This is a genomic window from Pseudomonas serbiensis (assembly GCF_030580745.1).
GTDB lineage: Bacteria > Pseudomonadota > Gammaproteobacteria > Pseudomonadales > Pseudomonadaceae > Aquipseudomonas > Aquipseudomonas serbiensis.
This window is the reverse complement of sequence record NZ_JAUQOO010000016.1, coordinates 114,776-168,642: the sequence shown is the minus strand read 5'-3', so window position 1 is coordinate 168,642 and position 53,867 is coordinate 114,776. Positions and strand designations below refer to the sequence as shown.

37 protein-coding genes and 1 pseudogene are annotated in these 53,867 nt (G+C 57.2%); 11 read left to right on the top strand and 27 right to left on the bottom strand.

Translation table 11 applies throughout. The features are described from left to right. Window positions 1-243: 243 nt before the first annotated feature. The 5 genes from Q6A51_RS19900 to ptsP form a co-directional block, all read right to left on the bottom strand. Complete coding sequence (locus Q6A51_RS19900) at window positions 244-702, bottom strand: REP-associated tyrosine transposase (RefSeq protein ID WP_304575545.1); 459 nt, start codon at window positions 700-702, stop codon at window positions 244-246. 191 nt (window positions 703-893) lie between these two features. Next, a complete protein-coding gene (locus Q6A51_RS19895; RefSeq protein ID WP_304575544.1) occupies window positions 894-2,450 on the bottom strand; it encodes an alkaline phosphatase D family protein in 1,557 nt (518 codons plus the stop codon). Between the two features lie 80 nt (window positions 2,451-2,530). Continuing rightward, entirely contained in the window at window positions 2,531-4,270 is a 1,740-nt protein-coding gene (locus Q6A51_RS19890) for a PTS fructose-like transporter subunit IIB (protein WP_201018779.1), read from the bottom strand. Window positions 4,271-4,282: 12 nt separating this feature from the next. Continuing rightward, entirely contained in the window at window positions 4,283-5,224 is a 942-nt protein-coding gene (gene pfkB / locus Q6A51_RS19885; RefSeq protein ID WP_201018778.1) for a 1-phosphofructokinase, read from the bottom strand. Further along, window positions 5,224-8,091, bottom strand: a complete 2,868-nt coding sequence (gene ptsP, locus Q6A51_RS19880) for a phosphoenolpyruvate--protein phosphotransferase (RefSeq protein WP_201018777.1) — start codon at window positions 8,089-8,091, stop codon at window positions 5,224-5,226. The genes pfkB and ptsP overlap by 1 nt, the downstream gene beginning before the upstream one ends. A 337-nt stretch (window positions 8,092-8,428) precedes the next feature. On the opposite strand from ptsP, the gene cra reads away from it, so the two are divergent. Together cra and Q6A51_RS19870 are read left to right on the top strand one after the other, a co-directional pair. Next, window positions 8,429-9,424 carry a catabolite repressor/activator gene (cra, locus tag Q6A51_RS19875; RefSeq protein ID WP_201018776.1) on the top strand — a complete coding sequence of 332 codons (996 nt, stop codon included), beginning with the start codon at window positions 8,429-8,431 and terminating at the stop codon, window positions 9,422-9,424. After that, window positions 9,421-10,215 (top strand): TatD family hydrolase, encoded by a 795-nt coding sequence (locus Q6A51_RS19870; RefSeq protein ID WP_304575547.1) that lies wholly within the window; start codon window positions 9,421-9,423, stop codon window positions 10,213-10,215. Before cra ends, Q6A51_RS19870 begins: the two co-directional genes overlap by 4 nt. Window positions 10,216-10,221: 6 nt before the next feature. Here Q6A51_RS19870 and ampE read toward each other — a convergent pair whose 3' ends face one another. The 3 genes from ampE to Q6A51_RS19855 all read right to left on the bottom strand — a co-directional run bounded on the left by ampE (window position 10,222) and on the right by Q6A51_RS19855 (window position 14,011). Next, window positions 10,222-11,058: a regulatory signaling modulator protein AmpE gene (gene ampE / locus Q6A51_RS19865; protein WP_201018775.1), complete on the bottom strand. Its 837-nt coding sequence runs from the start codon at window positions 11,056-11,058 to the stop codon at window positions 10,222-10,224. Window positions 11,059-11,074: 16 nt separating this feature from the next. Beyond that, a complete protein-coding gene (gene ampD, locus Q6A51_RS19860) occupies window positions 11,075-11,623 on the bottom strand; it encodes a 1,6-anhydro-N-acetylmuramyl-L-alanine amidase AmpD (protein ID WP_201018774.1) in 549 nt (182 codons plus the stop codon). Window positions 11,624-11,755: 132 nt separating this feature from the next. Then, entirely contained in the window at window positions 11,756-14,011 is a 2,256-nt protein-coding gene (locus tag Q6A51_RS19855; RefSeq protein ID WP_304575543.1) for a DUF1631 domain-containing protein, read from the bottom strand. Window positions 14,012-14,356: 345 nt separating this feature from the next. Here Q6A51_RS19855 and nadC point away from each other — a divergent pair, with 345 nt between their 5' ends. From nadC to Q6A51_RS19840, 3 genes are read left to right on the top strand one after another with little or no spacing between them, the layout of a single operon-like run. Then, window positions 14,357-15,205 (top strand): carboxylating nicotinate-nucleotide diphosphorylase, encoded by an 849-nt coding sequence (nadC, locus tag Q6A51_RS19850; protein WP_201005827.1) that lies wholly within the window; start codon window positions 14,357-14,359, stop codon window positions 15,203-15,205. A 32-nt stretch (window positions 15,206-15,237) separates the two neighbouring features. Then, window positions 15,238-16,308: an AIM24 family protein gene (locus Q6A51_RS19845; RefSeq protein ID WP_304575542.1), complete on the top strand. Its 1,071-nt coding sequence runs from the start codon at window positions 15,238-15,240 to the stop codon at window positions 16,306-16,308. A gap of 46 nt (window positions 16,309-16,354) precedes the next feature. Then, window positions 16,355-17,587, top strand: coding sequence for a VWA domain-containing protein (locus Q6A51_RS19840; RefSeq protein ID WP_201018770.1), 1,233 nt, complete (start codon window positions 16,355-16,357; stop codon window positions 17,585-17,587). A 168-nt stretch (window positions 17,588-17,755) separates the two neighbouring features. Here the strand turns inward: Q6A51_RS19840 and Q6A51_RS19835 are convergent, their stop codons facing one another. From Q6A51_RS19835 to Q6A51_RS19775, 13 genes are all read right to left on the bottom strand, one after another. Then, window positions 17,756-18,334: a TerD family protein gene (locus tag Q6A51_RS19835; RefSeq protein ID WP_025261815.1), complete on the bottom strand. Its 579-nt coding sequence runs from the start codon at window positions 18,332-18,334 to the stop codon at window positions 17,756-17,758. Between the two features lie 39 nt (window positions 18,335-18,373). Then, window positions 18,374-18,949 (bottom strand): TerD family protein, encoded by a 576-nt coding sequence (locus Q6A51_RS19830; RefSeq protein WP_201005834.1) that lies wholly within the window; start codon window positions 18,947-18,949, stop codon window positions 18,374-18,376. A 27-nt stretch (window positions 18,950-18,976) separates the two neighbouring features. Next, a complete protein-coding gene (locus tag Q6A51_RS19825; RefSeq protein ID WP_304575541.1) occupies window positions 18,977-20,011 on the bottom strand; it encodes a TerC/Alx family metal homeostasis membrane protein in 1,035 nt (344 codons plus the stop codon). A 29-nt stretch (window positions 20,012-20,040) separates the two neighbouring features. Continuing rightward, window positions 20,041-20,490: a tellurite resistance TerB family protein gene (locus Q6A51_RS19820; protein WP_201005840.1), complete on the bottom strand. Its 450-nt coding sequence runs from the start codon at window positions 20,488-20,490 to the stop codon at window positions 20,041-20,043. Window positions 20,491-20,543: 53 nt separating this feature from the next. Beyond that, window positions 20,544-21,746: a TerD family protein gene (locus Q6A51_RS19815; protein ID WP_304575540.1), complete on the bottom strand. Its 1,203-nt coding sequence runs from the start codon at window positions 21,744-21,746 to the stop codon at window positions 20,544-20,546. Beyond that, window positions 21,743-22,336 carry a TerD family protein gene (locus tag Q6A51_RS19810; RefSeq protein WP_201018767.1) on the bottom strand — a complete coding sequence of 198 codons (594 nt, stop codon included), beginning with the start codon at window positions 22,334-22,336 and terminating at the stop codon, window positions 21,743-21,745. Before Q6A51_RS19810 ends, Q6A51_RS19815 begins: the two co-directional genes overlap by 4 nt. A gap of 47 nt (window positions 22,337-22,383) precedes the next feature. Then, window positions 22,384-23,088, bottom strand: a complete 705-nt coding sequence (locus tag Q6A51_RS19805; RefSeq protein WP_201018766.1) for an HAD-IB family hydrolase — start codon at window positions 23,086-23,088, stop codon at window positions 22,384-22,386. Continuing rightward, window positions 23,089-24,039, bottom strand: a complete 951-nt coding sequence (locus tag Q6A51_RS19800; RefSeq protein ID WP_201005848.1) for an HpcH/HpaI aldolase/citrate lyase family protein — start codon at window positions 24,037-24,039, stop codon at window positions 23,089-23,091. Next, window positions 24,039-25,133: a cysteine protease StiP domain-containing protein gene (locus tag Q6A51_RS19795; RefSeq protein WP_201018765.1), complete on the bottom strand. Its 1,095-nt coding sequence runs from the start codon at window positions 25,131-25,133 to the stop codon at window positions 24,039-24,041. The genes Q6A51_RS19800 and Q6A51_RS19795 overlap by 1 nt, the downstream gene beginning before the upstream one ends. Next, window positions 25,126-25,884, bottom strand: coding sequence for an HAD family hydrolase (locus Q6A51_RS19790; protein WP_304575539.1), 759 nt, complete (start codon window positions 25,882-25,884; stop codon window positions 25,126-25,128). The genes Q6A51_RS19795 and Q6A51_RS19790 overlap by 8 nt, the downstream gene beginning before the upstream one ends. Beyond that, on the bottom strand, window positions 25,877-27,010 hold the full coding sequence (locus Q6A51_RS19785; RefSeq protein WP_304575538.1) for a phosphoribosyltransferase domain-containing protein: 1,134 nt from the start codon (window positions 27,008-27,010) through the stop codon (window positions 25,877-25,879). Before Q6A51_RS19785 ends, Q6A51_RS19790 begins: the two co-directional genes overlap by 8 nt. A gap of 68 nt (window positions 27,011-27,078) precedes the next feature. Next, on the bottom strand, window positions 27,079-28,215 hold the full coding sequence (locus Q6A51_RS19780) for a trypsin-like peptidase domain-containing protein (protein WP_304575537.1): 1,137 nt from the start codon (window positions 28,213-28,215) through the stop codon (window positions 27,079-27,081). Between the two features lie 52 nt (window positions 28,216-28,267). Then, window positions 28,268-29,266 carry an ATP-grasp domain-containing protein gene (locus Q6A51_RS19775; RefSeq protein ID WP_304575536.1) on the bottom strand — a complete coding sequence of 333 codons (999 nt, stop codon included), beginning with the start codon at window positions 29,264-29,266 and terminating at the stop codon, window positions 28,268-28,270. Window positions 29,267-29,388: 122 nt separating this feature from the next. Here Q6A51_RS19775 and Q6A51_RS19770 point away from each other — a divergent pair, with 122 nt between their 5' ends. Beyond that, entirely contained in the window at window positions 29,389-29,937 is a 549-nt protein-coding gene (locus tag Q6A51_RS19770; protein ID WP_201018760.1) for a DUF1523 family protein, read from the top strand. Between the two features lie 170 nt (window positions 29,938-30,107). Here the strand turns inward: Q6A51_RS19770 and Q6A51_RS19765 are convergent, their stop codons facing one another. Beyond that, entirely contained in the window at window positions 30,108-30,539 is a 432-nt protein-coding gene (locus Q6A51_RS19765; RefSeq protein ID WP_304575535.1) for a pilin, read from the bottom strand. 226 nt (window positions 30,540-30,765) lie between these two features. Between Q6A51_RS19765 and pilB the strand changes: the two genes are divergently transcribed. Genes pilB through yacG form a run of 5 tightly spaced genes read left to right on the top strand, consistent with a single transcriptional unit; the run spans window position 30,766 to window position 35,383 of the window. Continuing rightward, entirely contained in the window at window positions 30,766-32,463 is a 1,698-nt protein-coding gene (pilB, locus tag Q6A51_RS19760; RefSeq protein ID WP_304575534.1) for a type IV-A pilus assembly ATPase PilB, read from the top strand. A gap of 2 nt (window positions 32,464-32,465) precedes the next feature. Next, entirely contained in the window at window positions 32,466-33,683 is a 1,218-nt protein-coding gene (locus Q6A51_RS19755) for a type II secretion system F family protein (protein WP_304575533.1), read from the top strand. A 1-nt stretch (window position 33,684) separates the two neighbouring features. Further along, the gene (locus Q6A51_RS19750) at window positions 33,685-34,557 is read left to right on the top strand and encodes a prepilin peptidase (RefSeq protein ID WP_304575532.1); all 873 of its coding nucleotides are present in this window, start codon (window positions 33,685-33,687) and stop codon (window positions 34,555-34,557) included. Further along, window positions 34,554-35,177 carry a dephospho-CoA kinase gene (gene coaE / locus Q6A51_RS19745; RefSeq protein WP_304575531.1) on the top strand — a complete coding sequence of 208 codons (624 nt, stop codon included), beginning with the start codon at window positions 34,554-34,556 and terminating at the stop codon, window positions 35,175-35,177. The genes Q6A51_RS19750 and coaE overlap by 4 nt, the downstream gene beginning before the upstream one ends. Further along, window positions 35,174-35,383, top strand: a complete 210-nt coding sequence (gene yacG, locus Q6A51_RS19740; protein ID WP_304575530.1) for a DNA gyrase inhibitor YacG — start codon at window positions 35,174-35,176, stop codon at window positions 35,381-35,383. Before coaE ends, yacG begins: the two co-directional genes overlap by 4 nt. On the opposite strand, the gene Q6A51_RS19735 is transcribed toward yacG, so the two are convergent. From Q6A51_RS19735 to Q6A51_RS19720, 5 genes and pseudogenes are all read right to left on the bottom strand, one after another. After that, window positions 35,377-35,844 carry a hypothetical protein gene (locus Q6A51_RS19735; RefSeq protein ID WP_304575529.1) on the bottom strand — a complete coding sequence of 156 codons (468 nt, stop codon included), beginning with the start codon at window positions 35,842-35,844 and terminating at the stop codon, window positions 35,377-35,379. The two genes, yacG and Q6A51_RS19735, sit on opposite strands and share 7 nt — an antisense overlap. A 187-nt stretch (window positions 35,845-36,031) precedes the next feature. Next, window positions 36,032-36,859: a methyl-accepting chemotaxis protein gene (locus tag Q6A51_RS27590; RefSeq protein WP_405046165.1), complete on the bottom strand. Its 828-nt coding sequence runs from the start codon at window positions 36,857-36,859 to the stop codon at window positions 36,032-36,034. 30 nt (window positions 36,860-36,889) lie between these two features. Continuing rightward, a pseudogene (locus Q6A51_RS27585) lies at window positions 36,890-37,915 on the bottom strand (cache domain-containing protein); the annotation flags it as partial. A gap of 563 nt (window positions 37,916-38,478) precedes the next feature. Beyond that, on the bottom strand, window positions 38,479-38,655 hold the full coding sequence (locus Q6A51_RS19725) for a hypothetical protein (RefSeq protein ID WP_221556204.1): 177 nt from the start codon (window positions 38,653-38,655) through the stop codon (window positions 38,479-38,481). A gap of 150 nt (window positions 38,656-38,805) precedes the next feature. Then, window positions 38,806-53,553, bottom strand: a complete 14,748-nt coding sequence (locus Q6A51_RS19720) for a calcium-binding protein (RefSeq protein WP_304575527.1) — start codon at window positions 53,551-53,553, stop codon at window positions 38,806-38,808. Window positions 53,554-53,867 lie beyond the last annotated feature (314 nt).

The window sequence follows — 53,867 nt, the reverse complement described above, 5'->3', positions numbered from 1 at the left end:
TTCTTTTCGGTCACTTGATTGACCGCTTGGATTTTGAATTCTTCGGGATAACGTGGGTTGCTCATGGCACCTCCTGATTGGCCTCAGTTTAAGGCAAAGAGGTGTCTACGAAACCCAGGGCGATTCACACCGCTGTCGCCAGCAAGCTGCCTCCCACAGAGGTATGAAGTGCGCACTGAAGCAGGGTATGAATCCAAACCTGTGGGAGGCAGCTTGCTGGCGACGACTGAGGCTCAGGCAGCACTAAATCCATGCAGCATCCCAGAGCGAATATTCCCGGATGTTGTTGACCAAGCCTGCGCGTTCAGGATTTGCAACGATGTAGCGCGCAACGGCAAGGATATCTTGCTCCCGTCGTATGGCCCTATCGTGATATCCATCTTGCCAAAGCCGACCTGTGCGCTTGCTGGCTTTGTTCAACGTTATTGTGCTTCTGGATTTGACCCTCTGCATGACTCGCGGCAGTGAGTCTGTGCGCAACTCAAATAGCCAATGCAAGTGATCAGGCATCACAACCCAGGCCAGTGAGTGAACAAGCTCCATTTCATGAACATGTCTCAACTCATTCACGAGCAGGCGACCGAGAAGCCAATCCGTAAATACCGGCTCCCGACCGAGCGTGGTTGCAGTCACCAGATAGAGTTGCCCTCTTCCGGAGAAGCGGCCTTTACGCAAATTTCGTGAGTGTGATTTTTCAGGCATTCCTTTGCCCTTTTCTTAACGAGTAGATTCCGAATCTACTATCCAGAGATCTTTTTCAGGGGACTTATGGTTTTACTGTGTGTGTCGAAGTGCTGTCGCCAGCAAGCTGCCTCCCACAGAGGTATGAAGTGCACACTGAAGCTGGGGATGAATCCAATCCTGTGGGAGGCAGCTTGCTGGCGACAGGGACGTTAAGTAACAGGCTGCAACTTGCGCTCAAACACCGAAACACCATCCAGGTCCCGCAGGGTTACGGTCATTTCTGCGGTCTGGCCGTCGATGTTCACTTCCCCGAAAAACTGGAAGCCGGCAAAGGGTGAGGTGTTCTGTGCGGGCGGGGCTTTCTGGAAGACCAGTTCCGGGCCGAAGGTCTTGTCCAGCGGGTTGGGGCCGAAGCTGCCGGCGTTGAGCGGGCCGGCCACGAACTCCCAGAACGGGTCGAAATCCTGGAACACGGCGCGGTCAGGTTGATAGTGGTGCGCCGCGCAGTAATGGACATCGGCGGTCAGCCAGACACAATCGCGGATCTTTTGTGCGCGAAGAAAGGCAAGCAATTCGGCGACTTCCAGTTCGCGCCCCAAGGCAGGGCCATCGTTGCCGTTGGCGATGGCTTCCCAGCGCGCCACACCGGGGCTGACTTCCCCATCCGGGACACCAAGGCCGATAGGCATGTCTGCCGCGATGACTTTCCATTGAGCACTGGAAGCCTTGAGTTCGCGCTTGAGCCAGTCCAGTTGCTCACGCCCCAGAAAAGCAGTGGTCGGCCCCGGCTTGTCTGCCAGGTTCGCATCGTTGCCATCGCGATAACTGCGCATGTCCAGCACGAACACATCGAGCATCGGGCCGTAAGGAATCTTTCGGTAGATGCGACCGCCGTTATCGGCCTGTTGCAAACGCATGGGCGCGTACTCCAGAAAGGCCTGCCGCCCGCGAGCTGACAGCAACTGGATGTCCTTGACCTTGTAACGATCATCCAGCTGCTTGCTGGGCGACCAGTTGTTGGTGACCTCATGGTCGTCCCATTGCCAGATCTGCGGCACCTCGGCATTGAAGCGGCGCAGGTTTTCGTCCATCAGGTTGTAGCGGTAATTGCCGCGATACTCGTCCAGCGTCTCTGCGACCTTGCTTTTCGCTTCGCTGGTGATGTTGCGCCAGATACGCCCGCCCTCGGTCGTGATCTGCTCCGGGATCGGGCCGTCGGCGTAAATGGTGTCGCCGCTGTGGATAAAGAAGTCAGGCAAGCGCAGGCGCATGGCTTCATAGATACGCATGCCACCAATGTCCGGGTTGATGCCGAAGCCTTGGCCGACGGTGTCGCCACTCCACACAAAACGGATGTCACGGCGCTGTTGCGGCATGCTGCGCAAATGGCCGAACCAGGGTTCGCTGGCGACACCCGACTGGGCATCCTCGAAATGAACGCGGTAGAAAATCGCCTGATCGACAGGCAGGCCGCTCAGCTCGACCCGAGCCGTGAAGTCGGTACGCTGATCGGCCAACGCCGACACCAGCCGCCGCGGGTTGGTGAACATGCTGCGGGTGTCCCACTCCACCACCATTCGCGATGGCCGGTCGCTGCGGCTCCAGACCATCGCCCGATCCCCCAGCAGATCCCCGGACTGCACGCCGTCGGTCATCTTCGGGCGATCCTGCACCGAGGCAATGACTGCGGGGGCCAGACCTGGCAACAGGAAGCCTGCGCCAACAGCCTGAATGACACGACGACGCTTGAGATCGAACTGGCTCATGGTTAACCCCTTTCAAGATGGGAAAGGGGAAACCTAGCAGGGGAATGTTGGAGAGAGATGACAACCCGCTCCAACAGCTATCAGGCGGTGGCTTTGGTCAGTTCCATCTCCACCACTTCAGGCCGCTTGAGCAGCGCATAGATCACACCGGTCGCCACGCTGCCGACGACAATCGCCAGCAGATACAACAAGGCATGATTGATGGCGTTGGGGATCAGCATCACGAACAGGCCGCCATGCGGAGCCATCAGCTTGCAACCGAAGTACATCGACAAAGCACCGGTCAACGCACCGCCGATAACACTGGCAGGAATCACGCGCAGTGGGTCCTTGGCAGCAAAGGGGATCGCGCCCTCGGAAATGAAACACAGCCCCAGCACGAACGCGGCCTTGCCTGCCTCGCGCTCGCTTTGTGCGAACTTGCGGCGCGCCAGGATCGTGGCGATGCCCATGCCGATCGGCGGCACCATACCGGCGGCCATGGCAGCCGCCATGGGGGCGTAACTCTGGGACGCCAGCAAACCTACGGAAAACGCATAGGAAGCCTTGTTGATCGGCCCACCCAAATCCACGCACATCATCGCACCGAGCAGCACGCCCAGCAGAATCGCGTTGGTGGTGCCCATGCTGTCCAGGAAAGTGGTCAGGCTGGCGAGCATGCCCGCAACCGGCTTGCCCACCACATAGATCATCACTAATCCGGTGAACAGACTCGCCAGCAATGGAATGATCAGGATCGGCTTGAGCGCTTCGACACTCGCTGGCAAGCGCGCATAGCGGTTGATCAACTGCGCGCTGTAACCGGCCAGGAAACCGGCCACGATACCGCCGATGAAACCGGCACCCAGCGTACTGGCCAGCAAGCCACCGATCATGCCTGGTGCCAACCCCGGACGGTCTGCAATGGAGTAGGCGATGTAGCCGGCCAGCAACGGCACCATCAGTTTGAATGCAGCCTCGCCGCCGATCTGCATCAAGGCCGCAGCCAACGTGCCCTCTTCCTTGAACGCGGTGATGCCGAACACGAACGACAACGCAATCAACAAACCACCGGCCACCACCATCGGCAGCATGAACGACACACCGGTCAGCAAGTGTTTGTAGACGCCAGTCCCTTCTTTTTTGGACGGCGACCTGGTCGCCTCGCCCGCAGATTCGACCTGCCCCTCGGCCAAGGCCTTTTTCAGGGTCGCCTCGGACTGTTTGAGAGCGATGCCGGTGCCGCAGCGGTAAATCTTCTTGCCTGCGAACCGGTCGGTGTTGACCTCGATATCCGTCGCCAGCAGCACCACGTCCGCATCGGCAATGGCTTGCGGGCTAAGCGGGTTGCGAGCGCCGACCGACCCCTGGGTTTCCACTTGCAGCTCGTAGTTCAGGCGTTTGGCAGCCTGCTGAATCGCCTCGGCCGCCATGAAGGTGTGAGCAACGCCGGTCGGGCAAGCGGTAATGGCGACGATGCGCGGCTGACTGCCCGAAGTGACTGCAACACCCTCACCGGCCGCAGGCGCAGCATAGACTTGGGCCTCATCGACGGCACGCTTCAGGAAAGCATCCACATCCTGCAAGGCATGGGCGGGCGTGTCCTGAAACAGGCGCTTGCCGACAAAACGGCTCAGGTCCAGCGGACCGGTGTTGACCACCAGCACCAGATCGGCGGCTTCGATATCCAGCACCGAAAGGTGCTGTTCAGACTTGTTCGGATCCACGATTTCAACGCTGGTTTCCCAGCCCTGACGCTGAGCTGCCGCTTCAAGCAATCGTGCGCTGAGGACGCTGCTGACCTTGCCGTTCGGGCAGGCCGTTACAATGGCTAACTTCATCACGAGCCTCTCTTATTGTTCTGTCAGGCTGCGCACAGTAACGCCGCCTTCAAGCCGTTTGAGTTGGGCGGCATCGGTAATGCCGAAACCGATCTGGGTCACTGCCATGGCGGCAATCGCCGTCGCCGTGCGCAAGGTTTTCTGAGGTTCATGACCGCTGAGCAAACCGTGAACCATGCCCGCCAGCAAAGAATCCCCGGCACCCACGGTGCTGGCGACGGTGACTTTCGGCGGCAGGGAATGTAACGCGGTGCCGGTGCTGAACCAGTGAACGCCCTCGGAGCCCTGGGAAATCACCACATGCTCGATGCCTTGCGCACGCAGGCGCGTTGCCGCTTCGGCCTGAGCGGCGATGGAGATGATCGGAGCATCGAGCGCATCGGCCAGCTCTTCGGTATTGGGTTTGATCAGCCAAGGTCCTGCGGCAAGACCGGCACGCAGAGCCAGACCGCTGCTGTCCAGCGCCACTTTGAGGCCAAGACTCTTGAGCATGAGCAAGAGCTTTTGCAGCCACTCGGGCGTAACGCCACGAGGCAGGCTGCCTGCGACTACCACGGCATCAAAACCGGAAGCGATCTGCTCGACTCTGGCGAACAGGGCTTGTTGAGCCTCGTCGCTGACCTGCGGGCCGGGACCGTTCAGGTCAGTGATACGGCCACTGCCTTCGGCCAGTTTGATATTGCTGCGGGTTTCTCCCGGCACACGAACGAACTCGTCGACAAAACCTCGCCGGGTAAACAGAGCCTCGAACGGCTGCTGATTGTCGATGCCGAGAAATCCGGCCACGGTCAGCTCATGCCCCAGATCGGCCAGCACTTGAGCCACGTTCAGGCCCTTGCCTGCCGCATGGCTGAGCATGGCATCGCTGCGATTGACCTGCCCGAGTTCCAGCTTGCCCAACTGCACAGTCAGGTCCAGCGCCGGGTTCATGGTCAGGGTTAGAATCTTCGCCATTACAAAGCCTCCACAAGCGCACGCACTTCGGCGGCGCTAGCTGCCGTCAGCGCCTGTTGCGCCAGTTTTTGAGCAGTACTCAGTTCCAGCTCCCGCACGCACGCCTTGACCTCGCCAATGCTGCGCGCCGAAACACTCAACTCATCCACACCCAGCCCGACCAGTACCGGGACAGCCAGCGGGTCCGCCGCCAGTTCGCCGCAAACGCCCACCCACTTGCCATTGGCATGGGCGGCGCGCACGGTCATGTCGATCAGTTGCAGCACGCTTGGGTGCAAACCGTCAGCCTGAGCGGAAAGGGTCGGATGGCCACGGTCGATGGCCATGGTGTATTGCGTCAGGTCGTTGGTGCCGACGCTGAAGAAGTCCACTTCCCTGGCCAGTACCGGTGCCAGCAAGGCGGCCGAAGGCACTTCGATCATGATCCCCAGTTGCAGGTCGCTGACCGGGATCTCCTCTCGCAGACGCTGAGTCATGTCACGCGCCTGACGCCACTCCTCAACAGTGCCGATCATGGGAAACATGATCCGCAGCGGGCCGCTGTCGGCTGAGCGCAACAAGGCACGCAACTGGCTTTCCATCACGTCGGGACGTTGCAGGGTCAGGCGAATGCCACGCACACCGAGGAACGGGTTTTCTTCCTTGTCGATAGGCCAGTACGGCAGCGGCTTGTCACCGCCGACGTCCAGAGTACGGACCACCAAAGGCCGGCCACCCAAGTCGGTGAGCACGCGGCGGTATTCAGCTTCCTGGGTAGCCTCGTCAGGCGCCTGTGAATGGGCCATGAACAGCAATTCGGTGCGCAGCAGGCCAATGCCTTCGGCGCCCTGCTCTACCGCCGCTGGCGTGCCGGTGCTGTCGCCGATGTTGGCGAAGACTTCGACGGCATGGCCATCGCGGGTCACGGCAGGTTCCATGCGCAAGGCCGCAGCGGCCTTGAGGCGCTGCTCGCGGGCATCGCGATCCTGAACCGCACGCTGCAAGGTCGACTCGTCCGGTGCGACAGTCAAACGACCGCGCTGGCAGTCGAGCAGCAGAACAGTGCCTGGCTTGAGCTGCAATACTTCGTCACCTGCCCCCACCAGCGCCGGAATACCAAGGGCGCGAGCCACGATAGCGCTGTGCGCCGTTGCGCCGCCACGCGCAGTGAGAATACCCGCGACATGCGCCGGGTCCAGTCGTGCCACGTCGGACGGGCCGACTTCGTCCATCACCAGGATGTAAGGCTCGTCCGGAGCCGCCACGGTTTCGACACCGCAGATTTGCGCCAGCACACGACGCCCCACATCCCGCAGGTCCGCTGCACGCTCGGCCAGCAGCACATCATTCAATTGCTCCTGCCGGGATGCAGCAGCATCGATCACTCCAGCCCAGGCAGCGGCAGCACTTTCGCCCTTGTTCAGACGCAGTTCGGCTTCGTTGCCCAGCTCCGGGTCATCGAGCATTTCCTGGTGGGTAATGAAGATTTCGCGGATGGCCTTGGCCTTGCTCCGCTGGATCAGGCTTTCGATATCCTCGCGTACTTCGACCAGAGCCTGTTGCAGACGCTCACGCTCGGCGGCAACCGATTCGCCTTGCTGCGGATAATCGAATGCTTGCAGCACTTGAACATGCGCAGGCCCCATGGCAATGCCCGGCGAAGCCGAGACAGCCTGCAACACGGCGCCATCGAGGGGCGCAACCACGGCCTTGGCCACAGCGGATTTCTGGGGAGCCGGTTGCGGCTCGGTCGCGACCGGCAATGGCTCGACCTCTTCGCCCAGACCTTGCTCCACCGCCGCCAACAAGGCAGGCAAAGCGTCTTGCGCGATGCTCGGTTCAGCGATGAATTCCAGCGTCTGCCCGCGACGTGCGCCGAGGCTGAGCAGCTTGCTCAAGCTCTTGGCCGACACTGCGGTTTCGCCGGTTTCCAGCACACGCACGCGAATCTCGCCTTCAAACTCCTTGGCCAGTTGCGCCAGCACCTTGGCCGGGCGGGCATGCAGGCCATGGGCGTTAGCCAGAGCGATCTGCCGGGTCGGCCACTCGGCAGGCAATTCACCGCCCAGAGCCTGGAGGATGACGCGGCTGTTGGTGGCATGGCCCAATTCGTGGCCACGGCCTTCGATCAACAGCGAGCACAGGCGCTCAAGCAATGCCTGGTGCCCTTCTCCCAGGCTGGCCAGGCAGAACAGCCCGGTCAGCGGCTGCCCCAGATAGCGCAAGGGTTTGTCCGGTGTCACAAAGGCCAGGCCGGGACGCTTGACCGTCTGCTCGCTGTGCAGCCACCACAGGCCATCACCCAGCGACAAGGCCTCGACCTGCTGGAGAATCGCGGCAAAACCGTTGTTGACGCAATCAGCCCGACGCAACAGGCGAGCACCACGCCAGACCAGTTCTTCAAAATCATCGGCCGACACGCCGAGGCTGATCATCTGGGCATCGAGGGCCAGCTCCTGAGGCGCGCCCTGCAACAGCCGGAGCAGGTCTTCCGGCGTTTTCGCCTCGCGCAGAGCCTGACCAAGGTCCGCTTCGCCCAATGCACGGGTCAGCAGTTGCAGAAGTCGCAGATGTTCGTCCGACTTGGCTGCAATACCGATGGCCAGATAGACGATTTGCCCGTCGCCCCAGTCCACGCCTTCGGGAAATTGCATCAGGCGCACGCCGGTAGTGAATACCAGGTCGCGGGTTTCAGGCGTGCCATGGGGGATCGCGATACCCTGGCCGAGGAAGGTCGAACCTTGCTGCTCGCGGTTCATCAGTCCGTTGAGATAACCCTCTGCAACCAGACCGTCAGCGACCAGATGGTCTGCGATCAGTTGCAATGCGCCAGACTTATCCACCGCCGAGCGGCCCATGGATATTTGCTCCAGAGAGAGTTCGAGCATGCCTTGACTCCTGTGCAGCGCCAGAGCGCTACCTGATTCTTGTTTTAATGACGACCATGAGAGATCGACAGCTTAGGTGATGAAAGTGCTGCCTGTCGGATATCACTTTCATCTTGATTTGCAGCAAATATCAGCCTGCTGAATCGTTTAATCTACAATTGGACGGCACGTTACTCGATTATGGGCTTTCATTGAAGCCCGGTCGGTCCGATAGCTGTAGGAGACGTCGTAAAATAGACCGAGCACTTGGGCATCCCCTATGGTCTGCTGTAAAGATGCTCTGCGATCAGCGAAAATCCTCGCTGATTCGAGACAACCACGAAAAGGAACTTTTCGCGTGAAACTCAGCGATATTGCGCGTCTGGCAGGTGTTTCCGTCACCACGGCCAGTTACGTAATCAATGGCAAGGCCGAACAACAACGCATCAGCCCTGCGACCGTCGAGCGTGTAAAGGCGGTGGTCGAACAACATGACTTTCGCCCCAACCCTCAAGCCGCAGGCTTGCGCAGCCGTCACAGCCGCACCCTGGGGTTCATCCTGCCGGATCTGGAAAACCCCAGTTACGCCCGTATCGCCAAGTTGCTGGAGCAAGGAGCCCGCGCCCATGGCTATCAGTTACTGATCGCCAGTTCCGACGACGACCCCATCAGTGAGCAACAACTGCTGCAAGTCTTCCGTGCCCGCCGCTGCGATGCGTTGCTGGTCGCCAGTTGCCTGCCCGCCAGTGACGACAGTTACCGGGAATTGCAGAACAAAGGCTTGCCAATCATCGCCATTGACCGGGAAATGAACCCCGAGTTCTTCTGCTCGGTGGTCAGCGACGACCACGACGCCAGCCTGCAACTGACCCGCAGCCTGCTCCAGACCCATCCCGAACATATCGCCTTGCTCGGAGCACGACCTGAGCTGAGTGTCAGCCAGGCACGCGCGGAGGGGTTCCGGCATGCGCTCGATGGCTTTACCGGCACGACCACGATTGAACATGGCCAGTCCTTCAGCCGCGAGTGCGGCCAGCGTTTGATGAACGACATGCTGCAACGCCTGGGTCACCTGCCCAATGCGCTGATCACAACATCCTACGTGTTGCTGCAGGGGGTTTTCGATGTGCTGCAAAGCCAGGAACTCAACCCGGCGCAACTGCATCTGGGCACATTCGGTGATACCCAGTTGCTGGACTTCCTGCCGTTGCCGGTCAATGCCATGGCCCAGCAGCATCAGTTGATTGCCGAAAAAGCCCTGCAACTGGCACTGGCCGCCATCGAGAACAACCAATATCAACCCGGCGTGCATGCCATCGTGCGAACCTTCAAGCAACGCATTCACGAGGCCTGACGGTGACGCTGATCGACACCCACACCCACCTGGACTTTCCGGACTTCGACGCCGATCGGGCTCAGGTTCTGGATAACTGCCGCGTATTGGGCGTGGAGCGCATGGTGGTTCTGGGGGGTTATCAGCGTAACTGGCAACGTTTGTGGGATTTGACCCAAGAGCATCCAGAGTTGTATGCGGCGTTCGGCCTGCACCCTATCTACATCGACGAGCATCGCCCCGAGCACTTGAACGAACTGGGCGACTGGTTGACGCGCCTGAAGGGCAATTCCCGGTTATGCGCGGTGGGCGAGATCGGTCTGGATTACTACGTTGAAAACCTGGACCGCCACAGCCAGCAGCAAGTCTTCGAGGCGCAGTTGCAACTGGCCGCTGATTTCGATCTGCCAGCGCTGTTGCATGTGCGACGCAGCCACGCCGATGTGATCGCGACACTCAAGCGTCACAAGCTCAAACGCAGCGGGATCATCCATGCATTTGCCGGCAGTCGAGAGGAGGCTCGGGAATATATCAGGCTGGGTTTCAAGCTCGGCCTTGGCGGTGCAGCGACCTGGCCAAAGGCGTTACGCATGCATCGGGTCATCGCCGAGTTACCACTGGAAAGCATTGTGCTGGAAACCGACTCACCGGACATGGCTCCGGCGATGTATCCGAATCAGCGCAATAGTCCAGAGCATTTGCCGGAAATATCCCGGGCGCTGGCCGGGCTGTTGAAAGTCAGCCCGGAGCAGTTAGCGCAAGTGAGTACGCGCAATGCCTGTGAGTTGTTCGGGTGGCCTGCTCGCGAATGAGCTGACTCAGATCAACAATGTCCACAGCGCAAAACCCGCATACCAGACCACTGCGGCGCGTATCAGCAACTCCCAGAGCAGATCGAGGCTGGTCACGCCATCAGCGCCCATGACAGGTGCCGGAACCTCGCTGGCAACGCGGCCGATACGGGTAATCAGTTGTGCGGCGCTGATGTTCCAGTTGAGCAGTTCATGCAGCATCACCCGGCTGACTGCAACGAAGTTGCCCACCAGTGCGAAACTGGCCGCCAGCAACCTGACCGGTATCCAGTCGAAGGCATGACGCAATTGTGTCGCCCGCTCTACCAAGGCCTGGGTCTTGCCATTTTCGGCCGCCAGCGCCAGCAAGCGGTAAGCCAGTGCAGCAACAGGCCCCAGCAGGAAGTACCAGAAGATCACCACGAAGAAACTCTGGTAAGCCTGCCAGAGCATGTAACTTTGAACGCCCTCCAGCAGTTGCTCGCCATTGTCCGCCAACACGCCCATGTCTCTTTCAGCCACATGCACGGCGGCCTGTTCGTCGCCACGCCGGCAGGCATCACGAAAGGGTCCCAACGCAGCAAGCAGATCGCCACGGCCAAGGCTGTAGATCAGCACCAGAAGGTGGATCGGCAATGCCAGCCAGCCGTAAGCAACCGAGCCGACGATGGTCAGCGCCAGTTGCAATATCAGAAGCGGCAGCAGGATCAGCAGGGCCAGGATGACCCACGGGCGAGAGGCGGTTCGCGGACTTGATTCAAGCCTGGCCAACTCCTTCAGCCAAGCCCCGTCACGTTGTACACGCTGACGCAGTGCCGAGAATTTTTCGACCCAGACTGCCAGCAGCAACACCAGAAAACTCATTGCTTAATCCCTCACTTCAGTCCTGCAAAGCGGCTTGAAAACGGGCCCAGTCGAAACACGGCCCCGGATCGGTCTTGCGTCCCGGAGCGATATCGCTGTGCCCACAGATGCGCTCAGGCGTAATTGCCACAAACGCCTGACGCAACTGGCGCGTCAGATCGATCAAGGCGGCATATTGCGCATCGGTAAAGGGCTGGTCATCCGTGCCTTCCAGCTCGATACCGATGGAAAAGTCATTACAGGCTTCGCGCCCCTGGAAACAGGAAACGCCAGCATGCCAGGCGCGGTCAAGACATGAGACGAATTGAGTGACCTCGCCATCACGCTCGATCAGAAAATGCGCCGAAACGCGCAAGTCGGCAATGCCCTCGAAATAGGGATGCTCGGTGATATCCAGCTGATTCTGAAAAAAACACTGGACCTTGCCCGTCTTGAACTGGGCAGGCGGCAGGCTGATGTTGTGGATCACCAGTAGCGAGATTTCGCCCTCGGGTCGCGCATTGAAATTGGGTGAAGGGCAATGCTGCACGCCGTCACACCAACCGCTGGCGGGGTCCAACTGCATGAAGGCTCCTTGGAGAGAGGGTTCGATAGGCGCAAGTATGCCCAAACAGCATCACCGGTAGGAGCGAATTCATTCGCGAAGGTATTTCAGGCGATGGATCTTCGTGGGCCGGGCCCTCTCCCATATCAGGTTTTATGCGCCCTTGAGCTTGCGCAGGCTGCTGATCACCGACTCCAGCGCACGGTCGAACAGCAAGGCATCGTCGAGAATGCGGATGGTGCCGCGACGCAATTCGATTGCCAGCCCCATGCGGGACTTTTCCAGAACCTTCATGCCGGTACGATTGACGAACACGTAGCGGCCGGTAGGCTCAACGATAGCCGTGAGCTTGCAGCGCAGCTTGTTCTCTTCGTCTTCCTGAATCTCGACCCAGTTCCCCACACGCAGCTTGTCGACCATTTGCAGACCGGCATCGTCATTGGGCAATTGCAGGACACTTTCATTGCTCAAAGGCTCGTCCGGCGCGGTCAGGACGATTTCCTCCATCACGACCATCATTGCCGGACCTTCAGCAGGCTCGGCTTCAGCCAGTGCTACAGAGCTTTGAAGCTCCTCGCCCTGAACATCCTGAAGGCGTGAGAAATGCTGGAAAGCCTGGACATGCAGCACTTCCAGCTGACTGAAGAATTCACTGGTGGCGAACGGGTCAAAAGCGGCGCTGGTCAACCCCTCACGCAATGACTTGAGCAGCCCGGGCACCAGCTCAAGCAGCCTCTGCCGTGCTTCCGGGTCTTCGTGCAGTTCGACACTCCAGATCAGGTCGTCCATGGCTTGCAGCCCGGCCAGCCACTCGCTCGAACCTTCGCCATGCTTGAGGCATGTCAGCAACAGCACCTTGCTCCAGGCCTGCTGCAACAGACGCACGACCGCCTCCGGCAAGGTCTTGCCCAGCAAGCGCTGGTTCAGTTCATGCTGGACCTGCTGACGCGCCAGCTCGGCGCGGGTGCGCCCTTCTTCGGCATCGCGGGTGCGCTGTTCAAGCAGTTCGCTGCGCCGACGCTCATCGCTGGTGAAGGCCAGGAAGTCCGCCAGCAGCTCGGAGAAAATCGCCGGATCGTCGACAAAATCATTGAGCAGACGCTGCACGATCTGATCGACACGCATGTAAAGCGAGTCGCGCTGATAATCGTCACGTCCACCCCAACCCAGTGCGGCGGTCGCAATCTCGTTGAGCAGACGACGGGCAGGATGGCTGCCACGGCTGAAGAAGCTCTTGTCGATCACTGCGACTTTCAGCATCGGGATCTGCAACCGCCCGATCAACGCCCGCAGAGAGTGAGGCAGGTTGCGATCGTCGAGAATGAATTCAAAGAGCATGGCGATCAGGTTGATCACATCTTCGTCGCCTGCACCAACGCCGCGAGACTTGCCGCTCTTTACGCTGACGCGGGTCAGCAGTTGCTCCAACTGGTTACGCAGGTCGAAATCTTCCGGAGCATCCGAGGCCGGTACGTACTGCTGAAGATGCGAGAGCAGGCGCAGGAGATCCTTGCTGGAAATCGGGCGGACTTCGGAGCCTGGACCATGACGAGGCGTCAGATTGCCCCTGACTTGCAGCAACAATTCCTGCAGCGCCGAAAACACTTCGAGCACGCCCTTGTCGAGCTTGTCAGCGGCCTGCGCCAGAGCTGGGTCGGACAGTTCGCTGGCACGCTTCCTGGGAGCTGCGCGATCGGATGAGCGACGGGCCGGCAAGGCTTTCATTTCAGGCAGGATGCCGGTAGCGATCAGCAACTGGTTGGCTTCGCTATACAAATGATCGGTGTTGGCCAGGATGTATTTCTCGAACAGCTTGAGAATGATCAGCTTGACCTTGATCTCGACCCCCAGGCTGCGCTTGGCCTGGAGAAAGAAATTGCACAGCATTGCCGGCCCCATGGGGTTGGCATCGACTGTAATGGATTGGGGAAGCAGCTCGTTCAAGCGCGCGGTCAACTGGCTCAAGGCAACGCCATCGCGGCTCATGACCTTGGCCACCATCGAGTCGACGGCCACGGTTTTTTCCAGCTCGTCGTTGGGCACCAGTGACAGCTTGTCGAAAGCGACCGCCGCCGGCAGCACCGGCTCGGTGATCTGATACTGACCCAACGCCAGGAAAGACTCGTAGAACTTGTCGAGAAAGGCACGCTCGATGCTTTTGCGCTTGAGGCGCAAATCACGCATGGCCTCGAAAAAGGTGTTCTGTTCGGTATTGCTGATGGCGCGATCAGCCATTTCAAAAAGGGTGTCGTCAGCGTTATCGAACAACGCTTGCAAGGCATCCTTGAGCTGCTGTGCGGCTTTATCACGCACCTGCAACAACACGACGGGCAGCCGGGCCAAAGGCGTACTTGTACCCTGCGCAGGGATTCCCTTGCTCAACGGCACAACGTTTTCGTCGTTTTGCATCAAACCCCCTGACAGGAAACGGCTTAAATCCCATCACAAACGCGGCTTGCAACCATCGCCTGTGAAGCGATCCCCTTGGTCTTTGCGCTACGTCAAAGCTATGACGTCAAATACAAGTCGGATTATCTTTCAAAACTTGTATCGAACGCCAGCAAAGTATTTCGCTCTGTAACAGGCGCAATACACAAAGAGGATGTGCTGCGATAGACAACGCCAATCGACATATATCGCAAAGGAATTTACAAAACCGACCAACAGCACACTTTGCGCGCATGGCCGGCCGTACAGGTGGGTTACAAAGGTGGCGTGCCTTATACTCATGCGACTTTGTTAGTGGAGCCCGCTATGCCGAATTTACGACTCGCCGACCTGACAGCTGAAATCGAAGCCAATGTGCGGCGCGCATTGCTTGAAGATGTCGGCAGTGGCGATATCACCGCTCAATTGATCCCTGCCGAGCGGCTGGCCAAGGCAACGATCATTTCCCGCGATGCGGCGGTGATCGCAGGTGCCGCATGGGTCGATACGGTTTTTCGTCAACTGGACCCACGGGTCGCCGTTCACTGGCAAGTGGCCGATGGTGACCGTGTAAGCCCCAATCAGGCGTTGTTTCATCTGGAAGGCCCGGCTCGCTCCCTGCTGACCGGAGAACGTAGCGCACTCAACTTTCTGCAATTGCTGTCAGGCGTTGCCACCCGTGCGCAGCACTATGCAGACATCGTGAGCGACACTCAGGTCAAGCTGCTCGATACCCGCAAGACCCTGCCCGGCCTGCGTCTGGCGCAGAAATATGCCGTGACCTGTGGCGGCTGCCATAACCACCGCATAGGTCTGTACGACGCCTTCCTGATCAAGGAAAACCACATTGCAGCCTGTGGCGGCATTGCCCAGGCCGTGGCCGCCGCGCACAAGATTGCGCCAGGCAAGCCAGTGGAAGTCGAAGTTGAAAGCCTGAGTGAACTCAAACAGGCGCTCGATGCCGGTGCCGACATCATCATGCTCGACGAACTGAGCCTGGATGACATGCGCGAGGCCGTACGCCTGACCGCAGGACGCGCCAGGCTTGAAGCCAGCGGCGGCATCAATGACGATACCTTGCGAGTGATCGCTGAAACCGGCGTGGACTATATCTCGATCGGCGCGATGACCAAGGACGTGAAGGCTGTGGACTTGTCCATGCGCTTGAGCCTCTGATTTATCCACAGGTCGAGAGAGGAGTCGTCATCTTGGAACAATGGTTTGTAGTGAATGCGGGCAAGCAACTCGGCCCCATGGATGCAGCAGCCGCACGCCTCATTGCTCGTGAGGCGCCGGGCGCATGGTGCTGGAAGCAGGGCATGCCGGACTGGCAGCCGATTTATCAGGTGCAGGAAGTCCGGGCCATGAAGAAAGACGGCATCACGCCCTTTCCGGACCCGACGCCCGACATGATCCAGCCCCGGCCCTCAGCCCTGCCTGCGCATGCAGCTCCAGCTCCAGCTCCAGCTCCAGCTATCAGACGACCTTCGTTCACTCCCGATCCAAATACTTCAAGCGGCTTCGGCTCCGGCCAGGCAACCGATGGCGTGGATTTCAAGCTGTACGGCACCGAAACGCAATTCGTCGAACTTGAACTGGACCGAGGCGAGAGCGCCGTGGCCGAAGCAGGCTCGATGATGTACAAGACCTGCGACGTGCAGATGGAAACCATCTTCGGCGACGGCAGCAGCCAGTCTTCAGGGCTGCTGGGTTCGCTCTTCGGCGCGGGCAAACGCATGCTCACCGGCGAAAGCCTGTTCACTACCGTGTTCTCGCAACAAGGCTCCGGCAAAGGTCGCGTCGCATTCGCTGCACCCTACCCCGGCACCATCCTGCCTCTGCGCCTGCGTGACTTCGGTGGCAAGTTGATCTGCCAGAAGGACAGCTTTCTGGCAGGTGCCAAAGGTGTCTCCATCGGCATTCAGTTCCAGAAGAAAATCCTTACCGGCCTGTTTGGTGGTGAGGGCTTTGTGTTGCAAAAACTCGAAGGCGACGGCTGGGTGTTCGTTCACATGGGCGGCACCGTTCGCAAGATCGAACTGGCAGCGGGCGAGTCGCTGGATGTGGATACCGGCTGCCTCGCAGCCATGACCCAAGGCGTCGATTACGACATCCGTATGCTCGGCGGCATCAAGTCGATGCTGTTTGGCGGTGAAGGCGTATTTTTCGCCAAACTGACCGGCCCCGGCACGGTATGGCTGCAAAGCCTGCCCTTCTCACGTCTGGCCGGACGCATGCTGGCGGCGAGCCCGGCAGGAGTGGCACGAAGCGAGCGCTGAATAATCCCCGGGCCGGCTTGCGGCCCGGAATGCACAAGGACGAGACATGCAAATCACCCAAGGCCAACGAGTCCCGCTTTCCAGCCTGATTCAAGGCTCGGATCTCACCCTGTCCATCGACATCAAGTCCTCCCACGTGATCGATTACGTCTGCTTCGGCGTCGACGCCCAGGGCAAGCTGTCGGATGACCGCTACATGATCTTCTTCAATCAACCCAACAGCCCTTGCAACAGTGTCAGGCAGGTAAACGGCGGTGACTTTCAGATTGCCCTCGCCGGGCTGCCCGCCTCTATCGACCGGCTTGTGTTCACTGCATCCATCGATGGCGCAGGAGCGATGAGCGACATTCAGGCCAGCCATTTCAGCATCAAGGACGCAGGCCGCGAAGTCGCTCGCAGCGAGTTCTCTGGCGCAACCTTTGCTGCCGAGAAAGCCATCATGGTCACCGATATCTACCGCAAGAACGGTGAATGGCGCATTGCATCAAACCTGCAAGGCTACAACGCCGGTCTGGATGCACTGGTGGTGCACTTCGGAGGGGAAGTCTCGGAGGCGCCTGCTCCTGCGCCAGCCAAGGTTTCACTGGAGAAGAAAATCGCCGAGGCCGCGCCTCAACTGGTCAGTCTGGCGAAAAAGGCTCAGGTCAGTCTGGAGAAAGCCAGACTGACCGACACCAAGGCTCGTGTCGGGCTGGTACTGGATGCTTCCGGCTCCATGAACGCGCAATACAGCCGTGGCCATGTACAGGAAGTCGTCAACCGCCTGATTCCTCTGGCGGTGCATTTCGACGATGACGGCGCACTGGACTGCTGGGCCTTCGGTGCCCGGCCTTGTCAGTTGTCGTCGGTGTCGCTGAGCAACTTCAAGGACTTTATCCAGACCGACAACGGTGGCTGGAAAAACTGGGAGTTGGGCGCGCGGGTGAATGATGAGCCCAAAGCCATGCGCATGGTCATCGACTACTACAAGAAGTCAGGCGACAAGACGCCGATCTACATCCTGTTCATCAGCGATGGCGGCGTTCATCAGGACAGGGAAATCACCAGACTGATGATCGAGGCGGCAAAACTGCCTATCTTCTGGCAATTCGTGGGCCTGGGCGGACGCGGTTACGGAATCCTGGAAAAGCTCGACGACATGACCGGACGGACTGTGGATAACTGCAACTTCTTCGCTCTGGACAGACTGGATGAAGTCCCGGAAGAGAAACTTTACGACTTGCTGATGGAAGAGTTCCCGGACTGGCTCAAGGCCGCCAAGGGTGCCGGGATTCTGTAAGTTTTCCAGACAGAGGGTGGGGCCTTGGCCGCGACGACATGCTCACAGGCAATACATTTTCAGCGCCTGTACATGCTGTCGCGGCCAAGGCCCCTTCCCACATCAAAGCGTTCCACAAATAAAAAACCCTGCCATCGCTGACAGGGTTTTTCATGACGCTGACCGGGTTTAGCCGATCGATACGCCGTGTGCTTCTGCCAGAGGCTTCAAGCCGCCTGCGAAGCCTTGGCCGATGGCCTTGAACTTGAACTCGTCGCCATGACGATACAGCTCGCCGAAGATCATCGCGGTTTCAGTCGATGCGTCTTCCGACAGGTCGTAACGAGCGATTTCCTTGCCATCCGCCTTGTTCAGAACGCGGATGTAGGCGTTGGCCACTTGACCGAAGCTTTGCTTGCGCTCATCAGCCGAGTGGATGGTGACGCCGAAAACCAGCTTCTTCACAGCAGCGTTCAGGGTTGGCAGCTTGACCAGAACAGACTCGTCGTCGCCGTCGCCAGCGCCGGAGCGGTTGTCGCCCAGGTGCTCGACCGAACCGTCAGCCGACTTCTTGTTGTTGTAGAAAATGAAGCCGCTGTCATCCAGCACCTTGCCATTCTCGCCCACGACGAAAACGGAAGCGTCCAGATCGAATTCGGTGCCGTCGGTCACACGTGGGTCCCAGCCCAGGCCTACGGTGATTTCGGTCAGGCCCGGAGCCTCTTTGGACAGGGAAACGTTACCGCCTTTACTCAGACTTACAGCCATGTGCGTAATCCTTTTCTAAAGAAGTAGTAAGGGTATGAATCAGAAATTCATACCGTGAGCGTTGGCCACAGCCTTCAGGCCACCTGCGTAACCCTGGCCTACGGCGCGGAATTTCCACTCACCGTTATTGCGATACAGCTCGGCAAAGATCATCGCGGTTTCGGTCGAAGCATCTTCGGCCAGATCATAGCGAACGATTTCAGCGCTGGACTTCTCGTTCAGTACGCGGATGAAAGAACCACCCACCTGACCGAAGTTCTGCTTGCGGCTGTCAGCGTCGTGAATGGTCACGACGAATACGATTTTCTCGACGTCGGCAGGCACGCGGGTCAGATCGACCTTCACGACTTCATCATCACCATCGCCAGCGCCGGTACGGTTGTCACCGGCATGCTCCACGGAGCCATCGGCGCTCTTGAGCTGGTTGTAGAAAATGAAGTCGGCTTCGCTGCGAACTTTACCGTTGGCGCCCAGCAGGAATGCGCTGGCGTCCAGGTCAAACTCCTGGCCGTCAGTGGCACGCGGGTCCCAGCCCAGGCCGATCAATACATTGGTCAAGGTCGGGTCGGTTTTGGAAAGCGAAAGGTTGCCACCTTTTTGCAGAGTCAAAGCCATGATTCGTTTATCTCCTTTTTCCAGTGTTTACGCTTTTTCTTCAGCCGACTCGTCTTTTCCCGGGAAGAGCAGGCTAGCGACAATACCGATTACCAACACCACCATCACAACCAGCAGGCTGGTGTTGGCGCTGATGCTGTATCCATGGTGGAACAAGTGGTCAGTTGCGTTCAGGCCCAGCTTGATCGCGATGAAGAACAGCAGTGCGATAACCGCTTTCTCCAGGTGGACCAGATAGCGCTTCAGAGCTTCAAGTACGAAGTACAGGGTACGCAGACCCAGAATCGCGAACAGCATGGCCGAGAATACGATCAGCGGCTCGCGGCTCACGGCGATGATTGCCGGTACGGAGTCGAATGCGAACAGTACGTCGGAGATTTCAGCCACGACCAGACACAGGAACAGAGGGGTCGCAAAGATCGCGCCCTTGGCAGCCAGGGTGATGCCACTGTTCTCGGGCTTCTTGATTTCCTCTTCCAGGACTGAGCGACTTACGAAGAAATTGTTGCCGTGCAGCTTTGGCCACACCGGGAACAGTTTCTTGGCGAAGCGATACGCCATGTGCTGGGAGTAGTCGATTTCTTCGTCGTCGTTATCGCCAGCCCTGAGCATCATGATGGCTGTCCAGGCAACGATTACCGCAAACACCACTTCGACCCACGGGCCCAGAGCCAGAAGGCCTGTACCGATGGCGACGAAAATGCCGCGGAAGACAATGGCACCGATGATGCCCCAGTACAGAACGCGATGGCGCAGGCCATCCGGGATCTTGAACCAGGCGAACAAGGCCATGAACACGAAGAGGTTATCGACGCTCAGGACTTTTTCCAGTGCATAACCGGTCACGAACAGCGTGGCGACTTCAGAGCCGTGCTGAACGTACAGGAAACCGGCGAATGCCAGCGAGATGGCCACCCAGAAAATCGACCAGGCCGATGCCTGGGTCAATGTGATCGGCTTGTTTCCCCGGTGAGAAAACATGTCGACGGCCAAGGCCGAGATGGCCAGGCCGATAAAAACGGCCATGGTAAGTGGAGGGAAGCCTAGAGCGGTGCTTTCCATTTAACTGCGTTCCTCAAAGGGGGTAAAAATTACAGGTCGAAATCGGACGGGTTCAGGCCAAGCTCGTTACAGATAGAACGGCAAACTGCACGTTCCTTCTCGTCGAAGCTGCCATCTGCACCACCGATGGCACAGCAGACACGTACCAGCAAACGGGCAGCATCTTCTTTTTTCTTGATCTTGCCGATGGTTTTCAGCGCTTCGGCACGGCCGATCTCGACATCGAAGTCGAACTTGGCGCATGCCTCCTGAAAAGCCTGGATGACGTCTTTCATGTCAAAAACTTTCAGTTCCTGAGAGTTCTGAATGAAGCCAGCCATTTTCTGTTTTTCACTGGAGCTGATATCGCCATCGGCTGCAGATACCAGGGCACAACCTGAAACCACTGCATCCATGAACTCACGATTCTTGAACTTCGAGACTTCGGAAGCAAGCTTGTCACGAGCTGCTGTTGCGTTTGTTTTCAACCAGTCCAGCATTTCAATCCCCTACGAGGCAGCCAGGCCGCCTCAGAAAAAATCAATCGTGTTGTTTACTTGGAACCCGCGGCCCAGCGCATGCCCCAGCTGTAAGCCTTGTCCATGTTGCTGTGACCATTGTGGAAGTCCACACGGCGGGTCACCTTGACGGCACCGTTGTCGTTTTCCAGCAGCGCGATTGCACACATGCCCTGACGACCGCCTTCCTCGTTGAGGCGAACCTCGATAGGTGGCTGGCCCGGAGCGTGGATGGTGACAACACCGTCGGTCTCCTTCCAGTTCGGCGCACCTTCATAGATGAATGCGTAAACCAGAATGCGACGAATCTTGCCCCAGTGCGCACCGTTGATATGCAACCACTCGCCATCACTGACGGAGCCTGTACGGTCATCACCCATCAACTTGATGAAAGGCTCGGTGTTGAGCGATCCGAACGAATTACCCAAAGCCTGGACTGCGCCTTTGTAACCGTCCTGTAACTCGAACAGGCAGCCTACATCAAGGTCGATCGCATTGCTCTTTTTCATCGAAAAGAAGCCACCGCCCTTGCTCTCGCTACGGCGGTTCCAGTTCAGGTTGACCCTGATCTCGCCGAAGCCGGCACTGGTTTTTTCCAGACTGACGGAAGCACGTGCCTTGTCCAGAGTGATCTTGCTGAGGTTGACCGTGGGCTTGGGCGCGGGAGCGGCTGCAGGTGCAGGTGCAGGTGCAGGTGCAGGTGCAGGTGCAGGTGCAGGAGGCTCGGCTTGCGGCGCCGCGACTTCAACACCGAAGTTCTTGGCCAGAGGCTCAAGGCCACCGGCAAAGCCCTGGGCAACACAACGGAACTTCCATACGCCCTGACGCAGATAGAACTCGCCGAGAATAAGCGCGGTTTCCTTCATGCCACTGGTAGGAATGACCGATTCGATGCCACCTGTGATCGTCAGGGCCAGACGCGACACGCTGTCGAAGCTGGCCTTGTTTTCATAGATGGTCGCAGTGAGCGCGACCTTCTCGATGGCAGCATCCAGGCGGCCCGGATCAAGGCTGAATACGGCACGGCCAGACGACGCTTCCGTCAACTGAACCGCACCGCCACTCACGCTCTTCTGACCGAAGAAACACATGTCCTGATCGCCGCGGACCTTGCCGGAACTGGTCAGCAGGAACGCGGAGACATCGATGTCCGCGCCCGCTAGAGGGGAATAGCTGACGTCGACCGTCAATGGGCCAGCAGCTACTGGCGCATTTGCGCCTGGGACAAGTTGAGTCATGCGCGTACTGCTCCAATGGCCAGATCGACCAGATCGTCTGCAGTGCGGCCATTGGTGGCCTGACCTACAGCGGTGAAATCCCAGCCGCTGGAAGTACGTGACAGATAGGACATCACCACGCCAGTGTGCTGGCCTTTTTCAGACAGGTCGAAACGGCCCAGCTCATTGCGGGTACCGAGATCAACGATACGGCAGTAGGCATTGGCGACTTTTTCAAAGTTCTGACCGGTAAACGAGTTGACGGTGAACACCAGATATTTCACGGCTGCTGGCAGTTTTTCCAGATCGACGCTGATGGTTTCGTCATCGCCCGCGCCTTCACCGGTACGGTTGTCGCCGGAGTGGTGGATGGCACCGTCACGCGATTGCAACTGACGGAACCAGACCAGATCGAGAGGCTTCTTGTCGGCATCGAGCATGATGCAGGAAGCGTCCAGGTCGATATCACCGCCACCGCCGCCCAGCAGTTTACCGAAGAAACCGCTCGGCTTTTCAGGGTCCCATCCCAGGCCCATGCTGACTTTTTTGAGGCCTGTACCAGCGGTTTTCTCAAGAGAAATCGTCTGGTTTTTTGCCAACGAGAGTGCCATTTTTCGCTCCATGTGAACTACGGAATTCGGATAAAAGTGTTACAGCCTTACCGCGATGGGCCATCAATGCCATCCCGATTATGTAACTTGGCGTTAACAGGGCCTTTATAGCGGCCTCGACGCCACGCTGGATGGAACAAACGCCAGTGCGCATCCTGTGCTGCCGCCAGTAATTCATGGTCGCCGCGCGTATCGCCCCAGGCCCGCACCCGGAACTGCGAAAGCGGGCCATAAACACCCTCAAGACGCATCACCTTGGAGTCGCAGCGACAGTTGCTGCCCTCGATCAGGCCGGTGAGCTTGCCGTCGATCACTTCCAGATTGGTGCCAATCAGCTCGACTTTCAGGCGATTTGCGAAAGGTTGCAGGACCATAGCAGGCGATGCTGAACATAGCGTGACAATGGCGCCCTTTTCGATTTCCGCAGCAACGGACTCCAGCGCCGCAGGGCGCATCAGGCGTGTCCAGTACAGCTCACAGAACGCTTCAGCCTTCTGTTGCAGCCATTGCGCGTCCACGCCGGTCAGAAAGGCCTTGATCAGACGGCCCTTGAGCTCATCTCGTGTCACACGCTTGGCCAGATAGCCCAGGCTCGGCAGAACCAGCCTGGCCATGCGGATGGAAAAGGCACGCTGCCCAAAAGCGAATTTGAGAAATGGGACAAAGCTGTCATGGCGGGTCAGTGTCCCGTCAAAATCGAACACCGCCAACAGGCGTTGCTCCACTTCCACTTCAAGATCAGGCTCTATCATCTAGCTAACTGCCTCAGCGAGTCGAATGCTGGCATCCACGATCGAAGCGGGAGTCGGCAGGACTCCGTGCCATTTGGCGCGCTCCATGATGTGGGTTGCCCATTTGTAATGAGTGGCCGGTTCACACATCGCATCGTTGTACTTGAACACCGCCGGAGCGACAGAGTTCAAAATCATCCGTGCGCAATTCAGGTCTTCCAGGCTCACCCGAAACGCATTCTGAATGATATTGACCTGCGAGGGGTGGATTGCTGTCTTGCCCACCATACCGTTGGAGATATCCAGCACCAGTTCCTGCTCCATGATGTCGGGCGTCGCCAGTTGCTCGAAGACGGGAGCCGTCAAGGCGAACCCCTGCGACCCCATCACCCCGGCCAGCATCGGAATGACATACCCCATCGGCGTGCCATACAGCGTCATGGCCGGATTGCGGCGCAGCCCGAGACAGCCCATCAGATCGTTGCCACCAATGCGCAAGGCGATGATCCGCTCGCCCAGATTGACCTTGAGTGCCTGCCCCAGTTCGACCATGGCCGTCGGGTTGAACACTTCAGGCGTCTCCAGTGTAGGCATCAAAGCCAGGTCTGGATTGGTAACAGCATCCTCCCAGCTTGTCAGACTTTGCAGCGAGAGCTTGGGAACAACGAACCCGTCGACGTGGGCCATAAGCGGCCAGTCATTGAGAATCTTCGCCATTGCCGCATCGCGAGGGCGCACGAACAGCAGCGGGCCATTGTCTGGCCGACCGCCACGATCCTGGATGCGCGTCAGCACATTGCGCAGGTTGACCAGCGCGGTCTCGACATCGATAAGGGCGACGGCATCTTCCAGACATACGACCAGCGAGCGCAATTCGGGGATCTTCTCTCCGAATACCACATCGAGAATGTCGTCGCGGGTTGCAGGCATATACAGCGTTGCACCCAAAGCATAAGGCGAAGGTATGGCCATTAGCTGAGACTCCGAATGATGGTTACCGCCCGATAGGGCCCCAGGGCATTTCCGGCTTCTTCGACAGGGATGCCCGCTTTTTCGGTCAGGTGCATGAGTAATTGCACATCGCTGTCAGTGGTATTGCGCACCAGCACATGATCGGGCACCCGGCGCATGACAGCACGGGTCGCCTCGGCAATCCCGGGTTTCACACGATTGAGGTTATTGACCCCGAACCGCTCGGCCAGGCTGTCGACAACCTGCCGGGCTGCGGTCTTGAGTTCGATACGCTGGCCGGGAGCCCAGGGCAGAGCCGGGGTCACGCTGCTCAAGCCCCGGCGCTGGCTTTCGATCCGTTCGATGAACGAGCGGGTCACGTCATGTTCCTGCAGGTGATCGTAAACGACACACCCATGCAGCCCGCCATCAGCAGGCCATATGGAGCGCGACACCAGCCCGGACACCGTGGCGCCCAGAATGCCGGACGGTATGACCCAGTCCTCCGAGGACGCCGCCAGCCACGCACTGCCGCACGGGTCGGCCAACACAACCAGACGCGGCTCTTCGGGGAACCGGACATCGCCCGCCAGACTGCGCTTGATCTCCCCGGAAATCGCGCCCTTGCCGGTCCAGCCATCCACGAAAACAATGTTCTGGGCACCATGGGCCTGAATGATGGCCTCAAGCGCAACCGAGTCGATCCCACGGTCACGAATGATGCTGATGCCATAGTGATGCGTTTCACGCCCCAGTTCGATCAAGGCCCGACGCAACAAGACCCCCAACGGCAAACCGGCGCGTACGAATGACACCAGAATGATTTCAGGTCCCTGACAAGCCTGATCGAGAGCCAGCGCCAGCGCCTGCACGTCGGTCGCCATGCGCACGCCGTTCTGCATCAGCGCACGCTCGAACAAGGCACAATGAGCCTCGCCGGGCGCGGACTCCTGGCTGATCATTTCCGAATAATGCTTTTGCTTCGTCTGGATCAGACGTTCTTTTTCTTCGACATCGGTGGTGTCCATCTCGATGCCGCGCAGCAGAAAATGCACGTCATCCGCGAGATAGCTACCGCTGCCCACCGTATCGAGCCCGTGAACGGGATTACTCATGCGCAGCACCGGCGAACATCCTGGCCAACTGACTGCGGGCAGGCGTTGCCCACCAGTGACACTCGTCCATGAAACCCAGGTCGGTGATGCTGTCACCAAAGCCCAGCACCGGGCGCTCGCCATTGACGGCCTGATCGCGACGTAACCATTCCTGAACGGCGTAACGCTTGGCCAACCCGTTGGGCAGGAACGCCAGATTGTTGCCGTTGCCATGCACATGCATGTCATCGAGCAGGCCACGTGCCTGCACTTCGGCCAGCACGCGAGTCAGGATGCTGTCATCGCTTTCGTTATGCTTGGTCACTACATAATGGAAAAGATTCGCCTCCTCCACTACCCAGCCGCGCAACGAAACGCCCATTTCCTGACCAATGGCCAAGGTGGCAGCGCTCAGTTCATGCAAACGCCCCTGATAAGCGGCCAGGGTCTGTTTCATCTGCGCATTCCAGTCGCTGTCCAGGCGGCCGCCAGCATCGAGCATCACACCGCCATGTGAGCAGATGGCGCCAGCACTGAAGGGCAACTTCACCCGGCTATAGGCCTCGACACTGCGCGCCGTGACCGGCACTACATCGGAATGGGCCAGCAGCCAGTTCACGAAGGACTTCTGCACATTGGTCATGTAGCCATTGGCATTGCCTGTGAGGTCAACGGTCGCGACATGCTTCTCGATACCGGGAGCTGTCTTGCGGGCGGTCTGGAACAGGGTGTCGTCCAGATCCACGAATATCAGCGGGCGTTCGTTACTCATCACAGATGACCTCGGCATTCAGCGCTTCGACCAGTTCGGCAGGCACGGCCTGCTGAGGGGTTTCAGTGCAGATCAGTACGCGATCGAACTGACCGGGCCGTACGTTGTAGAGAAAATTGGGAATACCCAGCCCGTAGTTGTCGGAGAACGACAGTGCATGATCGATGGCATGCCCCAGAGCGATGGGTGAACGGCTGGTGGAGCTGAAATGCACATCCGCACCGGCCTTTTCCAGGCGCTCGGCCAACAGGAATGGGCGCCAGACGAACTCGCTGGTACCGACCACCAGCACACGCTCGCCCTTGGCGACCTGAATACCCGGCGCCAGGGTGTCGGCCACGGAGCGCACACCGAGACGTCCCCAGTCATTGGCGGTAACCAATGGCCAGTCACCCATGGCAACAGTGCCGACTTCCGGCATGTCCGGCAGTGGCGCAGCCAGATCCTCGGCGAAGGAGTAGGAACCCTGCAGCAGCGAAACCTGCTCGGCCACATTGCCCATCGTGGTACTGACCGCACCGGCCGACCAGTCGGTCAATACGCAAGTCACGACACGCTCGACCTTGCTCAGCCCGGCCTCGACCAGCGCCCTGTACAGATTGATGAATGTCTTGCCGGTGGAAGCTTCGTCATCGACCAGTACCAGCGAACGAGCGCCAAGCATCATTTCGCGCAGCGCAGGGTCGGTGGGCAAGTGAATCAGGTGGGCACTGGCGTGGCTGTGCTCCTCCTCGAAACGGGCGAACAGCTCGGTGCCGGTCGGGTGACGGGTGCTGACCAGATACAGCGAGTCCGGGCGCGATTCGCTATAGGCACGATGCACGCCGGCCCCAAGCCCGACTGCCGTCTCGGCCATGCCGATGACCAGCACCGGGCCCGGGAGATCAGCAGGGATCTTGTGCGCAAGGTCCTGAAAGCTTTTGAGCATGACACCGGGACGCACCGGAATATGTCGCCCCAGCACTCGGGAAACAAAGAGAAACGCCCGCTTGGGATTGCGTCGCTCGGCAAAGCCGAACAGTGAGTCCGGAGCAATGGTGGACGAATCGACCATCACGTCGAGACGACCACGAAGCAGATCAGCGCGAAGCCTTGTAGGGGTTGAAAGAGCTGAGCTGCTGTCCATCGATAGATTCCTGGTTAACGGGGCCAATGCCCCTGGCGCCTGCCCCGTATCCCGAAGGGAAGCGGTCGTTATGTGCGCGAGGCCTCAAGAAGCCAGAGCGCCGACTGGGCAGAGCGTGTAATTTCAGTCGTGGTGTACGTCCTCTCGGGACGGGCATGGGATGCCGTTACGCGACAGGCTTCCAGAAAAGACAGAAGCAATGCCGACTTCACCGCGAAATTCATGTTCTGTGCATCCGGCACACTTGAGGTCACCATCCCGATAACCGCGCCACCGTTGTCGAACAGTGGACTGCCACTGGAGCCCGGCTGAATGGGCGCCGTGAACTGAAACAGGCTGGCATCGCTGTGCAAGCCGAACAGACCGGATATCCCGCCTTGAGTCACTTGCAGGCTACCACCGGAAATCGAAGCCAGTGGATAACCCAGCGCAACCACCGTATCGCCCGGCTCTGCACCCTGGCCCTCACGAAACGTGACCGGCTTGAGCGGCGAAGCACCTTGCACCCGCAGCAATGCGATGTCGTTTCGACGATCGACCACCACTGGCTCGACCTTGAAGCGCCCTTCCAGCGAACTGATATACAGCACGCTCATGTCTTCAATGACATGGGCACACGTCATCACATGGGAAGGCCCGACCACAAACGCGGTGCCTGTAGCCGACTGATGATGACCGCCCGGAGAGTTGATGGAACTGCGCCGAGGATGATGATCATTGACGTCCAGGCCGATCTTGCGTCCAAACGCTGCCAGTCCGTAGGCAGAACCTTCATGCAGCGCTCGAAACTTCCATTGATCGTTGCGCTGGTAAAACTCACCGATGATGATCGAAGCCTCACCGTTGTCCCGCAGATCTGCCTGGACTTCGATTTCCTTGTCGATCACCAGTCGCAAGCTGGAAATATCACGAATCGGTCCGGTGGCGGCATAGACGTAAACCATCACCAGAACACGATCACTGCCAGCGGGCAGGCGATCCAGCTTGAGCGAGCAACCGACACGCTCTGGTCCGTCGCTCCACTCCATCCAGTTCTGTTCGCGGTGCAGCAATGCCGGATCGCCCTTGGGCTGACGTTTTTCGTCAACCGGCAGCAAGGCTACCGCGACGTATTCGCCGAATACCGAAGCCTTTCCGCTTTCCAGCAACCACGTGCAATGTGCATTCGCAATTGCTGTATTTGCGCCCGGTGCCAACACTTTCATGCCCAATCCTCCCTGATAAGAGCAATTTAATAGCAAAAAACTATTATCCCGATCAAACCGAAGCCAGTACAGCCACGGTTATCGCCTTGACCCGGATATTATCCAGCCAATGTGTTTCCGGTTCTTTCAGCCCAAGCCGACGAGTCGCGAAAATTCCCGGCAGATTGACACCCATTTCCCGTGTGTAACCAATACCGCCCGAGTAGCGAGGATTGATTTCAAGCAGGTGCGGCTTGCCGTCGGCATCGTCACGGGTCTGCACGTTGATCAGGCCATCGCAGCCAAAATGCTCGGCCGCCTGCACTGCCAGCCGGACAGCCTCGCTGTCGCGCTCGAAAGTCTGGTTCATGCCCTGCTTGCGCCGACCGACGAAGGCCACGGCCTTGCCATGCTCACAGACCATATCCACCGAACATTCACTGCCCGGCATATACGGCATGAGCAGCATGGGCGGCCTGTCATCCGATTGGCGATAGGCGTTCAGATAAGCCTCGAAGCTGGTTTCCCGAGCGTCAGGATTGGCGAAGCAACGGAAGTCATCGACACCGGCCTTGAAGCGCCAGAAACCATGCCCGAAAATTCCTACCGTCGGCTTGATGCAGACCTCACCTGTGCGGGACAGTGTTTCGTAGGCTGCCAGCAATTCTTCGGTATTGTTTGCACTGATCCCCGGTATGCAGGCTAGCCCTGCCTGCTCGGCGGCGGCAGTAAAAAGGCTTTTGTCGTCTACATTGAGAAAGGTCTGCATGCTGGTACCGCCGGTAACCAGGTCAAAACCCTCGGCCACGAAACGCTCACGATGTGCCTCATAAAAACTGCCGACACGCCCGGCGATAATGACTTTGACACCCAGTTCACGGGCCGTCTCAAGAACCCAGTCAATGCGCTCAGCGTTATTGCGGGGCTCCTGCAAGGCAACGTCGGCCTGCCCGGTAATTTCCGAGCGATCCTGGCGATGGGAAGCGATAATCCGCACCGATGCCGGCAAGGCATCACGCGCGCCCATGATGACTTCGCGCTGGCTGGACTGCCCTTCAAGGAACCAAATCATGTGACTCTCCAGAAGACAAAGCAGCTTTCTAAGCAGCTTTGTCGAATTTTGTAATAACTGTTTTGCTTCAAAATGTTCGGATTAGGGCAAAGTCACGCCATTTTTCACTAGGGGACAATGACATGAAGTGGCTCAAGCGGTCGATTTGGCTTTTGGTTTTCGTTGCATTCGGGATCGGCGCACTCAGCCTCTACTACGTCTTGCCGCGTCATGATGTCGTGATGGTCACGGGTGTGGAAGTAAAAAGAATGGACGCAGACGGCGTGATCAACGCCGACAACGTGGCCGACGGCCCGACCCGCGATGTCTACTTCATCAACACCGAAGACCCGGACACCAAGAAAGTCGTGGTCTACCGCAACGAAGACACCGGCTGGAGCTTCCCGTGGTACTTCAAGTTCGACTCGGCAGATATCCAGGCCAAGGCCCAGGGCTATTCCCGTGACTCGCAGCAACTGGCACTGATCCGCTACTACGGCTGGCGCATCCAGATCCTGTCGATGTTCCCCAACATCACCGAGATCGAAATCACCAGCAACCGCGACCAACCGTTCCCGATCTTCAACGCGATCTTCTTCAGCGTGCTGATTCTGCTGGTGCTGGTCGTGGTGATTGTGGTCAAGCGCCGGTTTCGCAAGCAGCCGCGGGTGGATGGGGTTGTGAGGGGGTAGGAATTTATTTGCGACGGGCAAGTTCATCCGGCAGAGATATGGCGTTTGGGGTGTGCCGTCTCGCGAATGAATTCGCTCCTACCGGGAAGTACAGAAACCAAAAGCCCGATCAGTGATGATCGGGCTTTTGGTTTTATGCCGTCAGATACAGCCGTTGCTTCGACTGTGATTCAACGGCAGTTAGCTGGACGGTACTGGGCAATGATTGTGCCCGTATTGCATGTCCAGTTAATAGTGTTGTTAGTAGTGCCGGCGGTGACAGGACTCAACACGAAAGTCTGGTTGCGAATTACCGTGTTAACAGGCGCATCGTTACGTGAAAGCGCAGTAATAACACCGTTCGCGATTGTAACACTTGCAGTGTAAGTGCCAGATGCGCCGCCATATCCTGCAGCAGCGTTATCGGCGGGAAGCACGCCAGTTGTCTGGAAAGATTCAGTAACGGCAACCTTAGCACCATCCGTGAGCGCAGCAAGCTCCGCTACTTGAGCACGGATTGTGTAGTCCTGATATGCAGGGATGGCCACCGCTGCAAGAATACCGACGATAGCCACAACGATCATGAGCTCGATGAGCGTAAAACCTTTTTGTACTGTTTTCATGTACTTCTCCGAGGCGTCAATTTTTTAGGTGCCTTACCTGGGTAAAAGCATAGGCCGTGCCAACGCAAGCCAAGCCTCAAGTCATTGACCAAAATCAACTTCTCTTCAACATTTCAACCTTCAGAAATCATCAGAAACTGACAATTTTCGTCACATGCCACACTGCCATTTGGCAGCACAGCCCGACTGCGCTATAAACCTCACACTGTCTGTGTCTGGTGGTTTTATGTCTGATGTCGTCCTCACCGGTCTTGCCAAGCAATTGGTCGAAGCCGAGCTTCTCACTGAAAAAACTGCGCAGCAGGCTTACCAACAGGCACGGCGCGACAAGATTTCGTTGGTCAGCTATCTGGTACAGAACAAACTGGTTAAAAGTCTGGTGCTGGCAGAGTTGGCATCCGATCAGTTCGGCGTGCCCTTTCTCGACCTCAACTGCCTGGACAAGGAAAGCCAGCCCAAGGGACTGGTCAGTGAAAAGCTGGTGCGCCAGCATCATGCCCTGCCTTTATGGCGGCGCGGCAACAAGCTGTTCGTGGGCGTATCGGACCCCACCAACCATCAAGCCGTGACCGATATACAGTTCAGCACAGGCCTCAATACCGAAGCGATTCTGGTAGAGGACGACAAGCTTAGCGACGCCATTGATAAGCTCTTTGACTCTGGCATGGGCTTGGGAGACATGTCCGATGTGGATCTGGGCCTTGATCTCGAACCTGTCGATACCGGAAAAGAGACCACCCTTAGCGGACAAGGTGACGCCGATGATGCTCCGGTGGTGCGCTTCGTCAACAAGATGCTTATGGACGCCATACGCCTTGGGTCTTCAGACCTGCACTTCGAGCCGTACGAAAAAGTCTTTCGCGTGCGCTTTCGTACCGATGGCATTTTGCACGAGGCCGCCAAACCGCCTATCCATCTGGCAAGCCGGATTGCCGCACGCCTGAAAGTCATGGCCAGCCTGGATATCTCGGAGCGGCGCAAACCTCAGGATGGTCGGGTCAAACTGCGCGTATCCAAAAGCAAGGCCATCGATTTTCGTATGAACACCCTGCCGACGCTGTGGGGCGAAAAGATCGTGATGCGGATCCTAGACCCCACCAGCGCCCAGATGGGTATCGATGCGCTGGGGTATGAGCCGGAGCAAAAGGCTCTTTATCTGGAAGCTCTCAAACAGCCGCAAGGGATGATCCTGGTCACAGGCCCGACAGGCTCGGGTAAAACCGTTTCGCTCTATACCGGCCTGAATATCCTCAATACCGTGGATATCAATATTTCTACCGCCGAAGACCCTGTGGAAATCAACCTGGAAGGCATCAATCAGGTCAACGTCAACCCGCGCCAGGGCATGGACTTTTCCCAGGCGCTACGGGCCTTTTTGCGTCAGGACCCGGACGTCATCATGGTGGGCGAGATCCGCGACCTGGAAACTGCAGAAATCGCGATCAAGGCCTCCCAGACCGGCCATATGGTGCTTTCCACCCTGCACACCAATAGCGCGGCGGAAACGCTAACACGCCTGCACCATATGGGCGTCGCAGCCTTTAACATTGCCACGGCTATCAACCTGATCATTGCCCAGCGCCTGGCCCGTAAACTCTGCCCTCACTGCAAAAAAGAGATCGATGTTCCACGGGAAACCCTGCTCAAGGAAGGCTTCCCGGAATCGGAAATCGGCAAGTTCAAGATCTACGGCCCCGTTGGCTGCGATAACTGCAATGGCGGCTATAGAGGCCGGGTCGGTATTTACGAAGTGGTCAAGAAAACACCGGAGCTGGAACGCATCATCATGGAAGAAGGCAACGCATTGGACATTTCAAAACAGATGCGCAAGGACGGCTTCAGTGATTTACGCACTTCTGGCTTGCACAAAGCCATGCAGGGCATTACCAGTCTTGAAGAAGTCAACCGCGTGACCAAGGATTAAACATGGCTAGCAAGGCAGTCAAAGTCACTGTTTACACGTGGGAAGGCCTGGACAAGAAAGGCGCGAAAATGCGTGGTGAGTTGAGCGGCCATAACCCGGCACTTATCAAGGCCCAGTTGCGCAAGCAAGGCATTAACCCCACCAAGGTACGCAAAAAAGCCGTCTCGCTATTCGGTAAAGGCAAGAAGATCAAACCGCTGGATATCGCCTTTTTCTCACGGCAAATGGCAACGATGATGAAAGCGGGGGTTCCGCTGCTACACTCGTTCGACATCATCAGCGAGGGTGCCGAAAACCCGAATATGCGGTCGCTGGTGGACTTCCTGAAACAGGAAGTCTCGGCAGGTAACAGTCTGGCAACGGCTTTGCGGCAAAAGCCCGAATACTTCGACGATCTGTACTGCAATCTGGTGGATGCTGGTGAGCAGGCCGGCGCGCTTGAAAGTCTGCTGGATCGGGTTGCCACCTATAAGGAAAAGACCGAGGCACTCAAGTCCAAGATCAAGAAGGCAATGACCTACCCCATTGCCGTCATGGTAGTAGCCGTGATTGTTACAGGCATTTTGCTTATCAAGGTTGTGCCGCAATTCCAGAGCATCTTTGCGGGTTTGGGCGCGCAGCTACCGACTTTCACCCTTATGGTTATTGGACTTTCAGAGTTCGTGCAGAGCTGGTGGCTTGCCATTATAGGAGCCTTTATAGGCGGCTTTTATATGTTCAAACGCAGCTACAAGCAGTCACAACACTTTCGCGACAGCATCGATCGTTTTTTGTTGAAAGTTCCAGTCTTTGGCCCATTGATTTATAAATCTTCGGTGGCTCGCTACGCACGTACACTTGCAACGACTTTTGCAGCAGGTGTTCCGCTGGTAGAGGCTCTTGACTCCGTGGCTGGTGCAACCGGCAACGTGGTCTTCAAAAACGCGGTCAACAAGGTCAAGCAAGACGTTTCAACGGGGATGCAGCTGAACTTTTCCATGCGCTCAGTAAGCGTTTTCCCAAGCCTGGCCATACAAATGACGGCAATTGGTGAGGAATCCGGGGCACTCGACTCCATGCTCGACAAGGTCGCAACTTACTATGAAGACGAAGTAGACAATATGGTCGACAGCCTGACAAGCCTGATGGAGCCCATGATCATGGCGGTACTCGGTCTTATCGTCGGCAGTCTGGTTATTGCCATGTACCTGCCTATCTTCCAGCTCGGAAACGCTACCTGATATGCCCCTTCTCGATTTCCTGGCCAGCTCCGTGCTGGCCTTCGTTATTTCCACTTTTGTTTTAGGCCTGTTGGTTGGGAGCTTCCTCAATGTGGTGGTTTATCGACTGCCCAAGATGATGGAGCGCGACTGGAAGATTCAGGCCCGGGAAGTACTTGGCTTGCCCGCCGAACCCAAGCCGGACACTTTCAACCTGATCCTTCCTCACTCCAGTTGCACGCAATGCAACCACCGGATTCGCCCTTGGGAAAACATTCCAGTCATCAGTTATCTGGCCCTCGGCGGTAAATGCTCAAGCTGCAAGACACCGATCAGCAAACGCTACCCGCTGGTCGAGTTGGCCTGCGGGATCTTGTCAGGCTATATCGCCTGGCATTTCGGTTTTGGCTGGCAGGCTGCGGCGATACTGGTGCTGAGCTGGGGCTTGTTAGCCATGAGCCTGATCGATGCCGATCACCAGCTACTGCCGGACTCCCTGGTCCTTCCCCTGTTATGGCTGGGGCTTATCGTCAATGCCTTTGGCCTGTTCACATCCCTCAACGATGCCATCTGGGGAGCCGTGGTCGGCTATCTGGCGTTATGGTCGGTGTTCTGGCTGTTCAAATTGCTCACCGGCAAGGAAGGCATGGGTTACGGAGACTTCAAGTTGCTCGGCATGCTCGGGGCCTGGGGCGGCTGGCAGATCCTGCCGTTGACGATCCTTTTATCGTCGCTGGTGGGCGCTGTGCTGGGCGTGATCCTGATGCGCATTCGCCAGGTCGAGGCGGGAACGCCGATTCCCTTCGGTCCTTATCTGGCCATCGCGGGGTGGATCGCTTTGCTCTGGGGTGGTCAAATAACCGACTCCTATTTGCAGTTTGCCGGTTTCAAATGACCAACCCTGCTTTCAAACCCTGGATTCTTGGCCTGACCGGCGGCATCGGTAGCGGTAAAAGTGCGGCAGCACAGTGCTTTATCGACCTGGGCATCCATACCGTGGACGCCGACCATGTCGCCCGCTGGGTGGTCGAGCCCGGGCGTCCGGCACTTGCGCAGATTGCCGAACACTTCGGCGCCGAAGTGCTTCAAGCCAGCGGCGAACTGGATCGTGGCGCTCTGCGCTCACGGATTTTCCAGCACCCTGAAGAACGACGCTGGCTGGAAGCCCTGCTGCACCCGCTGATCAATCAGGAAATCGTCAGCTATCTGGCCCAGGCGCAATCGCCTTACGCGATTCTGGTTTCGCCGCTGCTGATCGAGTCCGGGCAATACAAGATGGTGCAACGGGTTCTGGTGATCGATGCTCCCGAAAACCTGCAAATAGAACGCACCATGCAGCGCGATGGCTCCAGTCAGGAGCAGGTCCAGGCCATTCTCAAGGCTCAGGCACAGCGCGAAGAGCGACTGCGTCACGCCGACAATGTGCTGATCAACGATCGCGACCCGGCGTGGCTGAAAAGCGAAGTCGAGCGCCTGCATCACTTTTTTCTTACTTTGCGTGGAGGCCAATCGTGAGCCAACCAACAATCGTCCAATGCCCGACCTGTGGCGCCCCGGTGGAATGGAGCGCCGCCAGCCCTGCCCGGCCGTTCTGCTCCGCACGCTGCAAGCTGATCGACCTGGGCGCCTGGGCGTCCGAAGAACATGCGATTCCGGTCAGCCCGGATGCCGAGGACGAACTGTTCTCCGGTGATCTCGAGCGTCCGCTACGCGATCACTGACCCTGCCGTTCAAGCGCGGCCAGTAACTGCTCGGCACTGCTGAACTGTTGCTGGCTCACCAGTTGCCCGTCGCGCAACTGCAACCACAGCACCTTGTCTTCATCCCCCGCATACTGCGGCACGATGCGCGCATCCCGGTCGAGGATCACGCGATAGGAGTAATCGCGCATCTTGGGGATCGCGAACAGACTGGCAATCACGCTGGGCATCTTCTGGATATCGGCCACAAACACCGTTTGCCGCGACTCCAGAAAACCCTTGGGCTTATCCTTGAGCGCAGCACTGACCAGCTTGGCCGCGTCCATGCTACGGGCGACCAGAAGCGTCTGAGTCTGGCTGTTCAGGGTGTAGGGCTGATCGTACTGGTCCAGCAGTGTCCAGGGCGTGAGTCGATCACCGACCTGCAAAGCCTGGGCGGTCAGCGGCAGTAAAGCCAGAAGCAGAATGGGCAAGAGTTTCAATGTGCGAGTCCTTGAACATGAATGACAATGGGCATGAATGCTTTCACAGACATGCCCACCCAAGTCAACCATCAAGCGTGTTGTGGGAAGGGCCTTGGCCGCGACGACTGCTTGAAAGCAACACATTTTCGGCGCTTTCAAACTGCTGTCGCGGCCAAGCCCCCTCTCACGGATCCCGGCTTAAAACTCAGACATTGAAACGTCTCAGCAAACGATCCTGCTGATCCACCTGCTCCACCATCAAAGCACACTGACGCACCTGAACTTCGGCACTGGCCGCAACTTCATGACTGATATCGCGGATATTGGTGGTGTTGAGGTTGATCTCTTCAGTGGTCGCGCTCTGCTGTTCAGCCGCCGTCGCAATCTGCATGTTCATGTCATTGATACGGATGATTGCCCGACGGATATCCGTCAGCATCTCATTGGCAGCGCCCGCTTCTTCAGCCGTCTTGCTGGCACTGTCGCGGTTCAGTTGCATACGCGACTCGGCTTGCTTAACGCCGGTCTGCAACTGATCAATCATCTGACGAATTTCCTGAGTCGATTGCTGGGTACGCGAGGCCAGGGAACGAACCTCATCGGCCACCACCGCAAAACCACGCCCGGACTCACCCGCCCGCGCCGCTTCGATGGCCGCGTTCAAGGCCAACAGGTTGGTCTGCTCGGCAATGCTGTTGATCACCGACAGAATCGATTCGATATTCTGGCTGAGCCTGGCCAGCTCGGTAATCGCCTGACTGGCTTCATCCATCTCCACGGCCAGCGTCTTGATCGCCTCGGTCGAACGCGACACCACACGCACACCGCTGTCGACCTCTTCATTGGCCGAGAGCGCCGCCTGAGCTGCAGCCTGGGCGTTGCGCGCCACCTCTTCGGCCGTGGAAGCCATCTCCTGCATGGCCGTGGCCAGTTGATCAAGCTCCTGCAACTGTCTTTGCAGGCGACCATCAGCCTGGTTGGCTTCGCCGGAAGTACGGTTGGTGCTTTCATGAACCTGCTTCGAGCTGCCCATGACCTGAACGATCAGGGTCTGCAGGCTTTCCATGAAGCGATTGAACTCACGGGACAACAGGGCAATTTCATCGGTGCCGGAATCGGGCAAACGTCGGGTCAGGTCGCCTTCACCGCTGTTGATTTCCCGCAAGGAGGTATGGAGCAGATCAAGGGGTTTGAGCAGTCGCTTCATCAGCGCGCCCAGCACCAGCAAGCTGATAAGCACACCCAGCAGCGTGGCAATAGCCGCTCGCCAGCTCAGGCTATTGGCCTCTGCCATGACGATGCTGTTATCCAGTACGACGCCGATGTACCAGTTCATACCCTTGAGGTTGGACAGCGGAGTAAAAGACACCAGCAGGTCCTTGCCAGAGGCACTGACTGGCTGCAGCCTGTTCTCCAGGGCCGGGTTCTTGCCCTCGAACAGCTCGCTGTAGTTCTTGCCGTTCAAAGCACTGTTCGGGTGAGAGATGATGTTGCCGCTGCTGCTCATCAGAAAAGCGTAACCAGCACCGTTGAAGTCCATGGTGTTGATCGTATCGGACACGCTTTTCAAACGGACATCACCGCCGATCACACCGAGAAACGCGCCGGCACCTCGCAAGGGTGTAACGGCAGAAATCAGCGTTTCTCCGGTTGTGGAGTCGACATAGGGTTCGGTGAGCACAGCCTGGCTGGCTGCCTTGCCAACTGCATACCAAGGGCGTGTACGCCCATCCCAGTCAGGTTTCGGCTTCCAGGACTCCAGGTTCTTGATGGGCTTGCCATCGCTCTGCAAGGCGCCAAAAACCAGAATGAATTCATCCTTGAGCAGAGGGCTGCCAATCAGGTGCTGAAGGTTCTGGGTGCTGTAGTTGCTGTCGATATTCTGGCTCAACAGATCCATGAGCTTGAGCTTGGAGTTCAGCCAGTTCTCGATCTGTCTGGCGAGTGTATTGCTCGACTCGGCAATGCTTGCCGATACCTGACTGTGAAGAGTGTCACGAACCTTTGCGACCTGCGTCACCGACAACAAACTGGTGGTACAGAACAGTACGAAAGCTGCGGCAAGGCCAGCCTTATGGACAATCTTCATCAAGTCGCTCCGTGCGTTTAGAAAGAAGATTCATCGTAAACAGGATGGTAGCCATATGCAATCAAGCGTTTGATTGATATAGAGCTTTTGTACTATGTCTGTTTTGAATTTGAATTTTCGTGAATACCGAAAAGCATGCTTGTAAACGACAAAGAATGCCAACCCACGACAGAATTCAACGATTAGAAGAGATTTCCAGAGTAATAATCTCTTTTGCAACCACCCGGAAATGTCCCGGAATTCCCCCGCCTACAAAGGAGAAATAGTACCCAGCAGACCAATGCCGATGGTGAGGATCAAAAAACCAATCAGGAAGAATGCAAGCTTAGCCATCTCAGGCCTCCTACAGGAACAGATGTGCGATACAGCACGTGGCAGACGCCTCGGGGAGTACTGCGGTGTGGAGATTGTGAGGTGGGGATGGGTTGCGGTACAGATTCAGGTGGTGGAGAAAAATGCGGATCAGATCGAATGCATAAATGCAGGGATCAGTATGAAACTGCACAGAATCACAGTTCAAAAAATGGGGTGAGCGAATCTTAAATAACGCTCACCGGACACGTTCATTTTTTCCTGGCTTTCATTTCTGCCTGCGGATCATCACAGCCTGGTCTTTGGCAAGGTTGAGCAGAAGCGTTTCCTGTAACTATAAAGCTTCCTTTTCGCTGCCCATCTTTTGCGCACTTGTCACACCAGACCTCAGATGTATTATCTCGAGCTTCAACATTTCCTGTTTGCATAAAAACTCCTTAAGTTTTCATAAAGCTTTACGGACTGACGATTTATTTAAATCAAGAAACTCTTCCACACACGAAAGTCTATCTGAACGCACAAACCTTCAGCGCTCTTCAAAAGAGGTGCACCGTTACCGGCACACCTCTTCCTCAGACTTACTGCCAGTTAGCAGCCAGCACTGCCTCCAGTTGCGTTTGTTGTGCAGCTGTCAGGTTTCTCTCTGCTCCTGCATCGACTCCGAATGACGCCATGCTGTCGACCAGGTTTTGTACCTGGCTGTCGAGCAGGGTTTTGCCATCGGCTGTCTTGAACTGATCCACCTGGTAGTCGTTGGCTGCATACCAATTGCTTACCAACACCTTGTCGCTGGTGTCGATGATGCTGACTTCCAGATCGTTGCCACTGCGGCGGAACCACAGGTCTTCCAGGCTGACATCGGCGCCGAACTGCAGTACATCCGTGCTGCTGCCGGTGTCGTAGTTGCTGATGGTGTCTCTGCCCGAACCTATGCCGAACTCGTAGGTATCACTGCCATCGCCACCGCTGAGGTAGTCATTGCCAGCGCCGCCATTGAGTACGTCATTGCCTGTTCCGCCGTAGAGCGTATCGTTGTCGGCATCACCGAAGAGGTTATCGTTACCTGCGTCGCCATACAGCGTATCGGCGCCGGTGCCGCCGGACAGGTTGTCATTCCCCGCATCACCAAAGAGGCTGTCATCGCCGTCGCCAGCGCTGATGACATCGTCACTGGTGTAGCCACGCAGGGTCTGATCGGATGCACTGCCGAGCAATACGTGCGACTTGATGAGCGACTGATTCCAGGTCGTGCCATCGGCAAATTGCAGTTGGTCGATCTGATAGCCGCCTGTTGCGTCCTCGGAGAAGTGACTCATCACTCGCAGGCTGTCGGTCGTACCATTCACGCGAATGATCAGATCATTGCTCTCACGAACGATGCTGACATCGCTCGCATTGAGATCAGCAAGCTTCACGGTATCGAGTTTGCCGGTACGGCTTTCATGGGCGTAGTAGAGGGTGTCCTGGCCTGCGCCTTTACCGAACAGGTAAGTATCGTCGCCGTTACCGCCGTTCAGTTGGTCGTTGCCTGCACCGCCGTCCAGGACGTCGTTGCCGTCTCCGCCATAGAGCGTGTCATTGCCGACACCACCTTGCAGCCAGTCGTCGCCCGCATCGCCATTGAGCGTGTCAGCGCCAGCACTGCCGGACAGGGTGTCATTGCCACTGCCACCATTGACCGTGTCGTCGCCAGCACCCGCGTCGATCACGTCATTGCTGGACGTCCCCGACAGCGTTTCATCAATGTCCGAGCCTTGCATCACCTGGAACTTGATCTGGTTCTGATCCCAGAAGCTGCCATCGGCAAACTGGATACGGTCGATTTGATAACCGCCAGCGGCGTCACTCTGGAAGTGGTAAACCACTCTCAGGCTGTCGGTGCTGCCCAACACCCGGATGATCAGGTCGTTACCGTCACGGCGTACGCTGACATCAGAAGCATTGAGGTCAGTGAGCTTGATGGTGTCGAGCTTGCCCTCACGGTTTTCATAGGCGTAGTAGATGGTGTCCTGACCCGCCCCCTTGCCGAACAGATAAGTATCGTTGCCATCGCCACCGTCAAGCTGGTCGTTGCCCAGGCCGCCCTCAAGGATGTCATCGCCGGTGCCGCCATTGAGCGTGTCGTTGCCCGAACCGCCCTGCAGCAGATCATTGCCCACACCGCCGTTCAGCGTATCAGCCCCGGCATTGCCCATCAGTGTGTCGTTGCCAGCAGCGCCATTGATGACATCGTCACCCGCTCCGGCATCGATGACATCGTCACCGTCGGTCCCTGTAAGGGTTTCCTCGGCTTCGCTGCCCTGCAGTACCTGATTCCTGATGGCTGCCTGATCCCAGAAGCTGCCATCGGCGAACTGGATGCGATCAATCTGGTAGCCATAGGTCGCATCACTCATGAAGTGATAAACAACGCGCAGGCTATCAGTGCTGCCCAGCACACGAATGAGCAGGTCGTTACCATCACGACGCACGCTGACATCTGCGGCATTCAGGTCAACCAACTTGACGGTATCGAGCTTGCCCGCACGGTTTTCATAGGCGTAGTAAATGGTGTCCTGACCGGATCCCTTGGCAAACAGATAGGTATCGTCGCCATCTCCGCCATCGAGACGATCGTTACCCGCACCGCCATCAAGGATATCGTTACCAAGACCGCCATTAAGGGTGTCGTTACCCAGACCGCCCAGCAACAGATCATCTCCGGCTTCACCATTGAGAGTATCTGCGCCCTTGCTGCCTGACAGCGTATCGTTGCCGCTGCCACCATTGACGGTGTCGTCACCGGCGCCTGCATCAATGCTGTCATTAGTGGCGGTACCCGCCAGCGTCTCATCGGCATCGGTACCTTGCAGAACGGCGGACTTGATCGCGGCCTGATTCCAGGTGCTACCGTCAGCGAACTGGATCTGGTCGATCTGGTAACCATAGGTTGCGTCATTGGTGAAGTGGCTCACCACGCGCAGGCTGTCGGTGGTGCCCAGCACGCGAATGAGCAAGTCGTTACCCTCGCGACGTACGCTCACATCCACCGCATTCAAGTCGATCAGCTTCACTGTATCGAGCTTGTCTGCGCGCCCCTCATAGGCGTAGTAGATACTGTCCTGACCCGAGCCTTTGCCGAACAGGTAAATGTCGTCGCCATTTCCGCCGTCCAGCATGTCATTGCCAGCACCACCATCGAGTTGGTCGTTGCCATTGCCGCCGTTGAGAGTGTCCTTACCGTCGCCCCCATTCAGCACATCATTGCCATCCTCGCCATTCAAGGTGTCGGCACCGCTACCGCCCGAAAGGGTGTCGTTGCCGCTGCCACCGTTGATGACATCGTCACCCGCAGCGGCATTGATGGTGTCATCACTGCTCGTACCGGCCAGAGTTTCATCCGCCTCAGTGCCTTGCAGCACTTGCGCCTTGATCGCGGTTTGATCCCAGAAGCTGCCATCAGCAAACGCAATCTGGTCGATCTGATAACCCGCAGTGGCATCGCTCATGAAGTGATAGACAACGCGCAAGGTGTCGGTCGTGCCGTTGATACGGATCACCAGGTCATAACCATCACGCGCCACGCTGACATCGGCGGCATTGAGATCAACCAGTTTCACCTGATCGACCTTGCCTGCGCGGCTTTCATTGGCGTAGTAGATGGTGTCCTGACCCGAGCCTTTACCGAACAGATAGGTATCGTCACCGGCACCGCCATCCAGACGGTCATTACCAGCACCGCCATCGAGGATGTCATTGCCGCTGCCACCGTAGAGGATGTCGTTGCCCGATCCGCCTTGCAGCAGGTCGTTACCCTCGTCGCCGTTCAGGGTATCGGCACCATCGCCTCCCAACAGGCTGTCGTTGCCTGCTGCGCCATTGAGGGTGTCGTCGCCTGCACCGCCATCGATCAGATCATCGCTGGCAAAGCCGGCCAAGGCCTGATCAGCAGGGCTGCTGGTAAGCACTTGTACTTTTATTGCGCTCTGATCCCAGAAGCTGCCGTCGGCAAACTCGATACGATCGATCTGATAACCAGCCGTGGCGTCGCTCATGAAGTGATAGACAACGCGCAAGCTGTCGGTCGTGTTGTTGATACGAACAACCAGGTCATAACCATCGCGTGCGACGCTGACATCTGCTGCATTCAGGTCAACCAGTTTGATGGTATCGACCTTGCCGACACGACTTTCGTTGGCGTAGTAGATGGTGTCCTGGCCCGAGCCCTTACCGAACAGGTAGGTATCGTCACCGGCACCACCATCCAGGCGATCATTACCCGCACCGCCATCGAGTACATCGTTGCCAGCACCGCCGTTGAGGGTGTCATTGCCCGACCCGCCTTGCAGCAGATCATTACCCTCTTCACCGTTCAGGGTATCGGCACCCGAACCACCGGCCAGGCTGTCGTTGCCAGCACCACCGCTGATGGTGTCGTCGCCGGCACCCGCTTCGATCAGATCATCGGTGGCGTAACCCGCCAGAGACTGGTCGGCATCACTGCCTTGCAGTACCTGAGTCTTGATCGCGTCCTGATCCCAGGCGCCGCCATCGGCGAACTGGATGCGGTCGATCTGATAACCGGAGGTCGCATCACCCATGAAGTGATAAACGACGCGCAGGGTATCGGTCGTGCCGTTGATACGAATCACCAGGTCATAACCGTCACGCGCCACGCTGACATCGGCAGCATTCAGATCAACCAGTTTGACCTGATCAAGCTTGCCTGCACGACTTTCATTGGCGTAGTAGATGGTGTCCTGACCCGCTCCTTTACCGAACAGGTAAGTATCGTCACCGGCACCGCCATCCAGACGGTCATTGCCTGCACCGCCATCAAGCACATCGTTGCCAGCACCGCCATTGAGGGTGTCGCTGCCCGATCCGCCTTGCAGCAGGTCGTTGCCCTCATCGCCGTTCAGGGTATCGGCTCCGGAACCACCGGACAGGCTGTCGTTGCCTGCGCCGCCATTGAGGCTGTCATCACCGGCACCGCCCTCGATCAGATCATCGGTGGCGTAACCCCATAGAGACTGGTCGGCGTCACGCCCTTCCAGTACCTGAGTCTTGATGGCCTGCTGATCCCAGATGCTGCCATCGGCAAACTGGATCTGGTTGATCTGATAGCCGTAGGTCGCATCGTTGATGAAGTGGTTGCTGACCCGGATGCTGTCCGTGGTACCGATCACCCTGATCACAAGGTCACTGCTTTCACGGGAGACGATCACATCGCTGCTGTTCAGCCCGACCAGTTGGACGGTATCGACCTTGTTCTGCGCTGAATCATAAGCCGAGACAATGTCCTGGCCCGAACCCTTGCCGAACAGGTAGGTATCGTCACCGGCACCGCCATCCAGACGATCATTGCCAGCGCCGCCATCGAGGATGTCATTGCCCGCGCCACCGTTGAGGGTGTCATTGCCCGATCCGCCTTGCAGCAGATCGTTACCGTCCTCACCGTTCAGAGTATCGGCACCCGCACCGCCCTCGATCAGATCATCGCTGGCATAGCCCCCCAGAGACTGATCGGCATCACGCCCCTTCAACACCTGGGTCTTGATAGCCTGCTGATCCCAGACAGTGCCATCGGCGAACTGGATCTGGCTGATCTGATAGCCATAGGTCGCATCGCTCACAAAGTGACTGCTGACTCGAATGCTGTCCGTGGTACCAATTACCCTGATTACAAGGTCACTGCTTTCACGGGAGACGATCACATCGCTGCTGTTCAACCCGACCAGTTGGACTGTATCGACCTTGTTCTGCGTTGGATCATAAGCCGAGACAATGTCTTGGCCCGAGCCTTTGCCGAACAGGTAGGTATCATCACCGGCACCACCATCCAGACGGTCATTGCCAGCACCACCATCAAGCACATCGTTGCCCGCGCCACCGTTGAGGGTGTCATTGCCCGATCCGCCTTGCAGAAGATCGTTACCCTCTTCACCGTTCAGGGTATCGGCCCCCGAACCACCGGCCAGACTGTCGTTGCCAGCACCACCGCTGAGGGTATCGTCACCGGCACCGCCATCGATCAGGTCATCGGTGGCGTAGCCCCAAAGCGACTGGTCTGCATCGCTGCCCTGTAGCACCTGAGCCTTGATGGCTTGCTGATCCCAGATGCTGCCATCGGCAAACTGGATCTGGTTGATCTGATAGCCATAGGTCGCATCGCTCACGAAGTGACTGCTGACTCGAAGGCTGTCCAGGGTACCGATGACCTTGATCACCAGATCACTGCTTTCCCGAGTCACAGTGACATCACTGCTGTTCAGCCCGACCAGTTTGACGGTATCGACCTTGTTCTGCGCTGAATCATAGGCCGAAACAGTATCCTGGCCCGAACCCGCGCCAAACAGGTAGGTGTCATTGCCAGAACCACCGTCCAGACGGTCATTACCGGCACCACCTTCCAACACATCATCGCCACCATAACCGTAGAGCGTATCGTTACCGGCGCCACCGGTAAGGGTTTCGCTTCCTTCCGTGCCGGAGACAGTCAACGCAGTGACCGCTACAGGTGTGAACAGATTGGCGCTGATATCCTCCTTGCTCCAGATCACCCCGTCGGCAAACTGCACCTGATCAATGCCATAGCCGTAGATGGCACTGCCGTAGAAGTGGGAGCTGACCCGCAGGATTTCACCACTGTCCTTGATCTGAATGACCAGGTCATCTGACTCACGGCGCATCACCACATCGCCAGCGTTCAGCCCCTCCAGACGGATCACGTCCTGCTTGTTGGCCGTGGTGTCGTTGTAGGAATAGTTGTTGATGGTGTCCTGGCCCGAGCCCTTGCGGAACACATAGGTGTCGGAGCCGTAGTCACCACTCAACGAATCATTGCCACTGCCTCCATCCAGGGTGTCGTTGCCATCACCACCATTGAGGCTGTCACGGCCATCGCCACCGTTAAGGATGTCATCACCGGCACGGCCATTCAGGGTGTCGTTGCCCGACAGGCCGAACAGACTGTCTGCCGACTCGTAACCTGTAAGGGTCTCGTCGAATTCAGTGCCGGTCAGCAATACCGTACGAATCTGCTCATTGGTCAGTACCGTCCCATCGGCAAACTGCACCTGATCGATGCCGTAGCCATAGATGGCACTGCTGTAGAAGTGCGAGCTGACCCGCAAGGTCTCACCGCTGTCCTTGATCTGAATGATCAGGTCATCGGACTCACGGCGCATCACCACATCAGCCGCATTCAGACCTTCCAGACGAATCACGTCCTGCTTGTTGGTCGTGGTGTCGTTGTAGGAGTAGTTGTTGATGGTGTCCTGGCCGGAACCTTTGCGGAACACATAGGTGTCGGAGCCGTAGTTGCCACTCAATGAATCATTGCCACTGCCACCGTCCAGGGTGTCGTTGCCATCCTCACCGTTGAGGGTGTCATTGCCATCACCACCGTTGAGGATGTCATCACCGGCACGACCATTCAGGGTGTCATTGCCCGACAGGCCGAACAGACTGTCTGCCGACTCGTAACCTGTCAGGGTCTCATCGACTTCGGTACCGGTCAGCAACGCCGTACGGATCTGCTCATTGGTCAACACCGTGCCATCGGCAAATTGCACCTGATCGATGCCATAACCATAGATCGCGCTGCTGTAGAAGTGCGAGCTGACACGCAGGGTTTCGCCACTCTCTTTGATCTGGATGATCAGGTCATCGGACTCACGGCGCATCACCACATCAGCCGCATTCAGACCTTCCAGCCGGATCACGTCCTGCTTGTTGGCCGCGGTGTCGTTATAGGAGTAGTTGTTGATGGTGTCCTGACCGGAACCTTTGCGGAACACATAGGTGTCCGAACCGTAGCCGCCATCCAGCGAGTCGTTACCACTGTCGCCGTCCAGGGTGTCATTGCCATAGCCACCGGTGAGAGTGTCATTGCCTGCACCACCCAGCAGCGTGTCGTTGCCCTCTTCACCGTTGAGAGTGTCGCGGCCATCACCACCGTCGAGGATATCGTCGCCGGTACGGCCATTCAGAATGTCGTTGCCCGACAGGCCGAACAGATTGTCGGCAGACTCGTAACCTGTAACGGTTTCATCGCCGTCAGTGCCGGTCAGCAAGGCAGCACGGATCTGTTCATTGGTGAGTACCGAGCCATCGGCAAATTGCACCTGATCGATGCCATAGCCGTAGATAGCACTGCTGTAGAAGTGCGAGCTGACCCGCAGGGTTTCGCCACTCTCTTTGATCTGGATGATCAGGTCATCGGACTCACGGCGCATCACCACATCAGCCGCATTCAGACCTTCCAGCCGGATCACGTCCTGCTTGTTGGCCGTGGTGTCGTTATAGGAATAGTTGCTGATGGTGTCCTGGCCCGAACCCTTGCGGAATACGTAGGTGTCGGAGCCGTAGCCGCCATCCAGCGAGTCATTTCCGCTACCGCCGTCCAGAGTGTCGTTGCCATAACCACCGTTCAGCGTGTCATTGCCTGCACCACCCAGCAGCGTGTCGTTGCCATCTTCACCGTTGAGGGTGTCACGGCCATCGCCACCGTCGAGGGTATCGTCACCGGCACGACCATTCAGCGTATCGTTGCCCGACAGGCCGAACAGGCTGTCTGCCGACTCATACCCTGTAACGGTCTCATCGACCTCGGTACCGGTCAGCAGAGCCGTACGAATCTGTTCGTTGCTCAGCGTCGTACCATCGGCAAACTGAATCTGGTCAATGTTATAGCCGTAGAGAACGCTGGTGCTGAAGTGCGAGCTGACACGTAGGGTTTCACTGCTCTCCTTGATCTGAATGATCAAGTCATCGGACTCACGACGCATCACCACATCGGCAGCATTCAGACCTTCCAGACGAATCACGTCCAGTTTGTTGGCCGTGGTGTCGTTGTAGGCGTAGTTGCTGATGGTGTCCTGGCCCGAGCCCTTGCGGAACACATAGGTGTCCGAACCGTAACCGCCATCCAGCGAGTCGTTACCAGCGCCGCCGTCCAGGGTGTCATTGCCATAGCCACCGGTGAGGGTGTCATTGCCTGCCTCGCCCAGCAGCGTATCGTTGCCATCTTCACCGTAGAGCGTGTCCTTGCCGTCACCACCTTCCAGGGTGTCGTTACCGGCACGGCCATAGAGAATGTCGTTGCCTTGGGCACCGGACAAACGATCATCACTCGCGTAACCGGTAATGCTGTCGTCGCCCTCTGTACCAATCAGCAAGGCTGCGGTGATCTGTGCCTGATCCCAGACGACACCGTCAGCGAACTGCAACTGGTTGATTGCATAACCGTAGCTTTGATCGCTGTAGAAATGCGAGCTGACCCGCAGGGTTTCGCCAGTCTGACGAATCTGGATCACGAGGTCGTCGGATTCGCGACGGATGCTGACATCCTCCGTGGTCAGCCCATCCAGACGCACGACATCCAGCTTGTCCGGCGTAGTGTCGTTGTAGACATAGTTGTTGATCGTGTCGCGACCATAGCCCTTGCCGAAGACATAAGTGTCAGAGCCTTTGCCGCCGTCCAGGGTGTCGTTACCGGCACCACCGTCAAGCAGGTCGTTACCCGTTCCACCGCTCAGCGCATCGTTACCTGCGCCACCCAGCAGCGTATCGTTACCGTCCTCGCCGTAGAGCGTGTCCTTACCGTCGGCACCATCAAGCAGATCATCGCCAGCACGGCCGCTCAGAGTGTCATTGCCTGACAGACCGATGAGATTATCGTCGCTGGCATAGCCAGTGACGCTGTCATCGCCCTCAGTACCAATCAGCAAGGCTGCCGTGATCTTTGCTTCATCCCAGACAGTGCCATCGGCAAACTGTAACTGGTTGATCGCATAGCCATAGCTTTGATCGCTGTAGAAATGCGAGCTGACCCGCAGGGTTTCGCCGGTCTGGCGAATCTGGATCAGCAGGTCGTCGGATTCGCGACGGATACTGACATCACCGGTATTCAATCCTTCCAGACGAACGACATCCAGCTTGTTGGCCGTGGTGTCGTTGTAGGCATAGTTGCTGATGGTGTCCTGCCCTGAGCCCTTGCGGTAAACATAGGTATCAGAGCCCTTGCCACCCGCCAAGGAATCATTACCGGCACCACCATCGAGCGTATCGTTGCCAGCGCCGCCGGACAGGGTGTCGTTGCCAAGCCCTCCGAGAAGCGTGTCATTGCCCTCTTCGCCATAGAGGGTATCGCGACCCTCACCGCCGCTGAGCAAATCGTCGCCAGCGCGGCCACTCAATACGTCGTCACCTTCCAGACCAGTCAGCTCATCATCTGTCGCATAGCCGGTAATGGTGTCATTGCCCTCCGTACCAATCAGAAGCGCCGACGTGATTTTGGCCTGATCCCAGACCGTGCCATCAGCAAACTGCAACTGATCGATCGCATAGCCATAGCTTTGATCGCTGTAGAAATGCGAACTGACCCGCAGAGTTTCGCCCGTTTGGCGAATCTGGATCAGCAGGTCGTCGGACTCGCGGCGGATACTCACGTCATCGGCGCTCAAGCCTTCCAGACGGACAACATCGAGCTTGTTCAGCGTAGTGTCGTTGTAGGCGTAGTTGCTGATGGTGTCCTGGCCCGAGCCTTTGCGGAACACGTAGGTATCGGAGCCGAAGCCACCGTCCAGCGAGTCATTGCCGCTGCCGCCGTCCAGAATATCGTTGCCAGAGCCGCCATAGAGCGTGTCGTTGCCAGTACCACCCAGAAGGGTGTCATCACCGGCCTCACCGTTCAGGGTATCTCTACCGTCACCGCCATCGAGTACATCATTGCCATTACGCCCATAGAGGATGTCATTGCCGGCCAGCCCGGACAGCGTATCGGCAGTGTCATAACCCGTAATGGTGTCGTTGCCTTCAGTACCATTGAGAAGGCTTGCGGTAATTTGCGCTCGATCCCAGACGGTACCGTCGGCAAATTGCAACTGGTCGATGGCATAACTCCAGTTGCTGGATTCAGCACTGAAATGCGAACGGATACGCAGGGTTTCGCCGGTCTGGCGAATCTGCACAATCAGATCATCGGACTCGCGACGCAGACTCACGTCTTCGCCATTCAAGCCATCGAGACGCACGACATCGAGTTTGTTGACGGTCGTATCGTTGTAAGTCGAGTTATCGATTGCATCGGAACCAGACCCTTTGGCGAAGATATAGGTGTCCGATCCCTTGCCGCCTTCCAGCGTGTCGTTGCCCGCACCACCATCCAGTACATCGTTGCCGTTGCCGCCCACCAGGCTGTCGTTGTCGGCACCGCCTGACAGCGTGTCGTCACCGTCTTCGCCGTATAACGTATCGCGTCCCGCACCTCCCAGCAGAGTATCGTTGCCAAGAGCACCATAGAGCGTGTCATTGCCTACCAAGCCTTGAAGGGTATCGTCGGTGTCGTAACCGGTAAGCGTGTCGTTGAACTCGCCCCCCGTCAGCAGCGACGCCTTGATTTGCTCCACACCCCAGACCGTACCGTCAGCGAACTGCAGTTGATCGATGGCGTAGTTGTAGTAAGTACTGGCAGGAGAGAAGTGTGAGGAAACACGCAGGGTATCGCCGGTTTCCTTGATCTGGATGATCAGATCACTGGACTCGCGACGCAGGTTGATGTCGCCCAGGTTGAGCCCTTCCAGACGAATCACGTCCTGCTTGCCAACCGTGGTTTCGTTGTAAACAGCGTTGTAAATGGTGTCCTGGCCCGAGCCTTTTCGGAAGATATAGGTATCGGAGCCATAGCCACCCTCAAGGGTATCGTTGCCCGAACCGCCATCCAGCACATCATTGCCATAACCGCCGTTGAGCGAGTCATTACCTGCACCGCCCAGCAAGGTGTCGTTACCTTCCTCGCCATTCAAGGTGTCCGCACCGTTGCCGCCGTCGAGCACGTCATCGCCTGCACGGCCACTGAGCGTGTCATTTCCGTCCAGCCCGGAAAGGCTGTCTGCGGTGGCATAACCTGTAAGGGTGTCAGCACCTTCCGAAGCCTGAGTAACAACAGACTTGATCTGCGCGCCATCCCACACAGAACCATCGGCAAACTTCAGTTGATCGATGGCATAGGGCGAGGTGCCTTCCTGGCTGAAATGCGAGCGTACGGTCAGGGTATCGCCTGTCGCCTTGATCTGAATGACAAGGTCGTCACTCGAACGCGAGAACCGCAGATCAGCCGGATTGAGGCCGTCTAGCTGGATGGCATCGATCTTGTCTGCCGCTGTTTCGCTGTAGGTTCCATTATTGATAACGTCCTGACCATACCCCCTGGCAAACCGGTAAGTGTCGGAGCCACGACCACCGTCGAGAGTATCGTTGCCAGTACCGCCATCCAGAATGTCGTTACCGTCTTCGCCAGACAGATAATCCGAGCCGGCACCGCCGTTCAAGGTGTCCTGACCAATGCCGCCGTACAGGGTGTCGTTACCGCCATCGCCATTCAGAACATCGTCACCGGCAAGGCCGCTGAGGGTGTCGCCTCCCTGAGCGCCGCTAATGCTGTCATCAGAGGCATAGCCGGTCAGAACATCGCTGCCATCGGTACTGAGGACGGCCATGACCTTGACCTGCTCGACACTCCATTGAGTCCCATCAGCAAACCGGATCTGCTCCAGAGCGTAAGGAGTATCGCCATCATTCTGGAAGTAGCTGGAAACAGTGATCTTGTCAGTGGCATTTTTCAACGACAGGACAAGATCAGAACCTGAACGAGTGAGAATGATGTCAGTCGGCAAGATATCTGCCGCAAACTCGATAACATCGAGCTTGCCAACACTGGAGTCGTAGTTATTGACCGAATCCTGACCCCAGCCACGGCTGAAACGGTAAGTGTCGGAGCCTTCTCCACCATAGAGGTAATCGTTGCCGATACCGCCATCCAGGATATCGTTGCCCGAGTCGCCATACAGAGTGTCATTGCCCGCATCGCCCAGCAGCGTGTCGTTGCCCTCACCGGCAGTCAAATAATCCGAACCATCACCACCTGACAGTTGATCTGCACCCGTGCCGCCGTACAGATAGTCGTTGCCAGCTTCGCCGAGCAAGGTGTCATTACCCGCCAGACCTTGAAGCGTGTCATCACCCAGGCCGCCACGAAGGGTATCGTCTGAGGCGTAACCCCATATAGAGTCATTACCATCAGTCGCGACGACAACCATCGCCTTGATTTCATCTACAGACCACTGAGTACCATTAGCGAAACTTATGCTTTCCAGTGCATAAGGGCCAGCAGCGTCACGATTGAAATAGCTACTGACAGTAATGCGATCAGTGCTGCCACGTCGGCTCAACAGCAGATCATCATAACTGCGGCTTACAATAATATCGGAAGGCGAAATTTCTTCGGAGAACTCTATGGTGTCCTGTTTGTTAGTCGTCAGGTCATAGTTATTGACAGTGTCCTGTCCCCAGCCGGAACGAAAGAAATAGGTATCCGAGCCATCGCCACCGTAGAGGTAATCGTTGCCGGCATCACCCAGCAGAAGATCATCACCACCGTCGCCATAAATAGTATCACTGCCCTCCCCACCACTCAGTACATCGGCACCCACTCCGCCACTAAGGTAATCATTATCATCACCGCCAATGAGGAAGTCATTGCCACCGCTTCCTGTTAAATAATCATTACCTTTGGCACCGACCAGAAAATCATCTTGCTCCGTGCCACTGTAACTATCGCCGGCAACCGTACCCAACAGCACGGCATTTTTTCCACCGTATACAGCTTTCAACTGTGCCAGGCCAACATCATCAAGCTCATTCAGCCAGGTTGATATCGACTCATTCCATATACCTTTCTTCAACGAAGCGCCCAGCTCTGCTCCGTCTACAATGGCCTTGACCGGATCCAGTGCATGAACACGCGCCAGCTCCTGAGTGATGGCGCTGTAATCGATGACAAAACCATCCCCACTCCATGAAACCCCAAGCAGCGAGGTATAATTCTGCAAACGCGTCTGCAACAACAGGCCTCTGTAAACCGACTCGACCAAAGCATCATAAGCTTTATTGATCTGGTCAATCTGAAAGCTTTGCAAGCTCAGATTTTCTTCGGTTATATATATTGTTCCCGTAAGCAAAGCGCCAACCGTGCGATGTCCACCGGCACTGTTTCCGGAACTGGCTGACAAGAATACTTTCTTGTTATCACCCTCACCTTCTTCCCGGGAAGAAAAATTGAAATACTCAATACCCGTAAATGCTTCCAGTATCTTTATCTTTTCAAGAGCGTTTTGCTGAGCAAGCTGTGCAGCGGTAGGCTCTCTGGAAGGGGCAGGCGTATTATTTCCGCCATTATCACTGGCTATAAAAGTGGACGAGGGTTTTTCCCACGAGTAACTGAATTTTACCTGATAAAAACCGGTCCCCAGGTCCTCGACTCGCTCATCAAAGGAATCCATGGTGCTCGTCCCGGCCCATGCCCCCAGCAAACGATCTACCAACGCCAACTGCGCTTGACGAGTAGTGGCGGATGAGTAATCAGACAAAGCCTGCTTTAAAGAACTGCTGAGCATGCTGGCTTCACGAAGATCACGCACAGTGCCTGAGCCCTGCATATCGGCCAGTTTTTTTGCTTCTTCATCCAACGCTATCTTGTCGGGAAACTCTCTATAAAACGTATTTTGGGCGAAATCGATGGTACCTACGATACCTTGGGTTTCCGCTCCTGTCTGGGCATCGATGCGCGTATAAGAGCCCAGATTGGATATGATATTTCCATTATTGGCAGAGCCGTGTACTGCACCTGTCACATTGATTGACGTAACACCCAGTGCGGCCAGTGTCTTTAATTCATTAGATTGGGAAATACCATCCTGGTTATGATCCTGCCAGACCTTGACCGAAGCAAAAGCAGCATCTTGCTCATCAAAGATGCCGTCTTCGTTATCATCGAGATCAGCAATAGCTTCAAACCCGTTTGCGGCGGTTTTACCATTCCTCAATACAGTATTGACACCAAACAGTTCAGAACCATTATCTATGGTGCCATTTTTATTCTTGTCGAGTACCAGCAGTGCATCATCCGCACTGACCCAACCCGTTCCAAGCTTATGCCCATCCCCATCGTGGTCAAATACGATCCCTTTATCTCGCGAAACAGTCTCGACACCATCACCATCAAGATCCAGTACCAGAGGGTCAATATATGAATAGGCATCGGAGAAATATTTTTGAACCGTGTCATAAATGAATCCGCCCAAGGACTGGCCAAACTCATCAAGCCCCAAGTCATCCCACATCCACTCAAAAACGGAACCGATAGGCTCATCCAGTCCCAAGTACTTCATCATGCCTGCAACGTTTTGCAGCAAGGCCTCTGTCAGATTCCCCATGTACTCGCTGAAGGTATCACCTCCGATCTGTACATAGTCACCATCAAGGCCCAATGGCGGAGGAAGCATATCCCCGATAGTTCCTGCCCAGTTCCAGCGCTGAAGGTTCAGATCTGAAACAGCAGACTGTACATCCGCGTCAATAATATCCTGTAACGGCGGGATACCATTTTGCCCCATGACATCATTAAGAACATTATTCGCCAGCGCATCAGATGCAACCTGAAAATCGGCATCGGATAGAGACCTGCCATCGGCGGCGGCTGCAAAACGTACCGACCCGCGAACCATATCACTATAAAAACTACCATCATTCTGGTTGATAGACTGAGCAGCAGAAAGCCAGTTTGATATTTTCCCCAGCTCAACAGCATTTTGCCCAC

What these genes read in the sequence shown, in the direction of transcription:
- Q6A51_RS19805 (WP_201018766.1), bottom strand. Translation starts at nt 23,088, where the DNA reads ATGATAGAGCCTGATCTTGAAGTGGAAGTGGAGCAACGCCTGTTGGCG.
- Q6A51_RS19770 (WP_201018760.1), top strand. Translation starts at nt 29,389, where the DNA reads ATGAAGTGGCTCAAGCGGTCGATTTGGCTTTTGGTTTTCGTTGCATTC.
- pilB (WP_304575534.1), top strand. Translation starts at nt 30,766, where the DNA reads ATGTCTGATGTCGTCCTCACCGGTCTTGCCAAGCAATTGGTCGAAGCC.
- Q6A51_RS19800 (WP_201005848.1), bottom strand. Translation starts at nt 24,039, where the DNA reads ATGGCCATACCTTCGCCTTATGCTTTGGGTGCAACGCTGTATATGCCT.
- Q6A51_RS19750 (WP_304575532.1), top strand. Translation starts at nt 33,685, where the DNA reads ATGCCCCTTCTCGATTTCCTGGCCAGCTCCGTGCTGGCCTTCGTTATT.
- Q6A51_RS19835 (WP_025261815.1), bottom strand. Translation starts at nt 18,334, where the DNA reads ATGGCTGTAAGTCTGAGTAAAGGCGGTAACGTTTCCCTGTCCAAAGAG.
- Q6A51_RS19775 (WP_304575536.1), bottom strand. Translation starts at nt 29,266, where the DNA reads ATGATTTGGTTCCTTGAAGGGCAGTCCAGCCAGCGCGAAGTCATCATG.
- Q6A51_RS19890 (WP_201018779.1), bottom strand. Translation starts at nt 4,270, where the DNA reads ATGAAGTTAGCCATTGTAACGGCCTGCCCGAACGGCAAGGTCAGCAGC.
- pfkB (WP_201018778.1), bottom strand. Translation starts at nt 5,224, where the DNA reads ATGGCGAAGATTCTAACCCTGACCATGAACCCGGCGCTGGACCTGACT.
- Q6A51_RS19810 (WP_201018767.1), bottom strand. Translation starts at nt 22,336, where the DNA reads ATGGCACTCTCGTTGGCAAAAAACCAGACGATTTCTCTTGAGAAAACC.
- Q6A51_RS19785 (WP_304575538.1), bottom strand. Translation starts at nt 27,010, where the DNA reads ATGGACAGCAGCTCAGCTCTTTCAACCCCTACAAGGCTTCGCGCTGAT.
- Q6A51_RS19895 (WP_304575544.1), bottom strand. Translation starts at nt 2,450, where the DNA reads ATGAGCCAGTTCGATCTCAAGCGTCGTCGTGTCATTCAGGCTGTTGGC.
- ampD (WP_201018774.1), bottom strand. Translation starts at nt 11,623, where the DNA reads ATGCAGTTGGACCCCGCCAGCGGTTGGTGTGACGGCGTGCAGCATTGC.
- Q6A51_RS19840 (WP_201018770.1), top strand. Translation starts at nt 16,355, where the DNA reads ATGCAAATCACCCAAGGCCAACGAGTCCCGCTTTCCAGCCTGATTCAA.
- Q6A51_RS19790 (WP_304575539.1), bottom strand. Translation starts at nt 25,884, where the DNA reads ATGAGTAACGAACGCCCGCTGATATTCGTGGATCTGGACGACACCCTG.
- ampE (WP_201018775.1), bottom strand. Translation starts at nt 11,058, where the DNA reads ATGAGTTTTCTGGTGTTGCTGCTGGCAGTCTGGGTCGAAAAATTCTCG.
- nadC (WP_201005827.1), top strand. Translation starts at nt 14,357, where the DNA reads ATGCCGAATTTACGACTCGCCGACCTGACAGCTGAAATCGAAGCCAAT.
- Q6A51_RS19825 (WP_304575541.1), bottom strand. Translation starts at nt 20,011, where the DNA reads ATGGAAAGCACCGCTCTAGGCTTCCCTCCACTTACCATGGCCGTTTTT.
- Q6A51_RS19830 (WP_201005834.1), bottom strand. Translation starts at nt 18,949, where the DNA reads ATGGCTTTGACTCTGCAAAAAGGTGGCAACCTTTCGCTTTCCAAAACC.
- coaE (WP_304575531.1), top strand. Translation starts at nt 34,554, where the DNA reads ATGACCAACCCTGCTTTCAAACCCTGGATTCTTGGCCTGACCGGCGGC.
- Q6A51_RS19795 (WP_201018765.1), bottom strand. Translation starts at nt 25,133, where the DNA reads ATGAGTAATCCCGTTCACGGGCTCGATACGGTGGGCAGCGGTAGCTAT.
- Q6A51_RS19820 (WP_201005840.1), bottom strand. Translation starts at nt 20,490, where the DNA reads ATGCTGGACTGGTTGAAAACAAACGCAACAGCAGCTCGTGACAAGCTT.
- Q6A51_RS19755 (WP_304575533.1), top strand. Translation starts at nt 32,466, where the DNA reads ATGGCTAGCAAGGCAGTCAAAGTCACTGTTTACACGTGGGAAGGCCTG.
- Q6A51_RS19725 (WP_221556204.1), bottom strand. Translation starts at nt 38,655, where the DNA reads ATGCAAACAGGAAATGTTGAAGCTCGAGATAATACATCTGAGGTCTGG.
- Q6A51_RS27590 (WP_405046165.1), bottom strand. Translation starts at nt 36,859, where the DNA reads ATGGGCAGCTCGAAGCAGGTTCATGAAAGCACCAACCGTACTTCCGGC.
- Q6A51_RS19765 (WP_304575535.1), bottom strand. Translation starts at nt 30,539, where the DNA reads ATGAAAACAGTACAAAAAGGTTTTACGCTCATCGAGCTCATGATCGTT.
- Q6A51_RS19900 (WP_304575545.1), bottom strand. Translation starts at nt 702, where the DNA reads ATGCCTGAAAAATCACACTCACGAAATTTGCGTAAAGGCCGCTTCTCC.
- ptsP (WP_201018777.1), bottom strand. Translation starts at nt 8,091, where the DNA reads ATGCTCGAACTCTCTCTGGAGCAAATATCCATGGGCCGCTCGGCGGTG.
- Q6A51_RS19780 (WP_304575537.1), bottom strand. Translation starts at nt 28,215, where the DNA reads ATGAAAGTGTTGGCACCGGGCGCAAATACAGCAATTGCGAATGCACAT.
- Q6A51_RS19855 (WP_304575543.1), bottom strand. Translation starts at nt 14,011, where the DNA reads ATGCAAAACGACGAAAACGTTGTGCCGTTGAGCAAGGGAATCCCTGCG.
- Q6A51_RS19720 (WP_304575527.1), bottom strand. Translation starts at nt 53,553, where the DNA reads ATGCTTCCTCCGCCATTGGGCCTTGATGGTGACTATGTACAGATCGGA.
- Q6A51_RS19815 (WP_304575540.1), bottom strand. Translation starts at nt 21,746, where the DNA reads ATGACTCAACTTGTCCCAGGCGCAAATGCGCCAGTAGCTGCTGGCCCA.